Raw genomic sequence first — 44,578 nt, 5'->3', positions numbered from 1 at the left:
CCATTCGGCTTTCACCTCGGGCAGTTCTGTGGAGCTGGTGAAAAAACGGCGGGTGATGCGTTTCCGCTGCATGATCGCCAGCGCAACATTGTCGGCAACGGTGAGATTGGCAAACAGCCGCGTGGTCTGGAACGTGCGCACCAGACCGCGACGGACTCGCTCGGGAATGCTGAGCCCGGTGATATCATCTCCGGTCATGAAGAACTGGCCTTCGCTCGGTGCGATATCGCCTGTGATCAGATTCACCAGCGTCGTCTTCCCGGCGCCGTTGGGGCCGATCAGCGCCACGCGATCGCCGGCTGCGAGCTTGAAATTCACGTCGCGGGTGACGTGCAGGCCACCGAATGACCGGGAGACGCCACGGGCTTCGAGGAGATCGGTCATGCCGCCTCTCTCCTGCGCGCGAACTTCACCCAGAGCGACATCACCGGCGCGATCAAGCCACGCGGCGCGAACACCACAATGAGAATGAGCAACAGGCCTACAAGGGTCATCCAGTGAAACGGATTGGCCGCAGCGACGATATGCTCGAAGATCATGAAGATGACCGTGCCGGCAAGCGCCCCCCAGAGATGCCCGGCGCCACCGAGCACCAGCATGACAAGCACTTCGGCCGAGCGTTCGAAGCTGACACTGTCGAGGCCGACCACGCCGGTGCTCATGGCCGTCAGCGCGCCGCCAAGGCCTGCGACGGCGCCTGAAATACCGAACATCAGCACCAGCCGCGGATAGATCGAAACGCCGATCATCTTGGCGCGGAGATCGTCGTCCTTGATGCCGCGGCACATCAGGCCGAATGGCGAATTCACCAGCCGCTGCAGCAGCACGAAGGTGATGACCAGAACACCGAGCGAAAACAGGAAGGCGGTGCGGCTATACATATCGAAACCGAATATGCCGAACACCTTGCCGGGCGTGACACCCGACAATCCATCGCTGCCGCCGGTCAACCATTGCAGCTTGTTGGCGAGGCCCGCCACGAGTTGGCCGACCGCAATCGACAGCACCAGTTGCGGCAGCGCCCGGAACCGGGTGATCAGCGCGCCCGAAATCAGGCCCATCATCGCGCCCGCCACCATGCCGATGAGCAGCAACGCGACCGGATCGGTGATGCCACGGACGCAGCAGATGCCGACGGCATAGGCGGCAACGCCGAACTGCGCCGCATGGCCGAGGGTCGCAACACCGCAATAGCCGGTGACGAGATCGAGCGAGAGCACCAGGAAGGCAATTCCGATCAGGCGGGTGAGAAATGCGAGATCGTCCGGAAACATGAAATAGCCGAGCGCGCCGATCGCAAGAATTGCCAGCGCGCTGGCGAACTCACGCGCGAATGGAATAGCGCGCTTCGTGGCTACCTGCGGAAAAGCGAGATCGCTCATGCGTGCGCCTTTCCGAACAGGCCATGGGGGAACAGGAACACGATGACGATGACCGCAAGATAGAAGAAGAACTCGCCAAATTCCGGCGCCAGATATTTGCCGGTCGTATCGGCAAGGCCGAGCAGCATGGACGCCGAGAGCGCGCCGAAAATGGAGCCGGCGCCGCCGACCGAGACCACCACAAGGAACGTCACCATATAGCGCAGCGCATAGAATGGCTCGATCGGCAGGATTTCAGCGCCCACCACACCGCCGAACGCACCGAGGCCGATCGCCAGCGCGAAGGTCGCCGCATAGATGATCTCGGTGCGGATGCCGAGCGCATCGGCCATGCCGCTGTGATCCACCGATGCGCGCAGCTTGATGCCGAATTCGGTTTTCTCCACCAGCCACCACAGCGACAGCGCAGTGACGACCCCGCAGGCGACGACAAACAGGCGATGGGTCGGGATCGACCGGAAGCCGATATCGAGCGGACCATTGAGCAGCGGTGGCAGCGGGATGGGCTTCAGGGTGGGACCGAACACGAAATTGACGACGCCGATGATGAAGAAGGTGATGCCGATGGTCATCAGCACCTGGATCAGCGGATCGGCATTGCGATAGATCCGGCGATAGAGCAGCAGTTCGAACGGGATCGATACGATGATGGCGCCGACCACCGCGATCAGGATCGCCACGCTATAATGCACGCCGAGATCGCGCAGCGCATAGGAGGCCAGATAGCCGCCGATCATGGCGAAAGCGCCGTGGGCCAGATTCACGACACGCATCAGGCCCATCATGATGGACAGGCCGATGGAGATGATGAACAGCACCATGCCATAGGCCAGGGCATCGGACAGGATGCTGAAGATGATGCTCATGCCGTTTCCCTTGCCGAACCCGTAAGCGCGTCCGGCACTTGCTGCGCCAGAGCGTCATGGACGATCTGGCCGCGCACGATCGTGAGCAGAACCCGCATGCCCTTGAGTGCCGGCCCATCGGCCACGAAAGGATCGCGGTCGAGCGCGATGAGATCGGCAGCCATTCCGGGCATCAGCGTGCCACGCCAGCTCTCCTGCTTCATCGCGATCGCACCGCCGACCGTATAACTGTGAATGGCTTCGCGAATATCGATCGTCTCCGCAGGCCCGATCGCCGGGCCACTGTCAGACGCCCGATTGACTGCATCCGCAATGCCATCCCACGGCGACCACGACCCGGTCGGCGCATCCGAACTGGCGATATAGGTCACGCCGGCATCGATCACCGAACGTCCGGGATAGCAGCGCTCCGCGCGCGGCCCGAAGGCGCCGGCGATCGAGCGACGCATGCGGGTCAGAAAGCTGGGCTGCGTAACGACCAGCGCGCCCAGCGCCTTCATGCGTTCGAGACCGCCCTTGGGCGGCACGAAGTAATGCTCGATCCGATGCCGTGCATCGTCGCGCGGCGACGCCGCCTGCGCCATCTCATAAGCTTCAATGATACATTCAATGCCGCGATCCCCGGTGCAATGCACGGCGACCTGCCAGCCGGCGGCATGCGCGTCAACGATCACGCGCTGCAGCTCGGCCTCGTCGCGCATGAACATGCCGCGCGAGGGTGTATCGAAAAAGTCTTCGCTCACGGCCGATGTCCGCGCACCGACAATGCCATCAGCGAAATATTTCAACGTCATCGATTGCCAGTCGGCATCCCGCGTTGGCGTCAGACCGCGCTCGGCTGCTTCGACCGGATCGAGCTGGTTCATGAAGCCAAGTCGCATCGGCGATGCGCCCCCCTGCTTCAGCTCTTTCCAGATGGCGTATTCGTCGTCGAACCCCACCGTGAACCCGACAGCCGCCTCGACAGCCGCGACCAATCCCATTGTCGCGCTCTCAGCGATGCTGGCGCGCAGTGCGGCGACCAGATCGGCGCGATCAAGCGGCGGCACCGCGCGAAAAATCTGTTCGGCGGCACTTTCCAGCGCGCCGCCATCTAGGCGCCCCGCAGCATCGCGGCCGAAACTGCCGCCCTCGGGATCGCTGACGGAATCGTCGATCCCAAGCAGCTGCAGCGCCGCACTGTTGACCACGGCGACATGGCCGCAGAAGCGGCGAATGAGAACGGGGTGATGGGGAATGACCGCGTCGATCTCCGCGCGTGTCGGCAGGCGACGCTCGGTCAGGCCGTTCTCATCGAGGCCTGCAGCATAGACCCATTTGCCCGATGCAATGGCGCCCGCTCGCGCGACGATCAGATCCAGCACCGCAGCGATCGTTGTCGCATCGCGCGGCGTGACCGGCACCTGCAGCCGCGCATGGGCAATGGCGAACAAATGGATATGAGCGTCTGTCAGGCCGGGGATAACCGTGCGGCCACCGAGATCGATGACCTCGTCGGCTGTCAACGCGTCAAGGCTGGTGCCCAGCGCAGCGACCTTGCCATCGCGAAGCAGGACGTACTCCGCAGGCGTGGTGTCCCACGCCGAACGATAAATTCGACCATTGGTGAGAAGAAGGGAGCGTGTGGACGGATTCATCGACAATCATTTCGGGTGTCCCGTTCGCATGCGGCCAATGCCGCACGCGAACGAGAACGACGCGGGGTTTTCTTACTGCTTGCTCAGCGCCCAGTCGGGCTGATCGGCGAAGACCTCACCGGTCTCCTTGTTCATCAGCTTGCCATCGACTTTCTCGACGGTGCGCAGATAAACATTCTGACGAATGTGACGCGTGTCGGGATCGATCGACACCGGACCGCGGGGGCTGGTCCACTTCATGCCCTTCACTGCATCCACCGCCTTGGCCGGATCGCGCTGGCCGTTGGTAGCCTCGATCATCTTGTAGATGACGCGCGCACCGTCATAGGCGGCAATGCCGGTCATGCCCACATCGTCCGGACCTGCGCCGGCCTTGGTCATCGCCTCGAGGAACGCCTTGTTCTCCGGCGACTGGTGCGACACGGCATAGTGATAGGTCGAGAGCACGCCGAGGCTGCTATCGCCGATGCTCGGCAGATCGATTTCGGTGACGATATCGCCGGTCGACATCAGCTTGACGCCGGCGGCCTTCAGGCCGTTATCGATATAGGCCTTGAAGAAGCCGAAGGTCGGCGGGCCGGACGGCAGGAAGCAGAAGATAGTGTCGGCACCGGCCGCCTTGATCCGCTGCATGATCGGGCTGAAATCGGTGGTGTTGAGCGGGATGCGGATCGCTTCGACCACCGCGCCGCCATCGGCCTCGAAAGTCTTCTTGAATGCGGCTTCGGCATCGATGCCCGGACCGTAGTCACTGACGGCGATCGCCACCTTCTTCGATCCGTTTTTGATCGCGGTCTTCGCAGCCGGCACGGTGTTCTGCCACATGGTGAACGAGGTGCGGACGATATAGGGGCTCTTCTCGACAATGGCCGAGGTCGCGGCATTCATCACGATGAGCGGCGTCTTCGACTCTTCGAGCAGCGGCGCAACGGCCATCGCGTTCGGCGTGAAATAGATGCCGGCGAGATACTGCACCTTGTCCTTGACCAGCAATTCCTGCGCAAGCGCTTTCGACTTGGCAGGGTTCGGGCCTTCCTCGTCCTTGTAGACGAATTCGACGGTGTGATTGCCGACCTTGTTGCCGTTCTGCGCAACCCAGGCATCGATGCCCATTTTGAAATTCTTGCCGAACAGCGCGTAAGGACCGGAGAACGTGCCGATCACGCCGACCTTGATGACGTCGGCGGAAGCTGCCCCGGTCATCAGGCCGAGAACGGCCAGTGCCAGGATCGATGATGAGCGTTTGGTCATGTCGTTGTCCCCGTTACGAAGTTAAAAAGCTATGCGGCAAACCTGTATTCAATAAACGTGCCGAGTTCAGAGATTCGACAGCGGGTGTGCGCTATCGCCACGGCACATCGAGAATCAGAACATCTCGAAATATTCGCGCTGCTCCCAGTCGGAGACCTCCGCCTGGAAACGGTCGATCTCCGCATTCTTGATATGCGTGTAATAGTCGACCATGGTCGCCCCCATCTTCTCGCGGAAGAACGGATCTTCCTTCAGCGCAAAAGTCGCTTCGCGCAGCGACTTCGGCAGCAGATCGGCATTGGTCTCATACGGCGTATCGGCGGACGGACCGGGATCGAGCTTGCGATCGACGCCATCGAGGCCCGAGAGAATCTGCGACGCCATATAGAGATACGGATTTGCCGCGGGCTCACCGACGCGGTTCTCGATGCGCGTGGCCGAGTCGTTCAGGCCGCCCAGGACACGGAGCATCGCACCGCGATTGTCGCGGCCCCAGATGGCACGGTCCGGCGCCAGCGAATAGGAGCGGTAGCGCTTGTAGCCATTGATGGTCGGCGTGGTGAACACGGTCGCCGCGCGCGCATGCGCCAGCAAGCCGGCAAGATAGCCCTGCCCAAACGGCGACAGCGGCTGCGTACCTTCGGTCGGCATGAACGCGTTAGCGCCGGTGGCGCGCGATACGATCGATTGATGCAGATGCCAGCCTGACGACACGACATTGGGAATCTTCGGCCGGCACATGAAGGTGGCGTGATAGCCGTGACGGTGTGCGATCTGCTTCACGGCACTGCGGAACAGCACCATGCTGTCGGCCGGCGTCAAGCCCAACGTCGGCTGAAAGGTGAATTCGCACTGGCTCGGGCCGTATTCGACCTCGACCGAACGCAGCGGCAGATTGAGCGCCAGCACATCGCGCCGGATGATTTCCAGCACCGGCTCCATCTGGTCGTAGCGCTGCTCGGTCAGATAGTTGTAGCCATGCGAGAGCAGGCTGACCTCCGGCGGATTGCCGGGCTGGCCGGCATCTTCCGGCTTCATCCGCTCATTCTCGACACGGAAGATATGAAACTCGACTTCGAGGCCGGCGATGAAATCATAGCCGCGGGTTTCGAGCTCGCCGAGCACCTTCTTGAACAGGTTGCGCGTCGCGAACGGCACCGGCCGGCCATCGGCGAAATGCACGTCGCACAGAATCCAGCCCGTCTCCGGCGCCCACGGTAGCACGCGGAATGTGGAGGGATCGGGGATCATCAGGACGTCAGCGGCGCCCTGCATTTCCGGGATGCCAAACCCACCCCCCGCGGTGAACACCGGAAACACCGTCTTGTGCGACGTATCCTTGGCAAACATCGTCGTGGTGATGGAGCAGCCGCTTTCGAGGCAGCGCAGTGCCTCGCTCGCGATCAGCGTCTTGCCGCGCAGGATGCCGTGCTGATCGGGAAATGACAGCCGGATCACTTCCAGCTTCTGCTCCTCGACAATGGCGCGAAGCCGCTTCGCTGCGTCCTTCTGCTCTGCGGACCACAAACCGTGACGTTCAACGAAGCTCAACGCGCTCTCCCGCGAATTTCTGGAAACTTACTCTGCCGCCGGCAGATGAACGACATTCGAGCCGGGCTCGGTCTGATCGAGTGGCACTTTTGCCATCCACGGCGCGCCGCGGCGACGGGCAACATCGACCTCCATCCAGTAGGTTTCCCAGCCCTTGCTCGGGCCGATGCCGTCCATGGTGCCGGGGCCCTGGATACTGCGCGCACTATCTGCATCGAGGAACAGCAACGGCTTCTGGCCGCCGGCGACTTTCTCGATCTCGGCGCGCAACAGCTTGCGATAGGCGATGATCGCCTTGTCGCTCTGGCCGAGATGCTCGCGGGTGCGATCCTGGATCTTGCCCATGGATTCCACGGCCCACTGGTCGTGCACGTTGATATCCGCACCCATGCCCGTATAGGTCTCGTGCTTCTGCTCGTGCGGATCGAAGCCATAATCGTTGCGCTTGTTCTTGCGCGAGGTGTAGTTCGGCAGCTCGTAGAGTTCGAGCCGCTGGTCCGTCATCTTCTTCTTGTCCACTGGCTTGGTGTAGCTGGTGAAGATTGCATACCAGTAGCAATTCTCGTCATCGACCGGCACATGCCACTGGGTGATCGTCATTTCCGCGCTCATGGGAATGACAAAACCATGCGGGAACAGCTGGTTGGTGACGCGCACATGGGTGCGCTCCTCGTCCAGCTCGCGCAACGCGATCAGGCGCAGGCCGTATTCGGTGGATTCCACATTGATGATCGGGCGATCATATTCGCGCAGGATCTTGGTCATCGGCACTTCCGTGCCGGCCGAGGCGCCACGGAACTGCTTGCCATAGGACGCCTTGACATCCTCGTCCTCGAAGAAGCGGTGCAGGAACGAGGCGTGGGCGGGATCGATGCCGACCTCCAGCGCCTGCAGCCAGTTGCATTCGAACAGGCCCTTGAAGGCGAAGGTGTATTGTTCGGGCGCTGCGAAACAATCGATTTCCGGGAAGGCCGGCGGCTCGCCTTCGCCGAGATAGGTCCAGAGGATGCCGCCCTTCTCCATCACAGGATAAGCGCGTTGCTTGATGCCCTGGCACAGGCGCGAATTCTTCGGCTCCGCCGGCGTCTCCAGGCACTTGCCTTCGACGTCGAACAGCCAGCCATGAAACGCGCAACGCACGCCGCCGCCTTCGAGGCGGCCGAAAGCGAGATCGGCGCCACGATGCGGGCAATCGCGATCCAGCAGGCCGTAGCGGCCCTGCTCATCGCGGAAGAGCACAAAATCTTCGCCCAGGAGACGCACCGGGCGGATCGGCCGCTCGCCTTCCAACTCGGCGGTGAGCGCGGCCGGCTGCCAGTACATGCGCATCAGCTTGCCGGCGGGCGCCTTGGGTCCGATTCGAGTGATCAGGTCGTTTTGCTCTTGGCTCATCATGGCAAGATTTCCTTTGTGACTCTGGCGATGCGCCGCTTAACGCTGAAATACAATCTTGCCGCCGACCATCGTCATATCGGCGGTGATGTCCTTGATCTGGTCGTCTGGCACCGTCATGAAGTCGGCGGAGAGCACCACGAGATCAGCAAGCTTGCCAGCCTCCAGCGTCCCTTTCCGCGTTTCCTCAAACATGTAGCGCGATGCCGCGCTGGTATAGAGGCGAAGCGCCTGCTCACGCCCGATCGCTTCGGACGCGCCGTATACCTGGCCGGTGGGGTCCTTCCGTGTCACCATGATATACATCGTGAGAAACGGGTTCAGTGGATTGACCGGAAAGTCGGTGCCGGCACCGAGATTGTCCAGTCCCATTTTCTCGATCAGGGTGCGCGTCGGCACCGCCCGATCCGCTGTCGGCCTGCCGAGAAAACGCGCCACCGTGGCCGCCTTGTCCCACATGAAGGCATTCTGGAAATCGATCCGCGCGCCGACGCGGCGCGCTCGCTCCATCTGTTCGGGGCGGATCAGGCTGGCATGGATCAGAATGAAACGGCGATCCTTGATCGACTTTTCTTTGTCGGCGGCTTCGAACGCATCCAGCACCTGATCGACGCCGAGATCGCCGACGACATGGACGCCAACCCGCCAGCCACGAAGATTGGCAATCGACACCAGTTGCTTCAGCCGCTCGGGCGTGACCTGCGCAATACCATGATAATCGTCATGCGAGTCCGGATAGGCGTCTCGCATCATGGCCGTCTTCAGGGTCATGCCGCCATCGTAGAAGATCTTGATGCCGCCGAGCTTCAGCCAATCGTCGCCAAATCCCGAGGTGGCGCCGTTGCCGCTCATGATGGCATCCCAACCGGCGGAATCCGCGGGAGGCTCCGGTCGAAACATCGTTCCGACCCGCACCGTGGCCTCCCCCGCCACAGCGAGCTTCTGCAGAATCTGCGTGTCGCGTGAACTTGTCGCCCCCTCGACGACGCTGGTGATGCCGAGGCGGTTGAGCGCGGCTTCGGCAAGACGATACTGCCGCAACTCTTCTTCTTCGGTGTAGGGCGGCACGATATTCTCGACCAGCGGGATCGCCGTCTCGACCAGCACGCCATTGATGTCGCCGCTGGCGTCCCGCTCAAACGCGCCGCCGGCTGGATCCGGCGTGCTCTTGCCGATGCCCGCCTTCTGCAACGCCAGTGAATTGGCCATCGCAAAGTGACCGACGGTCCGCAGATAGACCGGATTGTTCGGAGAAACGCTGTCCAGCTCCTGCCGGGTCAAATAGCGCTTTTCCGCAAGCTGCGACGGCGGATGCCAGCCGCCGGTCGTGATCCACGCGCCGGGCTGCTTCTTCGCGACGAACGCCCTGATCAGCTCAAGCGCGCCGGCCACGTCCTTGGCGCCGCCGAGATTCACCACGTAGTCGCCGAGGCCAGCCGCCTTGAAGTGAGCGTGGGTGTCGATCAGGCCGGGAACGACCGACTTCCCGGCGAGGTCGATCACCCGCGTCTGCGATCCCGCCAGCAGCTTGATCGCGGCGTCGCTGCCGACCGCGAGGATCTTGCCGTCGCGGATGGCCAGCGCCTGCGCAACGGTCGATTGGCCGTCGAGGGTGAGGATCTTGCCGCCCATCATGACGACTTGGGGGGCGTTCGGGTCAGACTGTTGCGCCACAGCCGGCAAGGCCGAGACAGCAATGGCAAATGCGCCCGCAAGGATGGATGTCGCAACCAAATGCATTTCGCCACTCCGCCCAAATTGTTCAATAGACGAACGTATGTGCGAATATTATCGTTAGACTAATTCCAAGCAAGCGAAATTTTGCAGCAGCATGTGCTGTGTGAGTGAGCAACTGCAGCAAATATCGCTTAAAGCATTGGCTTGCGGCTAGCGAACACTTGTTCAATATACGATGTCAGCCAGGAGGTTGTGATGCTGAAGATCTTGAACCTGTTCGCCAATTCAATCGCCGGAATCCGCGCGTGAGCGGCCTTGTCATTGTCGGCGCCTCTTATGCGGGCGTCCAGGCCGGCATCAGCGCACGCGAAAAAGGCTATCAGGACCCGATCTGCATTGTCGCCGATGAAATCCACCTGCCCTATCAGCGCCCGCCGCTCTCGAAGGCGTTCCTGTCCAGCGACTTCGCCCACAACAGCCTCTTCCTTCGCGGCGACGACTACTTCAAGGGCCAGGGCATCGACATGGTGCTGGGTCATCGTGCCGTCGCACTCGATCGCGCGGCAAGCCGCATCACGCTGGAAGGCGGCGACAGCCTGCCCTTTGAGTCTCTCGTCATCGCCACCGGCTCGCGCGCGCGGCGTCTGACGATTCCGGGCCATGAGCGTGACGGTATCGTCTATCTGCGGACGCTCGACGATGCGCTGACGCTGAAGCCGCGCCTGGAAGCCGCGCATGATGTCGTCATCGTTGGCGGCGGATTCATCGGCCTCGAAGTCGCCTCCACCGCCGCCAAGACCGGCAAGAAAGTGACGCTGATCGAAGCGCAATCGCGGCTGCTGGAGCGCGCGGTCTCGCCGCTGATTTCGCAATTCCTGCTCGACATCCATCGATCCCATGGCGTCGATATCCGCTTCAATGAGTCCGTCGTCGCTATCGACGGCAGCGATGCCGTGCATGAGGTGGTCACATCGAGCGGTCTTCGCGTGCGCGCCGATCTCATCGTCGCCGGTATCGGAGGCATCGCGAATGATGAGTTGGCTACGCAGGCCGGCATCGCTTGCGCCAATGGCATCGATGTGGACGAGCATGGTCGCACCTCAGCGCCGAACATCTATGCGGCGGGCGATGTCAGCAATCATCACAACAGTTTTGCCGGCCGCCGCGTGCGTCTCGAAGCCGTGCAGAACGCCACCGATCAGGGCAAGGCTGTGGGCTCCATGATTGCCGGCAAGCCGGAAGCCTATGATGCCGTGCCGCGCTTCTGGTCCGATCAGTATGACGCCAAGCTGCAGATCGTCGGCCTCTCGGCGCCAACCGATACGGCTGTCGTGCGCGGCGACATGACAGAGGGCAAGTTCTCCGTCTTCTATTATCGCGATGGGAAGCTCACCGCCGTGGACAGCATCAACAAACCCGGCGACCAGATGATCGCACGCCGCCTGATCACCGCCTCACTGTCGCCAACGCCGGAACAGGCGGCCGATCTCGCTTTCGACCTCAAGAAATTTGAAGCGGGCAAATAGCTCGGGACAGGCGCCATGCCGAAAATCAAGCGCCCCGACGACGAGCGCGGCAATACTGACTTCATCGAAAGTCTTGATCGCGGCTTGCGCGTCTTCGAACTGTTCGGCGCGCAGTCGCGGCCGATGACGCTCAGCGATGTCGCGAAGGCAGCAGACCTGCCGCGGGCCACCGCGCGGCGCATTTTGTTCACGCTTGAACATCGCGGCTATGTGGTGAGCGACGGAAAACTGTTCGCACTGACGCCGCAGGTGCTGGCGCTGGCCGGCTCCTATATGACGTCGAACCAGGTCGTCACGATCCTGCAGCCGGTGCTCGACCAGATCTCCAGCGATGCGCAGGAGATTTCCTCGCTCGCAGTGCTGCAGGGCCATGACGTGATCTTCGTCGCGCGGGCGAGCCCGGCGCGGGTGTTTTCCGCTGGCATCGATCTCGGCTATCGCCTGCCCGCTTATTGCTCCTCGGTCGGCCGTGCCATGCTCGGCAAATATGCGAATGACGACCTGACGGATGTTCTCGACAACATGACGCTGACCGCGATGACGCCGTTCACGGTGACCGATAAGGAATCGCTCAAGGCTGCCATCATCACCGACCGCGAAAAGGGCTACTCGCTCGTGGACCGCGAAGCCGAGCCGGGTTTCCGCTCGATCTCGGTGCCGGTGCGGCGTTATGATGATGTCATCGTTGCCGCGATCAATATGGGCGCCCATGTGGACCGCGTCTCCACCGGCGAAATGATCGATCGCTTCCTGCCGTTGTTGCGCGACGCCGCAGCAACCGTGAAGCCATTGCTGCTCTGATCAACTAGGGACCGCACCATGCCGCATCTCGTCATCGAATATTCCAGCGACGGCCATGGCGGCCTGCTCGACATCGCCAAACTGATGGAAGCCGTGCACGACACCGCAGCCGACACCGGCGCGATGAAAGCTGCTGATATCAAAGTCCGCGCGACAGCCTATTCCGAATATCTGGTGGCACGGCAGAAGGACGGTTTCTGCCATGTGTCGGTCTATCTGCTCGAAGGCCGCACCTATGCGCAGAAGATCAATATCAGCGAGTCGCTGCGCGAAACCCTGGCGGGTCTGTTGCCGCACACAAAGAGCCTGAGCGTCGATATCCGCGACATGGATCCGACCGCCTATCGCAAGCGCCTCAAGGATTGAGGCCATCCGATACGTTGCACTGCACCATCATTACCATCTAGACACGCAGCCTCCCATGGTTACCATTTGCTTGAAGCGCCGCCCTCAGATGCGGTGCAAGTAAACGATTGGGAGAGACGATTGACCGTTCAAGGAAAGACCGCGCGCAAGGGCCCGGACGAAGCAACCATCATCGGCTGGAGCCTGTTCGGGTTCGTACTGGTATCGGCCGTGACGATGATGGGCCTGTATCTCGGATTTCGGCATTGACCCGCCGCGCGTGATCTGACGATCCCCCGCAAAAGCCCGCCTGGATCATCCGGCGGGCTTTTTCTTGGGCTGAGCGGTTCCGAAATTGGCAAGAGGCCGCCCGGTGTCCGCCGAGCGACCTCTCTATCGGATACCGGCCAGGAAGGCTCCGGTGCCACCGCATGTGCGAGAGGCTGGGCCGACGTGGTTAACAGGGGGTTAATGGCGATGCAGACGCCGAGCTGAGCCAACCACAGTCCTGAGCAGAATGCTGTCCAAAAACCTTCGGATCACGAATGCATCGGCCGAGCAGGGTTGGGTTAAGAGTCCTCAGTGCTCGTTGACCGCAACGCCGAGCTTGATCAGGCTCAGCGTGCGGTTCGCGGTCTCGCGCAGGCGGCAGTAGCTCGCGCTGCCCCGGTAAATGCCGGGCTCGATCTTGTCGAAGACCGCACAGAAACGATCACGCGACGCGGCGAAAGTTTCCTGCGAATCCTTGACCGCCTTGATCACGTCGGCGAACCCACCGGCCTGAACCTTCTTGAGCGCCTTGTCGGTTTTCTGCGTCCAGATGGCGAGTTCGCGCGCCGCGCACGCCTTCCAATTGTCGACGTCGCCATTCACGCCCGCTGCTGCTTTGATGCATGGGTCGGCGACGAGTCCGACGCATGCGCCACCGAAACCACCGGTTTTCTCCGCGGTCTTCAGGCAGGCATCGATCACCGTAACGTCGGCGGGTGCGGGGCCTTGTGCGAAAGCCATTGATGCGAGCGACAGGTTTGCAGCGAGCATCACAGCGGCGAGTGTCAGCTTCATGGGAGACCTCCGTTCGCAACCTTGGTCTTCGAAGGCTCAGCCTTGGTTCACCTGAACGCGGACTATGACGACGGCCTCGATCAAGGCGCGCGCCTGCGCGCCATCAGCAACGCTGACTTCATGCGACTTAGAAGTTGAACAAAAGCCCCGTTAGGATCGACCAAGGTGACATGAAACGTTTTGTCATTTACCCGGCTCTCTTTCCGCCTCTCGCGTTGGTCATGTTCACGGCGCCCGATCGGTTCAAGAACCTTCTCGATTGGATCGTATCGGCTTACGCGATCGCAGTTATCCCGGCCTTGCTATTGGCTTGGGTCGATTGGGGCTTCTCCGCAAAGCCACTCAGAGTCTTGAAAACCGCAGCCACAGCAGCACTCGCTGCAATGTTAGTTATGCGTTTTATGTGGGGAGGATTCGGCGAGCTATGGCCGGTCTTGATGGTGGGGCTTGTCGCGGGCGTCCCGGCCGCCGTGTGTTCGTGGCTATCAGATACACGAAGATCACGCGTGGACTCGCAAGCACAACCAGAACCACGTTGATGGCCGATTTCAGAGATTGATGAGCCCGCCCCATGCAGTTTTTCTTGCATGACATCGTCGCCCGCACCGTTGCTGCCTATTTGTGCTTCGACACCTGTCGCACGCTCCGCCGCGGTCTTAGCCACGGCAGATTCGTGCCCTTTGAACCCGATGCGGTAAACTGGATTCTAGACTCATTCAGGAACACAGCTGCACTGACGGTCCGTCGGGACACCTCACCGATGCGGTTTTGGATATCTATCGGGCTAGAAGCGCTGCTTCTCCTCGCCTGTATCTATGTCGCTGTGTTCGGTTGGCCGCAGAGCGGCATTTCATAAAATGCCGCTCGTCAAAACAGGATCGCGCCACTCGCGGCGGCGTTCATGACCCCAAAACCCCACGCAATCGTCTGCGACCTGAAAGCCGCTGTCCAAATCAGGAGGTTTTACGGGGAGACCTTACGACGGATCGGGATAAGACGCCAAAAAGGTCAATGATTTCATGGTCGGAGTGGCAGGATTCGAACCTGCGACCCCTGCGTCCCGAACGCAGTGCTCTACCGGGCTGAGCCACACTCCGACAAGAGCCGGCTGTATAGCGACGGGTTTCGCAGACCGCAAGAACCCCTGTATCAAGCAGGCGACATTTTTATTAAGAACCTGCCATGCAAACCGCCCTCACCACCCGGACCATCAACGCCACAGATATCGCGCAGGCAGCTGCCTGTCTGCGCGCGGGCGGGCTGGTGGCGTTTCCAACCGAGACGGTTTACGGGCTCGGCGCCGATGCGGCCAATCCGCGGGCCGTGGCGGGGATCTATGAGGCCAAGGGCCGGCCATCTTTCAATCCGCTGATCGCCCATGTGGCCGATCTCGAAGCCGCAAAACGGATCGCGCGGTTCGATTCGCGCGCGCTGGCGCTGGCCGAAGCATTCTGGCCGGGGCCGCTGACGCTGGTGCTGCCCAAGACCGACAACTGCCCGGTCTCCGATCTCGCCACCGCAGGGCTGGATACAGTCGCGATCCGGGTGCCGGATCATCCCGTCGCACACGCGCTGCTGATGGCCTTTGGGGGCGCTGTGGTGGCGCCCTCGGCCAATATTTCCGGCCATGTGTCGCCAACCACCGCCGCCCATGTGAAGGCCGATCTGGATGGCCGCATCGACATGATCGTCGATGGCGGACCGGTGGACGTCGGCGTCGAATCCACGATTGTTGCCTGCTTCGAGCAGCCATTGCTGCTGCGACCAGGCGGACTGCCACGCGAGGCGATCGAGCGCGTGCTCGGCATGGCGCTGGCGCGACCGCCGGAAGATCCCGCAACTGACAATCATCAACCGCTGGCGCCAGGCATGCTGGCCTCGCACTACGCGCCACGCACGCCGGTCAGGTTGATGGCGAGCGATGTGCAGCCCGGCGAGGCACTGCTTGCTTTCGGTCCGTCCTTGCTGCCGGGTATCGAGGACGCAAAGGCCGTTCTGAACCTGTCGAAAGACGGCGATCTCGGGGAAGCCGCCGCCAATCTTTTCGGCTATCTTCGCGCCCTCGACGGCGCAGGCGCCACGGGCATCGCCGTGATGCCGGTGCCGGCTCACGGCCTCGGCGAAGCCATCAACGACCGGCTGCGCCGCGCTGCCGTCTAATCGGATTCAAGATCAAGAAACGCGTTAGGGACTTTCCATGAACTTCATCCCGCCGAAGCCGCAACCGCTCTCGCCCGACATCATTGCCCGCTTCGCCGCTATCGTCGGCGACAAGCAGGCCCTCACCGATCCCGCCGACGTGCATTCCTATGTCACTGAAGAGCGCAACCTGTTCACCGGCACCTCGCCGCTGGTGCTGCGACCCGGCTCGACCGCCGAAGTCGCGGCCATCTGCAAGCTCGCCACCGAGACCCGCACCGCGATTGTGCCTCAAGGCGGCAATACCGGCCTTGTCGGCGGCCAGACGCCCTATGGCGGCGAAGTCGTGCTGTCGCTGAAGCGCATGGACAAGATCCGCGATCTCGACACTTCCTCCAACACCATGACCGCCGAAGCCGGCCTCGTGCTGCAGATCGCCCAGCAGCGGGCTGCCGATGCGGATCGCCTGTTCCCGCTGTCGCTTGGCTCCGAGGGCAGCTGCACCATCGGCGGCAACCTCTCCAGCAATGCCGGCGGCACCACTGCATTGGCCTATGGCGTTGCACGCGAAATGGCGCTCGGTCTCGAAGTCGTGCTCGCCGATGGCCGCATCCTCAATGGCCTGTCCAAGCTGAAAAAGGACAATACCGGCTACGACCTGCGCAACATCTTTATCGGCGCTGAAGGCACACTCGGCATCATCACTGCGGCAACGCTCAAACTGTTTCCGAAGCCGCGCGCGGTGGAGACGGCTTTTGTCGGCCTCAAATCGCCGGCCGACGCGCTCAAGCTGCTCGATATCTCGCGCAGTGCCGCGGGTGGCAATCTCACCAGCTTCGAGCTGATCGCGCATATCGCGGTGGATTTCAGCGTCCGCCATGGCATCGGCATCCGCGATCCGCTCACCAGCAAGCATGACTGGTACGTGCTGATGGAGCTGTCGTCCGGCCGCGACGATGCACGCGCCACGCTGGAGTCCATTCTGGAACGTGGCTTCGAAGACGGGATCGTCGATGACGCCGCCATCGCCGAGAACATGACCCAGCGCCAGGCCTTCTGGAAACTGCGCGAGGAAATCTCGCCGGCGCAGAAGCCTGAGGGCGGCTCCATCAAGCATGATATCTCGGTGCCGGTCGCTGCCGTGCCGGCTTTCATCGCCGAAGCCAGCGCGGCCGTGGTGAAGGTCCTACCGGGTGCACGCGTGGTACCATTCGGCCATCTCGGCGACGGCAATATCCACTACAATGTCAGTCAACCCGCCGAGACGCTGGGCGACAAGAACGGGCGCGAAGCATTCCTCGCGCGCTGGCACGATGTCAGCGACGTCGTGTTCGAAGTCGTGCTGCGCATGGGTGGCTCGATCTCGGCCGAACACGGCATCGGCCAGCTTAAGGCTGCTGACTTGCCGGCGGTAAAAGACCCCGTCGCCATGGAACTGATGCGCAGCTTCAAGGCGATGCTCGATCCGCTCAACATTCTCAATCCCGGCAAGGTGCTGCTGCCGGTGCAGCCATGAACATCACACCGATTACAGATGCGGATGTCCCTGTCGTCATCGATCTCTGGCAGCGCTGCAATCTCGCGCGGCCGTGGAACGACAGCGGTGCCGATATCGCGCTCGCGCGCCGCGACGAGAATTCCGACATTCTGATCGGCCGCGACGGCGACAGCATCGTCGCCTCGGTGCTGGTCGGCCATGACGGCCATCGTGGCTGGGTCTATTACGTCGCCGTCGATCCCGATCATCAGGGCAAGGATCTCGGCCGCGGCATCATGGCGGCGGCCGAAGATTGGCTGCGCACGCGCGGCATCGAGAAGCTGATGCTGCTGGTGCGCTCCGACAATACGCAGGTGCAGAAGTTTTACGAGAAGCTGGACTATGTCGAGCAGGATCGCGTGCTCTATGCGAAGTGGCTCGATGGACGGCCGATGACGCCTTAACCCGCTCCGCCCCTCATGGTGAGGAGGCGCGTAGCGCCGTCTCGAACCATGAGTTGGCGTGGCTCAGAGCCGTGTGGCCATCCTTCGAGACCGCTATGCGGCTCCTCAGGATGAGGGCCGGAACAGGCAAAAGCCCGCTCAGAACAACGATCCCTGCCCGTCATCCTCCGGCGGCGCCACGGCCTTGCGAACCTTCTTCCGCTCTGGCTGCTCCGCCTCGCGCATCTCGTCGTCCGAGATCGGCAAAATCAATTGCGGCTCGTCCACCGCAACCCGGCCCACAACCGGTGACACCGGATGCCATGCAAAGGCGCCGTCCGCCGGCGGCACCAGAAACTCCATCACCTCGTCGGCGCGGTCGCTGCGGCAATCCAGCCATTGGTCAAAGTGGTCCGCCGCGATCGTCACCGGCACGCGATGATGCAATACCGACATGCCGGTGGACGCTTCCGCCGTGATGATGGCGACGCTGTCCATCTCCTCGCCATTCGGCCCCATCCAGGTTTCGGCGAGGCCCGCAAAGCCGATCGGGCCGCCCGCGCGCGGATAGATAAAATACGGCTGTTTGCGTCCACCGATGCTTTGCCATTCATAGTAGCCATCGGCCGGAATCAGGCAGCGCCGGCGCCGAATTGCGTGTTTGAACGCTGGCTTTTCTTGCACGGTTTCGGAACGTGCATTAATCAGCAACGTAAACTTGCGCGGGTCCTTCACCCAGGATGGGACGAAGCCCCAGCGCATCAATCGAAAATGGCGGGCGCCGTTGTCGTGGATGACGACAGGCACAGGTTGGGTCGGGGCAATATTATAGCGCGCCGGGAAATTCGGCTGTTCAAGATAGCCAAATACCTGTCGCAACGCTTCCGGCGCCGATGTAATGACGAACCGTCCACACATTCAGATCGCAATACCTCGACTCTTCAGGTCGTTTTAACCCGAAACGCCAACAGTGGCGACTATGAGCATGACGGCCCTGCAACCCGCCCAAGACGATCGCCTCGATTGGGAGAGCGCCAGCACGGGCCTGCCGGCATCCGCTGAGGTGCTGGCTGCAGCCAATATCAATCCGCGCACCGGCCTCGCCACCGATTACCTGAATCACTTCAACGAAGCGATCATGCTGCTCGAGCTGATTCCGGACATGCCGGATTGCTATGAGCTATTCCTGGAATGGCAGCCGCTCAGCTATGCCGAACACTTCATCAAGTCGAATTTCAAGGGCCGCGATCTCGCCATCGCCGCCTATGAAGCCGCCCGCCCCGCTATCCGCAGCGAATTCGATGCGCTGGTCGCGAAGATGACGCAGATCCTGTCCACGGTCGGCGACGCCATGCGCACCGTGCAGCAGGATGCCACGCGCGCCAAACTGGCCGAACAGGCGGCCGGCTGGGTCAAGCCGATGATCGGAACCGCCGGCGGCATCATCAATGGCCGCGACGAGCAATCCGACGTCGATAGCATCATGGCGCAGTAAGGCCGTTCCCGTGTCCCAGCCCACCCATCCGCAGCTCGCCACCAGCGCCGCGATTTTTCGCGACGGCAAAGTTCTGCTGGTCCGCCGCGCCCGCGCGCCCGGCAAAGGCCTGTATTCCCTGCCCGGCGGCCGGGTCGAATTCGGAGAATCGCTGGCCGAAGCGCTGGCGCGTGAGGTGATGGAGGAAACCAACCTCGTGATCGACCTCATCGGCCTGTCGGGCTTTCGCGAGATCCTGCCTCAAAACGGCGTCGGCGGGCATTACCTCGTCATGTCCTTTGCCGCCCGCTGGGTGGAAGGCGAGCCCGAACTGAATGACGAGCTGGACGATTTTGCGTGGGTCGATCCCGCGGATCTCGGCCAATACAAGACCACCGACGGTCTGGCCGCGATCCTCGCCATGGCGCAGGATCTCGCCGGGGGCTGACAGGCTTTACCACCTCTGCGGCTTCGCCTTGCTTCGGCCTCCTCCAGCGGGCATATCAGCCGGGTTCCCGGACCCATCATGCGCAAGCCGTTCCTCACCCTTCTGATGATTGCCGCCCTCGGCGCCACGCCTGCGCTAGCGCAGGACGGCGCGGCGCCGTTCGATGGCGAGTTGCAGCGCATGTCCGAAATTCTCGGCGCCCTGCATTATCTGCGCGGCATCTGCGGCAATAACGAAGGCAACAAGTGGCGCAGCGAGATGCAGGCGCTGGTCGATGCCGAGACGCCCTCCGGCGAGCGCCGCGCCCGCATGATCGCGGCGTTCAATCGCGGCTATAATGGTTTCCAGCAGACCTATCGTAGCTGCACACCGGCGGCGAATACAGCGATCCGCCGCCATGTCGAGGAAGGCGCGCGGATCTCGCGTGACCTCACCGCGAGATATGCCAATTGATGCGCAACATCGACACCATCTTCTTCGATCTCGACGGGACGCTGAGCGATCCCAAACCCGGCATCACGGGCTCGATTCAATATGCGCTCGAAAAGCTGAACATCCCCGTGCCGACGCAGGATGAACTGACCTGGTGCATCGGCCCGCCGCTGCGCGCGAGTTTCGTGGCCCTGCTCGGCGGCGAGGACCATGCCGATCGCGGCGTCGAACTCTATCGCGAACGGTTTGGCACCATCGGCCTGTTCGAGAACACGCTGTATGACGGCATCGTCCCGGTACTGGCGGCGCTGCATGGGTCTGGCCGCAAACTCTATGTTGCCACCAGCAAGCCGCATGTGTTTGCCGATCGCATCATCGATCACTTCGCACTGCGTCAATATTTTACCCGCGTGTTCGGCTCGGAGCTGGATGGCACGCGTGTCGATAAAAGCGATCTGCTGCGTTTTGCGCTGGATGAAACGGACACCGATCCGGCCCGCGCGATCATGATCGGCGACCGCAAGCATGACGTGATCGGCGCTGCGAACAATGGTATCTTGGCGATCGGCGTGATCTACGGCTATGGCGGACGCAGCGAGCTGACCGAGGCCGGTGCGAAGCATCTGGCAACGACGCCGGCGGAGATTGCGGGATTTATCGACTGAGCTGCTGCCTACCCCGCCCCTCATCCTGAGGAGCGCACATCGCGCGCGTCTCGAAGGATGGCCAAGAGCTCATTCTGAGCCCTGCCAACTCATGGTTCGAGACGGCGCTTCGCGCCTCCTCACCATGAGGGCGGGGATAGCCTAATGCTTCCCCGCGCCCATATATCCGAACAGGAAGCCCGCCACCTTGCGCTTCTGGATTTCCTCGCTGCCTTCGGTGATGCGATAGCGGCGATGATGGCGATAGATGTGCTCGAACGGCTTGTGGCGCGAATAGCCCATGCCGCCATGGACCTGCATCGCGCGATCGGCGGACTCGCAGCACAGCCGGTTGGCCCAGTAGTTACACATGGACACCTTGTCCGACAGCGTATGCTCGACCTGCGCCTGCGTCAGCTGATCCATCTCCCACGCCGTCTTGCGGATCAGGAGACGGAGCATCTCGGCCTGCGTGGCCAGTTCGACCAGCGGAAACTGGATACCCTGATTGCGCGCCAGCTCCTCGCCGAACGGTTTTCGCTCGCGCGCATACTTTACGCTCTCATTGATGCAATAGACCGCGGCGCCGAGTGAGCTGGCTGCCTGCCGAATGCGGTTCTCATGCACGAAGCATTGCGCCAGTGAGAGGCCCCGCCCGATCTCGCCGAACAGCGCATCCTCCGGCACGAACACATCGGTGAACGACACCCGCGGATGATCCGTCGGCATGTTGAAGGTCCACATATATTCCTCGACCTTCACGCCCGGAGTCTTCGCCGGGACCAGGAAACAGGTGATGCCGCGTGCGTCGCCATCGTTGCCCGAAGTGCGTGCGAACACCGAGCAATGCGTGGCCACATGCATGCCCGTGGTCCACATCTTCTCGCCATTGATGAGCCAGCCCTTGACGCCATCGCGCGTGGTCTCAACCGCCGTGGTCTCCATATGCGTGGCATCGGAGCCATGCTCGGGTTCTGTGAGGCCAAAGGTGATGCGATATTTGCCTGTGATGGAGCCTTCGATCATCTCCTTCTGATCATCGCGCCCGTAGCGATCCAGCATTGTCACCAGCGGCAGATTGCCGACGATGGAGTGCTCGTTCTGCAGATCGTTGTGCAGGCCAAGCCCCTTCGCAGCAAAGTGCTCGCGAATGACAGCCATCCAGAGATTGCTGCCATCCTTGCCGCCATAACGTTTCGGGATTGCGAAGCGCAGATGGCCGGCTGCATCGGCCCGGTTCTTGGCTTCGCGCAGCAGCTTCTCCCATTCATGGCGCGGCAGGCCACCATTGTCGAAATCGGTGCGCGCCCATTCCCGGCGGTGATCGAAGAAACGGATATTGTCATCTTGTTCTTCGAGGGGCTTGATCTCGCGCAGGACGAACGCATCGAGTTCGGCGAGATAGGCGACCAGATCGGCCGGCAAGGAGAAATCCACGGCGCTGCTCCCGATGTTTTTGTCGAGCTTTGTTGCTCTTGTTAATCGGGCGATTAAGATGGCATCGCCCGGTCAAGTCAAGCGCGGCAACTCCACGCTTATTCTGCGCAACGAAAAACACTGCAACAATGGGAGGCCACAATGGCCCTGCAATTCTCCACCGTCACCCGCAAGGGCCCGATCACCATCGTCACGCTGTCGCGCCCAGAAGTGTACAACGCACTGCACACTGACGCGCATAACGAGTTGCATGAGGTGTTCAACGATTTCGCCAATGATCCCGAGCAGTGGGTGGCCGTCGTCACCGGCGCCGGCGACAAAGCGTTTTGCGCCGGCAACGATCTGAAATGGCAGGCCGCCGGCGGCAAGCGCGGCTGGAATACGTCGGGCTTCGCCGGCCTCACCGCGCGTTTCGATTGCGACAAGCCGATTATCGCCGCCGTGAATGGCGTCGCCATGGGCGGCGGGTTCGAGATCGCGCTGGCCTGCGACCTCATCATCGCTGCGGACAACGCGACTTTCGCACTGCCTGAGCCGCGCGTTGGCCTCGCGGCACTCGCTGGCGGCCTGCAGCGCCTGCCGCGCCAGATCGGCATGAAGCGTGCCATGGGCATGATCCTCACGGCGCGCCATGTGAAGGCGCAGGAAGGCTATGAACTCGGCTTCGTGAATGAAGTGGTGCCGCAGGGTGAAGCGTTGAACGCTGCTTTGCGCTGGGCCGAGACGATCTGCCAGAACTCGCCGATGTCGATCCGCGCCTCGAAACAGGCGATCCAGAAGGGCATGGCGGTGTCGCTCGAACAGGCGATCACCGAACAGCGCGAGTATCCGGCCGTGAAGGCGATGGCGGCTTCGGAGGACTATGTGGAAGGCCCGAAGGCATTTTCGGAGAAGCGCAAGCCGAACTGGAAGGGGAAATAATTTCCTCCGTCATTGCGAGGAGCAAAGCGACGAAGCAATCCAGCGCTTGGCTTTCTGGATTGCTTCGCTGCGCTCGCAATGACGAGCTATTCCGTCTCTCTCTTGTACGCCGCGTAACCAGGCTGATCGACTTTAAGCTTTGCCAGCGTCGTCTGCCAGAGATGGTCTTTGAGACCAGCGGACGCCAGATCGAGATTGCCGCTGCGAATGCCATCGGCGAGGTCGCGGTTCAGCTCACCCAGCTCGCCATGGACACCGAGCAGCATCGTGAGACTGTGCAGTTCGGCTGCGTCGCTATCGCCCGACAGCGTCAATTGCCGCGTCACGAGATCCAGCGCATTGATCGCCACGCGCAGCTTGAAGCCGGCATGTCCTGATATCTGCCGTGCGATATCGTTGCGCAGAAAATCCGCGACGGCCTTGACGAGTTCATCCGGCCTCGGTTCGTCCTGCATGTCATGACCTCCGCGGCGCCAGCAATCGTAACAGATCAATCTCGGTCTCCGACGACCGCCGCCCGATCATCGCGCGCTCCATCGAATGGTCCGGCCCGATCCGGAACCGCTGCATCATGCCGACACACATCACGCCCCAGCGCAACGTGCCCATCACTTCCCAAAACTTCACACGCGCCGCATCGACCTTGATGCCGCTCGCAGTCTCATAGCCCGCGAACAAATCCTGATAGGTACCGAAGCCGCCGACGGGCTTATCGATTCCGCCGAAGCGCCAGGAGTTGACGCAGATCCAGCCGAGATCCTCCATGGGATCGCCGAGATGGGCGAGCTCCCAATCGAGCACCGCACGCACGCCGTCTGCGCCGATCATTAGATTGCCGTGGCGGAAGTCGCCATGCACCAGCGTGGTGCGCGCGGATGGGCCAGGGTCGTTGTCGCGCAGCCAGCGCAAAGCGAGTTCGAAAACCGGCCGCGGCCAGCCGAAATGATCGATCTCCTGCTGCAGTTCAGCGATTTCCGTTGCGGCATCCATGCGTCGGAGTTGCGGCAAGGCAGAGGCAGGCAATCCGTGGATGCCGGCAAGAATTTCTCCACATTGCCGGGCCAGTCTTGGTCGCGCTGACGCGAATTTATCGTCGCGGAGAATTTTGCGCGGAATCGTTTCACCAGCGACTCGCTGCATGATGAAACCGGTGCCGAGCTCATCGGCAGCATCCAGAACATGCAGCACCCTTGGCGACGGCACGCCTGCGTCATAGGCCAGTTGCATCAGCACGGCTTCGGCATCGAGCCCCGCGGCCCGGCCCGGTGCTGCGCCATAGCCCGGCGGCGCGCGGCGCAAGATCGCGCCAATAACGCCATCGGGATGCGTGATGTCGAAGGACCACGTCTCCTGGCTGGCGCCGCCGGACAAACGCGTCGCATCCCCCACGCCAGTGGCGCCGGGGCACCATGACGTGACGCTGCACGACAGCAGCTCAGCGACTGATGCTGAGCTCAAGGCTTACTTGCCCGTGAATTTTGCGGGCCGCTTTTCCAGGAAGGCCGCAACGCCTTCCTTGAAGTCCGGTGAATTGCCGGCGATGCGCTGAGACTTCACTTCAAGGTTGATCTGATCCTCGAACGAATTCTGCGGGCTCTCCCAATACAGGGTGCGGATCAGCGACAACGCCACCGTCGGACCATTGGCGAGATCGTGGGCGAGCTTCATGGCTTCTTCCATCAGTACCGCATCGTCATAGACGCGGTTGACGAGGCCCCATTCCAGCGCTTTCTCAGCCGGCAGCTTTTCGCCGAGCAGCGACAGTTCGACCGAACGCGCCTTGCCGATCAGGCGCGGCAGGATCCAGGTCGAGCCGCAATCCGGCACCAGTCCGATGCGGCGGAACGCCTGCAGGAAGTAAGACGACTTCGCACACAGAATGAGATCGCCCATCAGCGCGAAGCTCATGCCGGCGCCGGCGGCGGGGCCGTTCACCGCGGTGATGATGGGGCAATGCAAGCCCTGCAGTTTGCGCAGGAACGGATGGAAGGCGGTCTCCAGCGAGGCGCCGGCGCCATTGCGTTTCGTCACGCTGTTGTTGCGGCCCTGCAGATTGGCGCCGGTGCAGAAGGCACGGCCAGCGCCGGTGATGACCAGGCAGCGCACATCGTCGCGGCGTTCGTCGATCTCCGCCAGCGCCTCGGCAAGACCGCCAAGCATGTCCATGGACACGGCATTCATCACCTCCTGATGATCGAGCTTCAGGATGGCGACATTGCCGTCGAAATCGAGCGTGACGTGTTTGAACTGCATGGTTTCCTCGCGAGGTGGTCCGCGTGTTTATTCCGCGGTGTGGGCGCTATCAGATGTCGGCCGGCATATTTGATTTTTCGGGCGCGCTTGTCCATGCTTCCGATTGGAAAGCTGATCAACCAAGGATGCAGGCATAACCTGCGCCACACGAGGAAATCCCCATGAGCAACATCTTCGATCTCTCTGGCCGCGTGGCGGTCGTCACCGGCGGCAATGGCGGTATCGGCCTCGGCATCGCCCAGGCGCTGGCCGCCGCCGGCTGCAATGTCGCGATCTGGAGCCGCAATGCCGAGAAGAACAAGGCCGCAGCCGCAAGCCTCGATGGCCTTGCTGGCAAGGTACAGACGCAGATCTGCGACGTCACCGACACCGCCTCAGTGAAGGCCGCGATGGATGCGACGCTAAAAACCTTCGGCCGTGTCGATGGCTGTTTCGCAAATGCCGGCATCGGCGGCGGCGGTCGGCACAATTTTATCGATCGCACCGAGGAACAGTGGCGGACCATGTTCGCGACCAATCTGGATGGCGTCTTCCATGCCTTCCAGGTTGCGGCGCGGCACATGACCGAACGCGCGGAGGCGGGCGACAAATTCGGCCGGCTGGTGGCGACGTCGAGCCTCGCCTCGATCTTCGGTACCGCGCGCAACGAGCATTACGCGGCGACCAAGGCGGCGATCAATGCGCTGGTGCGTGCGCTGGCTGTCGAACTGGCACGTCAGGGCGTGACGGCCAATGCGATCCTGCCGGGCTGGATCAAGAGCGACATGACGGCGGGCATCATGGGCAATGACAAATTCGTCGCCAATGTAATGCCGCGCATCCCGACACGCCGCTTCGGCGAACCGTCCGATTTCGGCGGCATCGCGGTGTATCTGATGAGCAAGGCGTCGTCGTATCATACGGCAGATACGTTCGTGATCGATGGCGGCTATACGGCGTTTTGAGCACTCGCCGTCATGCCCGGCCTTGTGCCGGGCATCCACGCCTTTGGTGCTCGGGGAAGAAGACGTAGATGGCCGGGACAGGCCCGGCCATGACGGAGCCTATGATGCAATGGCAGTCGCGTTCGACGCCGCCCCTGCCCCCATCTCAAATCCCTCATATCCCTTCGCCGCCACCTCGTCGCAGATTTTGCGATAGACGCCGACGCCGCCGATATAGGGCATGAAGATGCGGGGCTTGCCGGGGACATTGGCGCCCATGTACCAGCTATTGGCCTGCGGATAGAGCGTCGCCGACGCCACCTCATTGACGTGATCGACCCACTTGTCTTCGGCCGCGCGCGTCGCTTCGATGGTCCCGGCACCGCGCTTGCGCATGGATGCGAGGCAATCGGTGATCCAGTCCACATGCTGCTCGATGGAGACCAGCATGTTCGACAGCACCGATGGCGAGCCTGGACCTGTGATGATGAACAGGTTCGGGAAGCCTGCGCTCATCAGGCCGAGATAGGTGCGCGGGCCTTCCGCCCATTTGTCGTTCAGCGCCTGACCATGGCGGCCGCGGATGTCGATCTTGGCGACAGAGCCCGTCATCGCATCGAAGCCGGTGGCCAGCACCAGCGCATCCATTTCATAATCCTTGCCGCCAGAGCGCACGGCATGCGGCAGGATCTCCTCGATGGGATGGGTCTTGATATCGACCAGCTTCACATTCGGCCGATTGAAGGTCGCGTAGTAGTCGGTATCGACGCAGATGCGCTTGGTGCCGACCGGATGGCTGTTGGGCTGCAGCAGCCGGGCCGTCTCGGGATCCTCGACGATGGCGGCGATCTTGTCGCGGATGAAACCGGCGGCGGTGTCATTGGCTGACAGATCGAGGCCGAGATTGTTGTAGACGCCCATGAATGTCAGGCCGCCCGACGTCCAGCGCGCCTGATACTTTTCGCGTCGGGTGTCCTCGGGATCATCCAGCGCGCCACGATCGGGGACCGGCTGATAGATGCCGTTTTTCATCTCCTCGCGTGCAACGCGGCGGATCTCCGCGTAGTTGTCGCGAAACTTCTGCCGCTCGGCATCGGTGAGTTTTGCGTTGCGCGCGGGCACGCTGAAGTTGGCGGTGCGCTGGAACACAGTGAGCTGCTCGGCCTGTTCGGCGATGAGCGGGATCGACTGGATCGCCGACGAACCGGTGCCGATGACGCCGACACGCAGGCCGGTGAAATCCACCGGCTCATGCGGCCAGCTGCCGGTGTGATAGACCTTGCCCTTGAAATCCTTCAGGCCTTTGAAATCCGGCGAACGCGCATTCGACAGGCAGCCGGTGGCGAGCACGACATGTTGCGCGACGATGCTCGCACTATCTGATATTTTCACCGTCCAGCGATTGCTGTGCTCATCGAAGTCAGCGGATTCGACCCGGGTGTTGAAGGTGATGTCGCGGCGCAGATCGTAGCGCTCGGCGACATGGCTGGCATAGCTGAGAATCTCGGGCTGCGGTGCGTAGCGCTCGCTCCAGTCCCAGCTTTGTTGCAGGTCGTCATCAAACGAGAACGAATACTGCATGCTTTCGACGTCACAGCGCGCGCCGGGATACCTGTTCCAGTACCAGGTGCCACCGACATCACCGCCCTGCTCGAACACTTTCACGGTGAGACCGAGGCCACGGAGCTTGTGCAGCAGATAGAGACCGGAGAAACCGGCACCGACGACCACGACATCAGTCTGTGCCGGGTGGGCGCTGCGGGTTTGGACGGATTGCGGCTGCGCTGCGGCCATCATTTCACTCCCGGATTTTTTGCTTTGCTTGTTGTTGGCAGCATTTCCCGTGAGGCGCGAAAGCGCAAGAATGAAATGGGAAGGGTATTTTGCGAGGCGGAATGCATGGACTGGATGGCGCCTTATGTTCCAACTGTCATCCCCGTGAAAGCGGGGATCCAGTAGACACTGCAGGATGAGCTTCGTCTCAACTGACGCCGTTTACTGGATCACCCGCTTTCGCGGGTGATGACAAGAGAGTTTGCGTCATCCCTCTCATCCGCTAGCCTCCCCATCAACGCCGCCACATGAAGCGGCCATTCGGGAGACGCCCATGAAATCCCCCATCTGCGACATGCTCGGGATCGATTTCCCCCTGCTCGCCTTCAGCCATTGTCGTGATGTCGTCGCCGCCGTCAGCCGCGCTGGTGGCTTCGGTGTGCTCGGCGCCACCGCACATTCGCCGGAAACGCTGGAGCAGGAGTTGAAATGGATCGACGATCATGTCGATGGCAAGCCTTACGGCATTGATGTGCTGATCCCGGAAAACATCTCCACATCGGGCGAGAAACACGTCACCTGGAAATCGCTGGAAAGCCGCATCACGCCCGCGCATCGCGATTTCACCAAAGGCCTGCTGAAGAAATACGGCGTCGATCTCAGGATCACCGATGTCTCTGCCGATCAGCCGCAGCCTTTCGATGGCGAGACGGCGCTGCATCTGCTCGACGTCTCGTTCCGGCATCCGATCCGCCTGATCGCCAATGCGCTCGGCGTGCCGCCGACGGCAATGATCGAGATGGGCAAGGCGCATGGCGTTCCAGTGGCGGCGCTGGTGGGCGCCAAGGAACATGCGATCCGGCAGGTCGCCGCGGGCGTGGATATTCTCGTCGCGCAAGGCACCGAGGCCGGTGGTCATTGCGGCGAGGTCTCGACCATGGTGCTGGTGCCGGAGGTGATCAAGGCGATCAAGCCGATCCGCGATGTGCCGGTGCTGGCAGCCGGCGGCATCATGACGGGCAGGCAGATGGCCGCATGCATGGCCATGGGCGCGGCCGGCGCGTGGACCGGCTCGGTGTGGCTGGCGACCACAGAATCCGAGACATCCGAGATTTTTCGCGAGAAGATGATTGCTGCGTCCTCGCGCGATGCGATCCGCTCGAGGGGACGTACGGGCAAACCAGCGCGGCAGTTGCGCTCGGTATGGACCGACGCCTGGGATCGCGGACCGGACAGCCCCGGCGCGCTGCCGATGCCGCTGCAGAGCCTGATCAGCCGCGACGCCTTTGCGTCGATCGATCGATCCGCCGCAGCCGGCAATGCGCAGGCGCGCGATCTGGTCAGCTATTTCGTCGGCCAGGGCGTCGGGCTGATTGACAGCGTCAAGTCTGCGGGGGCAGTTGTGCAGGAGTTCAAGGAGGACTTTGCCGAGGCGGCGGAGTGCTTGAATGGGCTGGTGAGTGAATAAACGCAGCCCTCATGGTGAGGAGCGCGCCTCTTGCGCGCGTCTCGAACCATGGCGACGGAGCTCCATTGTCATCCTTCGAGATGCGGCCAAGAGGCCGCTCCTCAGGATGAGCGACTGAGTTGAAAGCGAGAGAGAACAAGAAAATGACCGTGCAACCTGAAGATCGCATTCCCGTCATCGTCGGAGTCGGTGAATTCTCCGACCATCCGAAGGAGCTCGTGCAAGGGCTTGAGCCGCTCGATTTGATGATCGAGGCGCTGAAGCGTGCCGAGCAGGATTCGGGTGGCAAGCTGCTTGCGGACATCGACTCCCTCGACATCGTGAATTTTCTCAGCTGGCGCTACACCGCACCGGAGAAACAGCTCAGCGACAAGCTCGGCATCAGCCCGAAACATTCCTATTACGGCCCGGTCGGCGGCGAGAGCCCGATCCGCTACATCCACGAAGCAGCCCAGCGCATCGCGCGCGGCGAATCCCAGGTGGCGGCGATCACGGGTGCGGAGTCACAGGGCACGGCCACCAAGGCCGAGCGCGCGAAGATCGACCTGCCCTGGACGCCGTTTGCGCATGATGCGCCGGAGCCGTTGCGCGGCTCCAACTATCAGAAGCCGATGGCCGTGAAGCTCGGCGTCAACAAGCCGGTCACGGTCTATCCGTTCTATGAGGCCGCCTCCGCGGCGCATTGGGGACAGACGCCGCGCGAGGCGCATCGCGAAAGCGGCGAGCTGTGGTCGCGCTATGCCGGCGTGGCCGCCACCAATCCGGAAGCGTGGAACAAGAAGGCGTTCACGCCGGATGAGATCACCACGCCGACGGCCGACAACCGGCTGATCGCCTGGCCCTATACCAAGCTGATGGTGGCCAATCCGATGGTGAACCAGTCATCGGCGATTCTTGTCACCAGCCTCGCCAGAGCGCGTGCCGCGGGCGTGCCGGAGGATCGCATGGTGCATATCGTCGGCGGCGCCTCGGCGGAAGAGCCGCGCGATTATCTCGACCGCGACCAGTATGTGGAGAGCCACGCGCAGAATGCCGTGCTGAAATCCGTGATGGCGCTGGTGGGTGGCTCGGGCAAGGCATTCGATGCCATCGAGCTCTATAGCTGCTTCCCCTGCGTGCCGAAGATGGCCCGGCGCACGCTCGGGCTTGGCGGCGACGTGATGCCGACCGTGACGGGGGGCCTCACCTTCTTCGGCGCGCCACTCAACGACTACATGGCGCATGCGGCCTGCGCGATGGTGCGCAAGATCCGTGCAGGGACGAAGACGGGCCTGCTCTATGCGCAGGGCGGTTTTGTCACCAAGCATCACGCGCTGGTGGTGGCGAAGGATGCGCCGGGCGCACCGATCGCCCAGGAGATCAGCGTGCAGGCGGAAGCGGATCGCAATCGTGGGCCGGTGCCGGTCTATGTCACCGAGGCGTCAGGAGATGGCACGGTGGAGAGCTTTACGGTGATCTATGGCCGCGGCGGCGAGATCGAGCATGGCGTGGTGATTGTGCGCACGGCTGCGAATGAACGCGCGCTGGCGCGGGTGCCGGCGGGTGATGCCGGGACGCTGGCGGTGCTGATGGATCAGGACCGGACGCCGGTGGGGGTGAAGGGCCCGATCAGCACGGCGGGAGATGGGGTGCTGGAGTGGAAGGTGGCCGGCTGAAGAACTGCGGTCCTCTCCCTCCCCCAAGCCGCACAGCGGCGCCGTGGGGAGGGTGGATCGAGGCGAGCGTTCAGCGAGCATCGAGACGGGTGGGGTGTTTCCACAAACTCTGACGTCACGTGGGGAGAGACCCCACCCGGCGCCACCCTCCCCACTGCGCGGCTGCGCCGCTTGGGGGAGGGAGACCATCGGCCCCTACCCCTTCACTTCCTTCTTCTCCGTTTCCGCCGTCGGCTTGCCGTTCTTCGCGGCCGGGCCGCCGCTCACGCGCACCTTGTCGCCGTCGTTCAAACCATCCGGCGGTGCCGTCACGATCCGGTCATCGGCGGCCAGGCCTGAGCCGATCTCGATCTCGCGGCCGAGATCGCGGGCGATGGTCACCGTCTTGAACGCGATCTTGTCATCCGGCGTCACCGTTGCGACCCGCAGCCCCTTCTCGCCAAAGATCAGCGCGCTGGCCGGAACATGCAGCGGTGCCGCATTGCCCGTCAGTGCCAGTTTCACATTGGCAAAACCGCCCGGCATCAGCTTGCCGTCGGAATTGTCGAGGCCGAGCTGCATGCGCGTGGTGCCGGAGCCGACATCCACCGACTTCGAGGAGGCTTCCACCGTGGCTTGGAACACCTCGTTGGGATGATCCGGCACCGTGATGGTCGCCTTGTTGCCGATCTGCACCGAGGGCGCGAAATTCTGCGGGACTTCCACATAGACGCGCAGCTTCTTGATGTCCGAGATCACGAACATCGCGGCACCCGTGCCGGTGCCGCCCGAAATCAGCGCGCCGACATCGGTGTTGCGCTGGGTGACGATGCCGTCGAACGGCACGGTGATCTTCTTGTAGTCGGCCAGCGCCTCGAGGCGTTGCACATTGGCCTCGCCGGATTTCACGGCGGCGCGCTTGTTGTTGAGGTCGGCGGTGCGCTCGTCGATTTCCTGAGCGGAGACGAAATTCGACGCCACCAGGGTCTTGCGGCGGTTCAGGGTCGCTTCCGAGAGTTTTGCGCTGGACTGCTGGCTGACCAGATCGGCGCGGGCCTGCAGGAGCTGCTGGTCGAGATCCGGGGCATCGATTTCGGCGATCACCTGCCCGGCTTTGACCTGGGCGCCCATATCGGCGTCCCAGCTCTTCAGATAGCCCGAGACGCGGCCGAAGATCGGCGCGCGCGCATAGGCCTCCAGGCGGCCAGGAAGGTCCAGCGTGGGCTTCAAAGGCCGGCTGCCGGGCAATGCTACGGCAACCGACGGCACCGCCTGTTCGGCCGTCCAGCTCTTGAGTTCCGTTTCAGTCTTGGCGCGGGCCATGATGCCGGTGACGACAACGCTGCCGGCGACGACGAGGCCGACCACACCGGCTACGCCGAGTTTGCGGCGGGAGACCTGGGATGTCTGCTCAGTGGGCATGTGAAGGCTCCGAAGCGGCCGGATGGGCCGGCATAGGCGAGTGATCGGACTGCTGTTTCTTGTGCACGAGGCTGAACACGACCGGCACGAACATCAATGTGGCGATAGTTGCAAAAATCAAGCCGCCAATGACCGCGCGACCAAGCGGCGCATTCTGCTCGCCGCCCTCGCCGAGGCCGAAGGCCATGGGCGCCATGCCGATGATCATGGCCAGCGCCGTCATCAGGACCGGGCGGAACCGGGTAAAGCCAGCTTCCAGCGCCGCCTTGATGGGGTCACCATGCACCGCATAGCGCTCGCGGGCGAATGAAATCACCAGCACGGAATTCGCCGTGGCAACGCCCATGCACATGATGGCGCCCGTCAGGGCTGGAACCGACAGCGTGGTCTGGGTGGTGAACAGCATCCAGACAATGCCGGCAAGCGCCGCCGGCAGCGCCGTGATGATCACGAACGGATCCGACCACGACTGGAAGTTCACCACGATCAGAAGATAGATCAGCACCACGGCACCGAGCAGGCCGAACAGCAGGCCGGCAAAGGACGAGTTCATGGTCTCGACCTGGCCGAGCAGCGCCACCGTGGAGCCGCGCGGCAATTCGGCCTTGGTGTCTGCCATGGCCTTGTAGATGTCGTTCGAGACCGAGCCGAGGTCGCGGCCCTGGGTGGTGGCGTAGATCTGCACCATGGTCTGGATGTCGTATTGCGACACCACGGCATTGGTAGCGGTGCGCTTGATATTGGCGATGCCGCCGAGAATCGGCGAGCCCTGCGCGCTGGCCGAGGTGATCGGCAGCGTCTGCAGCGCGTTCAGCGAATCCATCTTGTATTGCGGGGTCTGCATCACGATGGAATAGGAGATGCCGTTGTCCGGATTGAGATAATAGGTCGGCGCCACCTGCGAGGAGCCGGCGAGATTGACCACGAGGCTGTTGGTGACGTCGCGCTCGGTGAGGCCGACGAATTGCGCGCGGGTGCGATCGACATCGATATTGAAGCCGGGATTGTTGGGCGACTGCTGGATGCGCGCGTCCGCAATGCCGGGGATCTGCTTCACTTTGGCGAGCAGCTTGTTGGCATAGGCAAAGTTCTCGGCCGTGCGATTACCACGGATCTGCAGATCGATCGGCGCCGGCGCACCGAAATTCAGGATCTGGCTGACGATATCGGCCGGCAGGAAGGCGAAGCTGGTGCCGGGGAATTCGCGCGGCAGTTTTTCACGCAACTGCTTCACATAGTCTTCGGTCGGCTTGTGGCCGTCACGCAGCTTGATCTGGATATCGCCATCGGCGCTGCCGAGCACGCCGGTGTTGTTATAGGTGAGATTGATGCCCGAGACGGGCAGACCGATATTGTCGGTCATGGTCTCGATCTCAGAGGCCGGGATGATGTTGCGGATCGACTTCTGGATGTCGGCGAGTTGATTGGCGGTTTCCTCGACGCGGGTGCCGACCTGCACGCGGACATGCATCAGGATGCTGCCGGCATCGACCTGCGGGAAGAAGTTGCGACCAAGGAACGGCACCAGCGCGAAGGATGCACCGACGAACAACAGGAAGCCGATCACGAAGATGGGCCGGCGCGTCAGCGCCAGATCAAGCAGGCTGTAATAGACGGCACGGAATTTCTCGAACCGGTTTTCGAAGCCGCGCTGGAACTTGACCAGCGGATTGCGCGTCGGTGGCTTTTCGCCGTCGTGATGCACATGCGGCTTCAGCAGATATTTCGCCATGGTCGGCACCAGCGTGCGCGACAGGATGAACGACCAGATCATGGCGAACATCACCGACATGGCCATCGGCACGAACAGGAATTTGGCGATGCCATTGAGGAAGAACATCGGCACGAAAACGATGCAGATACACAGCAGCGACACGAAAGCCGGCGTCACGATCTGCGCCGCGCCGTCCATGATGGATGTCTCGACATCCTTGCCCTGTTCGAGATGGTAATTGATGTTCTCGATGGTCACTGTCGCGTCATCGACGAGGATGCCGACGGCGAGTGCGAGGCCGCCCAGCGTCATGATGTTCAGCGTTTCGCCGAACATCGACAGCATGATGATGGCGCCTAACACAGCGAGCGGAATCGAGACCGCGATGATCACCGTGGAGCGCCAGCTGCCCAGGAACAGCAGGATCATGATCGAGGTCAGCGCCGCCGCGATGACGCCTTCATGCGCCACGCCCGAAATCGCGCCGGCGACGAACATGGACTGGTCGCCGATATAGGCGATCCGAAGCGCGTCCGGCAGCGCGGGGCGCACCTCCTCCACCTTCTTCTTCAGGCCGGCAATGATGTCGAGGGTGGAAACCGAGCCCGCCTTCAGCACCTGCATCAGCACCGAGCGATTGCCGTCCACATGCACGATATTGGTTTGCGGCGAGTTGCCGTCGCGCACCGTGGCGACATCGCCGACATAAACCATGGCGCCATTAACCAGCCGGATCGGCAGATTGGCGAGTTCGTCGATCTTCAGCGGCGAGTTGTTGAGATTGATCGTGTATTCGAACTGGCCGATCTTCTGCGAGCCGACCGGCGTGATCAGGTTCTGTGCGGCCAATGCATTGGCGACATCCTGCCCCGACAGCCCGCGCGCCTGCAGGGCGCCGGGGTTGAGATCGATGGTCACCTGCCGCTGCTTGCCGCCGAACGGGAACGGAATTGCCGCGCCGGGCACCGTCACCAGCGAGGTGCGCAGCTGGTTGAAACCGATATCCTGCAATTGCTGTTCGTTGAGGCCGTCACCTGACAGAGCGACGTTGATGATCGGCACCGTGGAGGCCGAGTAGTTCATGATCAGCGGCGGCGTGGCCCCCGGCGGCAGCTGCCGCAGCAGGGTCTGCGAGATCGCCGTGACCTGCGCATTGGCGGTGCGGATATCGACATTGGGCTGGAAGAAGATCTTGACGATGCCGAAGCCGTTATAGGAATTGGCGACGATGTGTTCGATGTCGTTCACCGTCGTCGTCAGCGAGCGCTGGAACGGGGTGGTGATACGGCCGGCCATCTGGTCCGGCGGCAGGCCGGTATAGCTCCACACCACGCCGATGACGGGGATGCGGATTTCCGGGAAGATATCCGTAGGCGTGCGCAGTGCGGCGAGCGGTCCGACGATCAGAAGCAGCAAGGCCAACACGACGAAGGTGTAGGGCCTGGTCAGAGCAATACGCACCAACGAGATCATGTAACGACGGTCTCCGGGCCAACCGCTGCTGCGATGCAGCGTAAATAGAGGCGCGCGATGATGTAGCTCAACTTCAAGGGTTTAGCTATGGAACGAAGGCTCATGGGCCTTCACTTCGTCGCTATTGTTAATCGTTTAGTAGCTCGCCGTGGCGCCGCGACAACAGTTTTATGCTTAAAAAGACGAGGTTTCTGCAATCGTCACTGCGCCGTCATGACGGCGGCAAGATGAACGATTTGTAATGCATAATGCAACGGCAAATGCCTGCTCATTCAGGCAGCCCTCCGCCCGTTACATGAGCCGGAGGCGCGAACAGCTAAGGCATCAGCTTCAAGGCATCCGCGAAGAAATCCGGGCCGCCGAAATTACCGGACTTCAGCGCGAGAAGCATCTCGCCATCTTTTGCGCCGACGGCGCGCAGCACGGGGACACCCGCCGCGATCTCCGCGCCCACCAGAAAGCCGGGAATGCCCAGCCGATCGACCACCGCGCCCGCCGTCTCGCCGCCGGCGACCACCAGCCGCCGGACGCCGGCGCCGACCAGTGCCTCGGCGAGGTCGGCCATGGCCTGTTCGATGGCGTGACCGGCCGCCTCGCGGCCATGGCGCTTCTGTAGCTGCGCAACTTGGTCAGGCGATGAGCTGCTCGCAATCAGGATCGGGCCCTTGGCGAGATGCTCCTTGGCCCAGGCGATGGCACGCTGGACCTCATCCTTGCCGGCGACCACTTTATCGGAATCAAGATGCAGCACAGGCATCGCCTGCGCCGCCTTTGCGATCTGCTGCAAGGTTGCCTGCGAGCAACTGCCGGCAAGACATGCGGCTAAGCCGCCGACACGCTTTTCGGCCAATGATGTCGCAACTGCCGTCTTCACACGTCCCGATGCAATGAGCCCGCGTGCGAGGCCAAGACCGAGACCGGAGGCGCCGACGGAGACGCGATGATCGAGCGCGACCATACCGATGGTTTCAAGATCCTTTGCGAACACGGCATCGATGATGGCGGCGCCAAAGCCGTTCTCCGACAATCCATCGAGATGCGAACGCACTACATCCGCGCCGCTTGCAACGATGCCGAGATCGACAAGGCCGATATTGGTCTCGCTTTGCCGTGCCAGCACGCGCACCAGACTGGAATCATGCATCGGATTGAGTGGATGATCTTTCAGGGGGCTTTCATTGAGCGGCACGGTGCCGACGAACAGATTGCCCTGATAGACTGTGCGCCCGGTCTCCGGGAAAGCCGGCGTGACCAGCACGATATTGTCGCCGGCATCCTCGCGTAGCGCGTCCATCACCGGGCCAATATTGCCTTTGTCGGTGGAGTCGAAGGTCGAGCAAATCTTGAACAGCACATGCGATGCGCCGCGGCTGCGCAGCCACCTGTCGGCGGCGCGCGATTTCTCGACGGCGACGCTGGCCTCGATGGAGCGGCTCTTCAGCGACACCACGACGGCATCGACCTCGGGCAGTTTCAAATCATCGGCGGGAATGCCGATGGTCTGCACGGTGCGCAGCCCGTTGCGCGTCAGCGTGTTGGCGAGATCGGACGCGCCGGTATAGTCGTCGGCGATGCAGCCCAGTGCGAGCGTCATACCTTCACTCCCGCATAGGGCTTGAACCAGTCGAGGCCCGCCACCGTGTCCCCGGCGGGACGATACTCGCAGCCGACGTAATTGTCGTAGCCGAGGCGATCGAGTTCGGCGAACAGGAACGGGTAGTTCAGCTCCTCGCCCGCCGGCTCGTTACGCGACGGCACGCTGGCGATCTGGATGTGACCGATATGCGGCAGCATTTCGCGCAGGCGGATGGTGACGTCGCCATGCAGGATCTGGCAGTGATAGATGTCAAATTGCAGCCCGACATTGGGGATGCCGAGATCGACGATGATGTCGCGGGCGAACATGAAATCGTTGAGGAAGTAACCGGGCACGTCGCGGCCATTGATCGGCTCGATGACCACATCGATGCCGTGATCGCCAAGGAAATCCGCGGCCCATTCCACCGACTTCCTGAATGCATCGACAGCCTTGGGATCATGGCGATCGGCAAGGCCGGCCATCATATGCAGGCGCCGCACGCCAGTGGCTTCGGCATAAGGCAGCGCCGTGTGCAGGCTCTGGCGCAGATCGTCGAACTTTTCGGGGCGCGCAGCAAAGCCCTTTTCGCCCGCATTCCAATCGCCGGGCGGGAGATTGAACAGCACTTGCTTCAGGCCGTTGCGCTGGAGACGGGCGGCGATCTCTTCCGGGGCGTGTTCGTAGGGAAAGAGGAATTCGACGGCCGTGAAGCCGGCCTTGGCGGCGGCATCGAAACGATCGAGGAACGGGTGTTCGTTGAACATCATGCTGAGATTGGCGGCGAAACGGGGCATTGATGGTCTCCGGCTTACTTCTTGTCGCCCGGGAGCGTCGTCCCGGTCACTTGCGCATACATGCGCGCCACCGATGCGTCGTCGTCGCGGCCCATGCCTGCAGCAGATGTCATCAGGAACATCTGCAACGCCGCCGCCGAGACCGGCACCGGGAATTTCGCCGTACGCGCCATGTCCTGGATGATGCCGAGATCCTTGACGAAAATATCCACCGCGCTGCGTGGCGTGTAATCGCCATCGAGCACATGCGGCATGCGATTCTCGAACATCCACGAATTGCCCGCGGAGGCGGTGATCACCTCATAGACCTTGCGGATATCGAGCCCCTGCTTCGCGGCGAAGGCGATGGCTTCGGAGGCCGCGGCGATATGCACGCCGGCAAGCAGCTGGTTGATCATCTTGAACGCCGCGCCCTGCCCGGCGGCATCGCCGAGTTCATAAAGCTTTGCGGCCATGGCATCGAGTGCGGGACGAGCCTTGGCGAAGGCCGCATCGCTGCCCGAGGCGAGAATGGTGAGCTCGCCCTGGGCCGCGCGCTGCGCGCCGCCGGAGATGGGTGCATCGAGATAATGGCGGCCGGTGGCTTCAAGCTCGCCAGAGAGGCGGCGCGCCACATCGGGATCCATGGTGGCGGAGGAGATGAACACCGCGCCTTTTGCAAGCGTCCCGGCGACGCCATCCTTGCCGAACAGGATCGCCTCGGTCTGCGCCGCATTGACCACCACGCTGACGACGATATCGGCGGACTTGGCGGCTTCCGCCGGGGTCGCGGCGCCCTTTCCGCCTTCGCCGACAAAACGTTTCACGGCCTCGGCGCTGACGTCGCATCCGGTGACGGTAAAGCCCGATCGCTTGAGCGACAGGGCCATTCCATAGCCCATGGAGCCCAGACCGATGACGGCAATATCGGGTTTGTCGGGTGCAGATGACATCGGGCAGTTCCTCGGACGTTCCAGCTGGCCGCTCTGATCGGGCCTTGTCCTCTCGGTAACACGGCTTGGCCTTGCTGCCAAAGCATGGGACAACGCGGCGGCGAGGAAATGGCAGGGATAGCCAGTGACTGACACACGGTTGCGTGACGATATCTGCCGGCTCGGCCGCTCGCTGTTCGAGCGCGGCCTGACGCCGGGCTCTTCGGGCAATATCAGCGTGCGCTGCGACGATGGCGGCTGGCTGGTGACGCCGACCAATGCTTCGCTCGGCTGGCTCGATCCGGCAAAGCTGTCGCGGCTGGATGCGCAGGGGCGCCTGATCTCCGGCGACAAGCCGACGAAGGAAGTGCCGCTGCATACAGCGCTGTATGAGACACGCGGCACGGCGCAGGCGATCGTCCATCTGCATTCGACCCATTCGGTCGCGGTCTCGATGCTGCCGGAGGTCAATCCGCGCGCGGTACTGCCGCCGATGACGCCCTATTACATGATGAAATGCGGCGCGACGGCGCTGGTGCCCTATTATCGGCCGGGCGACCCCGCGGTGGCGGATGCCATCAAGGGACTGGCTGGGAAGTATTCGTCAGTGCTGCTTGCCAATCACGGCCCGGTGGTGGCGGGCGACAGCCTGGAGGCCGCGGTCTATGCGATGGAGGAACTGGAGGAGACGGCGAAGCTTTATCTGCTGCTACGGGGGCTGAACCCGCGGCATCTGTCGCCGGAGCAGGTGAGCGATCTGGTTGACGTGTTTGGGCTGACGGTGCCGGAGCATGGGCACGATCACTAACAGCCGTCATTGCGAGGAGCGAAGCGACAATGAAATCCAGTCTTCGCCTGTGGCCCTCTGGATTGCTTCGCTTCGCTCGCAATGACGGGGGATAGGATGGTGAATTGTCGCGAAGGGGGACGCGATGAAAGAGCCTTGCGTTTACATGATGGCCAACCAGCGGAATGGGACGCTTTATGTAGGCGTGACGAGTGATTTGCTGAAACGCGCACACCAACATCGTGAAGGCGTGGTCCGAGGCTTCACTAAAACCTATGGCTGCAAACTTCTCGTCTGGTACGAGGTGCATGAGACCATGGAATCCGCCATTCTGCGAGAAAAACAGATCAAGGGCGGCAGCCGGGCAAAGAAGCTGGCGCTAATTGAATCGATCAACCCGGAATGGAAAGATTTGTACCCAAGCCTGTTCGAGTAACTCCGTCATTGCGAGCGCAGCGAAGCAATCCAGAGCCGCTTGTCTGGAAAGAACTGGATTGCTTCGTCGCTTCGCTCCTCGCAATGACGGCTGCGATTTACAGCCCCAGATACGCCTTTCGCACATCCGGATTGCTGGCGATCTCCGAGGCCTTGCCCTGCATCAGCACGCGGCCGGTCTGCAGGATGTAGGCGCGATCGGCGATCTCCAGCACTTCGGCCATGCGTTGCTCAACGATCAGCACGGTCATCCCGGTATCGCGGATCTTCTTCACCGCCTGGAAGATCTCGTCCACCAGTTTTGGCATGATGCCCTGAGAAGGCTCATCCAGCATCAATAACCGTGGACGCGTCATCAACGCGCGGCCGATGGCGAGCATCTGCTGCTCGCCGCCGGACAGGGTTTCGGCGCGCTGCTCCAGCCGTTCGGACAGTCGCGGGAACAGCTCGAACACGAATTCCAGCGGCTTCTCGCGATCGGCCTGGCTGCGATACATGTAGCTGCCGAGCTTGAGATTGTCCTCGACCGACAGCCGCGGGAACAGGCGGCGGTTCTCCGGCACATAGGCGATGCCGCGCGCGGTGATGAGATGCTGCGCCATGCCGTTGATCTGCTGGCCGTCGAAAGTCACCGTGCCCGAACGCGGGCGCTCGGCGCCGGCGATGGATTTTATCAGCGTCGATTTCCCCGCGCCATTGGCGCCGCAGACGGCGACGACCTCGCCCTTGGCGACATCGATCGTCACATCCGAAATCGCGACCAGGCCCTGATAGGCGGTGGTGACGTCACGCACCGACAGCATGGCGATCCCCGAGATATGCACTGATGACTTCTGGATGCCGGACGACATCCGCGGGTTTGCCCTCGACGAGCTTCTTGCCGAGATTGAGCACGATGGCGCGATCGACCAGCGGCATCACGATTTCCATGACATGTTCGACCATCAACACGGTGACGCCGGTGTCGCGCACCTTGCGCACCAAAGCAACGCCGGACTGCGCTTCGAGCGGCGTCAGGCCTGTGAGACATTCATCGAGCATCAACAGCTTCGGCTCGGTGGCAAGCGCGCGCGCCACTTCGAGGCGGCGCTTCTCTGACGGGATGAGTTCGCGCGCCAGCTTGTCAGCACGCGGAGCGAGGCCGCAGAATTCGAGGACGTCATGGGCCTTGCGGCGAGCGTCCTTCATCTTGTCATTCCGGATCAGCGCGCCGACGATGACATTGTCGATCACCGTCATCGTCTCGAAGCTCTTCACGACCTGGAAGGTGCGCGCGATGCCGAGCGCACAGCGCTCGGCGGCGGGCATGTGGGTGACATCCTTGCCGTCGAACCAGATCGAGCCCTGGGTCGGCGGCAGCACGCCGGCGATGAGATTGAACAAGGTCGACTTGCCGGCACCGTTCGGTCCGATCAGGCCGACGATCTCGCCACGGCCAACCGAGATCGAGACATCGCTATTGGCGATCAGGCCGCCGAAACGTTGCCAGACGCCACGGGTTTCCAACAGAGGCGCGCTCATTGCGGCACTCCTTTCGAGGCCGGACGGCGCGAGAACAGGCCGATCAGGCCATCCGGCCGTGCCAGCGAGATCAGCACGATGACAGCGCCATAGAGAATGAGATCGACGCCGCGGCCGGAGCCGCCGATGAAGGAGCGGGTCAGTTCGGTCATCGGGATCAGGATGACGGCACCGAGCACTGGCCCCCACAGCGTGCCGATGCCGCCAAGCACCGCCGGCAGCGCCATCAGCAGCGAGAACTGGAAGGTCATGACGCTTTCAGGATCGATATAGGACACGAACTGCGCATAGAACGCGCCACCAATGGCGGTGAGAAACGCAGAGACGGCGGCCGCGCCCATCTTGGAATTGAACACGACCACGCCGAGGCTCTCGGCCGCGTCGGGATTGTCCTTCACCGCGCGCCACCAATAGCCCCACTTGGAATCTTCAAGCCACCAGGTGATGAACCAGGCGACGCAGCAGAACACGAGCGCGAAGTAATAGAACGGCAGCTTGCTGCGGGTGAACTGGAATTTGGCCCAGCTGTCGCCGCGCACGGGGATGTCGATGCCGAGGGCAGCACCTGCGTAGTCCCAATTATGGAACAACAGGAAGCCGATTTCGGCGATGACGATGGTGGCGATGACGAAATAGTGGCCGCGCAGGCGGAAGGTGGGATAGCCGAGCGCCAATGCGATCACCGAGGAGATCGCCCCGCCCGCCAGCATGCCGAACCAGGGCAGCACACCGAATTTGGTGAACAGCAATGCCGTCGTATAGGCGCCGAGGCCGAAATACAGTGCATGGCCGAGGGAGATCTGGCCGCAATAGCCGCCAAGGATATTCCAGGCCTGCGACAGCGCCGCATACATCAGGGTCAACACCATGATGTTCTGGACATAGACATCCTTGACGAAGAACGGCACGCAGGCCGCGATCGCCGCGAGCACGGCGGCAAGGATGAGGTCGCGGCGGCGGCGTTGGGTGAAGCTGTCCATCAGATCGATCCGAACAGGCCGCGCGGGCGGATGAAGACGACGAGGAGATAGACGGCATAGATGCCGACCGATTTCAGCGACGGCGGCAGGATCATCGCCGTGGTGGCCTCGACCAAGCCGACGATGATGCCGCCGGCAAAGGCGCCGAACACGCTGCCGAAGCCGCCGAGTGCCACGGTGACGTAAGCGATCAGCGCGAAGGACGCGCCGACATCGGGATAGATGTAGAAGAAGATCGCCATGACGCCGCCGGCAAGGCCGATCAGCGCCGAGCCGAGACCCCAGCCGAGCGCAAACACCTTGTTCTTGTCGATGCCGACCAGCGCCACCGCACCTGCATCCTCACGCGTCGCTTCCAGCGCACGGCCGAAATCGGTCTTCTTCATGAAGAAGTAGAGCGCGCCGAAGGCGGCGATGGAGATCAGCGCACCGACCAGCTGCGGCACCGGCAGGAAGACGCCAAAGAACGAGATGGTCTTGCCGCCCAACATAGAGGCCGGGATGCTGCGGTAGTCCGGTGTGAAGAAATACTGGGCGAGGCCGCGCATCAGGATGGCGAGGCCGAAGGTCGCAAAGATCTGCACCATGCCGATATTGGCTTTGGCGCGCATGGCGAAGCGGATGATGATCAGATAGATCACCGCGCCGAACACGAACATGCCAGCCGCGACGATGGGAATCGACAGCAAGGGATCGACCGCCCAGAACATGAAGAGGAAGAAAGTGAGGTACATCGCCAACATCAGGAATTCGCCATGGGCGAAGTTGGTGACGTCCATCAGCCCGAAGATCAGCGCGAGGCCGACGGCGAGCAAGCCGTAAAGCAGCCCCATCAGCAATCCGCTGGCAAGGCTCTGGATGATGGTCGCGGCGGTCACGGATTGATCCTCTCTGTCCGTCGTCCCCGCGAAAGCGGGGACCCATAACCACCGACATCACAATAGAAGCGATGTCGGCCGGGCCAGGTGCAAACCAATCCTTCGGAGGATATGGATCCCCGCTTTCGCGGGGATGACACCGGAGTGTGCAACGACGCCGTCGGGTCCGACGACGTCACGATCGCGTCTGAAAACGCGGCTTACGGCATCGGCCAGATTGCTTCCGCCACGGCGGCCTGCGGCGGGAAGATGGTGACGAACTTGCCGCCGGTATATTGCAGCAACACCGGGTCGGCATTGTTGTTCTGGCCCATCTCGTCGAACTTCACCTTGGCCCATGGCATGATGGTGCTCTCGCCCGGCATGTCGGTGGCGACCAGCGCTTCGCGGATCTTGTCGCCATCGGTGGATTTGGCGCGGTTGATGGCGTCGGCCATCACGATCAGGCCCATGAACTGGCGCGACGAGTAGTCGTTGAAGTCCTTGCCGGACTTCTCCTTGAACATGTCGTTGATCTTGCCGACCATCGGACGCTTGGCCGCGAGATCGATGGAGAACGAACCGCGCGAGATCACGCCCGGGATCTTGTCGCCGACGGCGTCATACAGCGCCTTTTCGGAGAATCCGGCGTCCTGGGCCACGATGTTCTTGGCCTTGTAGCCGAGCTCGCCCATCGTCTTGATGAGCAGGATGCCGTCGGTGGTGTAGCTCGACGGCATCAGCACGTCGGCATTCGCCGCCTTGAGCTGCTGCACTTCGGCGGTGAGCGAGGGCGAATTGGCGCGATACTTGATGTCGGCGACGATCTTATAGCCGCGATCGGCGGCAAGCTTGAGCTGCGCATTTGCCGAGTCCGTGCCGAAGATCGTGTCTTCGTGGAACAGCGCCAGCGTCTCGATCTTCTGGCCCTTCTTCTTCAAGGCATCGAAGAAGTCGAACATCGCGGTGGAGAACATTTCGTCATGCGGTGCTGCGCGGAAGTAATATTTCAGACCGCGGCGATGCAGGCTGGGCGACGAGTTGTCGGCCGACAGAAACGGGATCTGGTAGCGTTCGCAGATCTGGCTGACGGTGACGGCCACGGCGCTCTGATAGGTGCCGACGATGGCAGACACCTTTTCCTGG

At 62.2% G+C, this 44,578-nt stretch carries 43 protein-coding genes and 1 tRNA gene; 17 read left to right on the top strand and 27 right to left on the bottom strand.

What is annotated here, in order from left to right; genetic code table 11:
- The 8 genes from ACIQ2A_RS13520 to ACIQ2A_RS13485 all read right to left on the bottom strand — a co-directional run.
- Positions 1 to 384: ATP-binding cassette domain-containing protein (locus tag ACIQ2A_RS13520; RefSeq protein WP_398479881.1), on the bottom strand; the 384-nt coding region annotated here is incomplete at its 3' end.
- Entirely contained in the window at positions 381 to 1,382 is a 1,002-nt protein-coding gene (locus ACIQ2A_RS13515) for a branched-chain amino acid ABC transporter permease (RefSeq protein WP_398479879.1), read from the bottom strand. The genes ACIQ2A_RS13520 and ACIQ2A_RS13515, both read right to left, overlap by 4 nt.
- Positions 1,379 to 2,248 (bottom strand): branched-chain amino acid ABC transporter permease, encoded by an 870-nt coding sequence (locus ACIQ2A_RS13510; protein ID WP_398479877.1) that lies wholly within the window; start codon positions 2,246 to 2,248, stop codon positions 1,379 to 1,381. The genes ACIQ2A_RS13515 and ACIQ2A_RS13510 overlap by 4 nt, the downstream gene beginning before the upstream one ends.
- Positions 2,245 to 3,885: an amidohydrolase gene (locus ACIQ2A_RS13505; protein WP_398479875.1), complete on the bottom strand. Its 1,641-nt coding sequence runs from the start codon at positions 3,883 to 3,885 to the stop codon at positions 2,245 to 2,247. The genes ACIQ2A_RS13510 and ACIQ2A_RS13505 overlap by 4 nt, the downstream gene beginning before the upstream one ends.
- Before the next feature lie 72 nt (positions 3,886 to 3,957).
- Positions 3,958 to 5,136 carry an ABC transporter substrate-binding protein gene (locus tag ACIQ2A_RS13500; protein ID WP_398479873.1) on the bottom strand — a complete coding sequence of 393 codons (1,179 nt, stop codon included), beginning with the start codon at positions 5,134 to 5,136 and terminating at the stop codon, positions 3,958 to 3,960.
- Between the two features lie 114 nt (positions 5,137 to 5,250).
- Positions 5,251 to 6,687, bottom strand: coding sequence for a glutamine synthetase family protein (locus ACIQ2A_RS13495; protein ID WP_398479871.1), 1,437 nt, complete (start codon positions 6,685 to 6,687; stop codon positions 5,251 to 5,253).
- Positions 6,688 to 6,714: 27 nt separating this feature from the next.
- Positions 6,715 to 8,082 carry a Rieske 2Fe-2S domain-containing protein gene (locus tag ACIQ2A_RS13490; protein ID WP_398479869.1) on the bottom strand — a complete coding sequence of 456 codons (1,368 nt, stop codon included), beginning with the start codon at positions 8,080 to 8,082 and terminating at the stop codon, positions 6,715 to 6,717.
- 36 nt (positions 8,083 to 8,118) lie between these two features.
- Entirely contained in the window at positions 8,119 to 9,819 is a 1,701-nt protein-coding gene (locus tag ACIQ2A_RS13485) for an amidohydrolase (RefSeq protein ID WP_398479867.1), read from the bottom strand.
- 242 nt (positions 9,820 to 10,061) lie between these two features.
- Between ACIQ2A_RS13485 and ACIQ2A_RS13480 the strand changes: the two genes are divergently transcribed.
- The 4 genes from ACIQ2A_RS13480 (at position 10,062) to ACIQ2A_RS13465 (ending at position 12,698) form a co-directional block, all read left to right on the top strand.
- Positions 10,062 to 11,282 (top strand): NAD(P)/FAD-dependent oxidoreductase, encoded by a 1,221-nt coding sequence (locus tag ACIQ2A_RS13480; protein WP_398479865.1) that lies wholly within the window; start codon positions 10,062 to 10,064, stop codon positions 11,280 to 11,282.
- A 15-nt stretch (positions 11,283 to 11,297) separates the two neighbouring features.
- A complete protein-coding gene (locus ACIQ2A_RS13475) occupies positions 11,298 to 12,083 on the top strand; it encodes an IclR family transcriptional regulator C-terminal domain-containing protein (RefSeq protein WP_398479863.1) in 786 nt (261 codons plus the stop codon).
- A gap of 18 nt (positions 12,084 to 12,101) precedes the next feature.
- On the top strand, positions 12,102 to 12,449 hold the full coding sequence (locus tag ACIQ2A_RS13470) for a 5-carboxymethyl-2-hydroxymuconate Delta-isomerase (protein ID WP_398479861.1): 348 nt from the start codon (positions 12,102 to 12,104) through the stop codon (positions 12,447 to 12,449).
- Between the two features lie 120 nt (positions 12,450 to 12,569).
- Positions 12,570 to 12,698 carry a hypothetical protein gene (locus tag ACIQ2A_RS13465; protein WP_398479859.1) on the top strand — a complete coding sequence of 43 codons (129 nt, stop codon included), beginning with the start codon at positions 12,570 to 12,572 and terminating at the stop codon, positions 12,696 to 12,698.
- A 309-nt stretch (positions 12,699 to 13,007) separates the two neighbouring features.
- Here ACIQ2A_RS13465 and ACIQ2A_RS13460 read toward each other — a convergent pair whose 3' ends face one another.
- The 3 genes from ACIQ2A_RS13460 to ACIQ2A_RS13450 all read right to left on the bottom strand — a co-directional run bounded on the left by ACIQ2A_RS13460 (position 13,008) and on the right by ACIQ2A_RS13450 (position 14,590).
- Positions 13,008 to 13,469, bottom strand: coding sequence for a lysozyme inhibitor LprI family protein (locus tag ACIQ2A_RS13460; protein ID WP_398479889.1), 462 nt, complete (start codon positions 13,467 to 13,469; stop codon positions 13,008 to 13,010).
- A gap of 298 nt (positions 13,470 to 13,767) precedes the next feature.
- Positions 13,768 to 14,157, bottom strand: a complete 390-nt coding sequence (locus tag ACIQ2A_RS13455) for a hypothetical protein (RefSeq protein WP_398479857.1) — start codon at positions 14,155 to 14,157, stop codon at positions 13,768 to 13,770.
- 356 nt (positions 14,158 to 14,513) lie between these two features.
- Positions 14,514 to 14,590: transfer RNA gene (locus ACIQ2A_RS13450), tRNA-Pro, on the bottom strand.
- Positions 14,591 to 14,675: 85 nt separating this feature from the next.
- On the opposite strand from ACIQ2A_RS13450, the gene ACIQ2A_RS13445 reads away from it, so the two are divergent.
- Genes ACIQ2A_RS13445 through ACIQ2A_RS13435 form a run of 3 tightly spaced genes read left to right on the top strand, consistent with a single transcriptional unit; the run spans position 14,676 to position 17,573 of the window.
- Positions 14,676 to 15,653: an L-threonylcarbamoyladenylate synthase gene (locus ACIQ2A_RS13445; protein WP_398479855.1), complete on the top strand. Its 978-nt coding sequence runs from the start codon at positions 14,676 to 14,678 to the stop codon at positions 15,651 to 15,653.
- Positions 15,654 to 15,690: 37 nt separating this feature from the next.
- Entirely contained in the window at positions 15,691 to 17,148 is a 1,458-nt protein-coding gene (locus ACIQ2A_RS13440; protein WP_398479853.1) for an FAD-binding oxidoreductase, read from the top strand.
- The gene (locus tag ACIQ2A_RS13435; protein WP_398479851.1) at positions 17,145 to 17,573 is read left to right on the top strand and encodes a GNAT family acetyltransferase; all 429 of its coding nucleotides are present in this window, start codon (positions 17,145 to 17,147) and stop codon (positions 17,571 to 17,573) included. The genes ACIQ2A_RS13440 and ACIQ2A_RS13435 overlap by 4 nt, the downstream gene beginning before the upstream one ends.
- 138 nt (positions 17,574 to 17,711) lie before the next feature.
- Here ACIQ2A_RS13435 and ACIQ2A_RS13430 read toward each other — a convergent pair whose 3' ends face one another.
- Positions 17,712 to 18,470, bottom strand: a complete 759-nt coding sequence (locus ACIQ2A_RS13430) for an SOS response-associated peptidase (RefSeq protein ID WP_398479849.1) — start codon at positions 18,468 to 18,470, stop codon at positions 17,712 to 17,714.
- A 61-nt stretch (positions 18,471 to 18,531) separates the two neighbouring features.
- Between ACIQ2A_RS13430 and ACIQ2A_RS13425 the strand changes: the two genes are divergently transcribed.
- From ACIQ2A_RS13425 to ACIQ2A_RS13410, 4 genes are all read left to right on the top strand, one after another.
- Positions 18,532 to 19,047 (top strand): hypothetical protein, encoded by a 516-nt coding sequence (locus ACIQ2A_RS13425; protein WP_398479847.1) that lies wholly within the window; start codon positions 18,532 to 18,534, stop codon positions 19,045 to 19,047.
- The gene (locus ACIQ2A_RS13420; RefSeq protein ID WP_398479845.1) at positions 19,001 to 19,474 is read left to right on the top strand and encodes an NUDIX hydrolase; all 474 of its coding nucleotides are present in this window, start codon (positions 19,001 to 19,003) and stop codon (positions 19,472 to 19,474) included. The genes ACIQ2A_RS13425 and ACIQ2A_RS13420 overlap by 47 nt, the downstream gene beginning before the upstream one ends.
- A gap of 78 nt (positions 19,475 to 19,552) precedes the next feature.
- Entirely contained in the window at positions 19,553 to 19,927 is a 375-nt protein-coding gene (locus ACIQ2A_RS13415) for a TIGR02301 family protein (protein WP_398479843.1), read from the top strand.
- 8 nt (positions 19,928 to 19,935) lie between these two features.
- Positions 19,936 to 20,571 (top strand): HAD family hydrolase, encoded by a 636-nt coding sequence (locus ACIQ2A_RS13410; RefSeq protein WP_398479887.1) that lies wholly within the window; start codon positions 19,936 to 19,938, stop codon positions 20,569 to 20,571.
- Between the two features lie 141 nt (positions 20,572 to 20,712).
- Here the strand turns inward: ACIQ2A_RS13410 and ACIQ2A_RS13405 are convergent, their stop codons facing one another.
- The gene (locus ACIQ2A_RS13405) at positions 20,713 to 21,987 is read right to left on the bottom strand and encodes an acyl-CoA dehydrogenase family protein (protein ID WP_398479841.1); all 1,275 of its coding nucleotides are present in this window, start codon (positions 21,985 to 21,987) and stop codon (positions 20,713 to 20,715) included.
- 141 nt (positions 21,988 to 22,128) lie between these two features.
- Between ACIQ2A_RS13405 and ACIQ2A_RS13400 the strand changes: the two genes are divergently transcribed.
- A complete protein-coding gene (locus ACIQ2A_RS13400) occupies positions 22,129 to 22,908 on the top strand; it encodes an enoyl-CoA hydratase-related protein (protein ID WP_398479839.1) in 780 nt (259 codons plus the stop codon).
- Positions 22,909 to 22,994: 86 nt separating this feature from the next.
- Here ACIQ2A_RS13400 and ACIQ2A_RS13395 read toward each other — a convergent pair whose 3' ends face one another.
- From ACIQ2A_RS13395 to ACIQ2A_RS13385, 3 genes are read right to left on the bottom strand one after another with little or no spacing between them, the layout of a single operon-like run.
- Positions 22,995 to 23,363, bottom strand: coding sequence for a DUF6285 domain-containing protein (locus ACIQ2A_RS13395; RefSeq protein WP_398479837.1), 369 nt, complete (start codon positions 23,361 to 23,363; stop codon positions 22,995 to 22,997).
- A gap of 1 nt (position 23,364) precedes the next feature.
- On the bottom strand, positions 23,365 to 24,366 hold the full coding sequence (locus tag ACIQ2A_RS13390) for a phosphotransferase family protein (RefSeq protein ID WP_398479835.1): 1,002 nt from the start codon (positions 24,364 to 24,366) through the stop codon (positions 23,365 to 23,367).
- A 3-nt stretch (positions 24,367 to 24,369) separates the two neighbouring features.
- Positions 24,370 to 25,161, bottom strand: a complete 792-nt coding sequence (locus tag ACIQ2A_RS13385) for an enoyl-CoA hydratase/isomerase (protein WP_398479833.1) — start codon at positions 25,159 to 25,161, stop codon at positions 24,370 to 24,372.
- Positions 25,162 to 25,322: 161 nt separating this feature from the next.
- On the opposite strand from ACIQ2A_RS13385, the gene ACIQ2A_RS13380 reads away from it, so the two are divergent.
- Positions 25,323 to 26,105 (top strand): SDR family NAD(P)-dependent oxidoreductase, encoded by a 783-nt coding sequence (locus ACIQ2A_RS13380; RefSeq protein WP_398479831.1) that lies wholly within the window; start codon positions 25,323 to 25,325, stop codon positions 26,103 to 26,105.
- 99 nt (positions 26,106 to 26,204) lie between these two features.
- On the opposite strand, the gene ACIQ2A_RS13375 is transcribed toward ACIQ2A_RS13380, so the two are convergent.
- Positions 26,205 to 27,878 carry a flavin-containing monooxygenase gene (locus tag ACIQ2A_RS13375; RefSeq protein WP_398479829.1) on the bottom strand — a complete coding sequence of 558 codons (1,674 nt, stop codon included), beginning with the start codon at positions 27,876 to 27,878 and terminating at the stop codon, positions 26,205 to 26,207.
- Between the two features lie 313 nt (positions 27,879 to 28,191).
- Between ACIQ2A_RS13375 and ACIQ2A_RS13370 the strand changes: the two genes are divergently transcribed.
- Positions 28,192 to 29,325 carry a nitronate monooxygenase gene (locus ACIQ2A_RS13370; protein WP_398479827.1) on the top strand — a complete coding sequence of 378 codons (1,134 nt, stop codon included), beginning with the start codon at positions 28,192 to 28,194 and terminating at the stop codon, positions 29,323 to 29,325.
- A 143-nt stretch (positions 29,326 to 29,468) separates the two neighbouring features.
- Entirely contained in the window at positions 29,469 to 30,980 is a 1,512-nt protein-coding gene (locus ACIQ2A_RS13365) for an acetyl-CoA acetyltransferase (RefSeq protein ID WP_398479825.1), read from the top strand.
- A gap of 195 nt (positions 30,981 to 31,175) precedes the next feature.
- Here ACIQ2A_RS13365 and ACIQ2A_RS13360 read toward each other — a convergent pair whose 3' ends face one another.
- The 5 genes from ACIQ2A_RS13360 to ltnD form a co-directional block, all read right to left on the bottom strand.
- Positions 31,176 to 32,381 carry an efflux RND transporter periplasmic adaptor subunit gene (locus ACIQ2A_RS13360; RefSeq protein WP_398479823.1) on the bottom strand — a complete coding sequence of 402 codons (1,206 nt, stop codon included), beginning with the start codon at positions 32,379 to 32,381 and terminating at the stop codon, positions 31,176 to 31,178.
- Positions 32,371 to 35,568, bottom strand: a complete 3,198-nt coding sequence (locus ACIQ2A_RS13355; RefSeq protein WP_398479821.1) for an efflux RND transporter permease subunit — start codon at positions 35,566 to 35,568, stop codon at positions 32,371 to 32,373. Before ACIQ2A_RS13355 ends, ACIQ2A_RS13360 begins: the two co-directional genes overlap by 11 nt.
- Before the next feature lie 316 nt (positions 35,569 to 35,884).
- Positions 35,885 to 37,162, bottom strand: a complete 1,278-nt coding sequence (gene otnK, locus ACIQ2A_RS13350) for a 3-oxo-tetronate kinase (RefSeq protein ID WP_398479819.1) — start codon at positions 37,160 to 37,162, stop codon at positions 35,885 to 35,887.
- Positions 37,159 to 37,941, bottom strand: coding sequence for a 2-oxo-tetronate isomerase (gene otnI, locus ACIQ2A_RS13345; protein ID WP_398479816.1), 783 nt, complete (start codon positions 37,939 to 37,941; stop codon positions 37,159 to 37,161). The genes otnK and otnI overlap by 4 nt, the downstream gene beginning before the upstream one ends.
- 14 nt (positions 37,942 to 37,955) lie before the next feature.
- Positions 37,956 to 38,873 carry an L-threonate dehydrogenase gene (gene ltnD, locus ACIQ2A_RS13340; protein ID WP_398479814.1) on the bottom strand — a complete coding sequence of 306 codons (918 nt, stop codon included), beginning with the start codon at positions 38,871 to 38,873 and terminating at the stop codon, positions 37,956 to 37,958.
- A gap of 124 nt (positions 38,874 to 38,997) precedes the next feature.
- Here ltnD and ACIQ2A_RS13335 point away from each other — a divergent pair, with 124 nt between their 5' ends.
- Both ACIQ2A_RS13335 and ACIQ2A_RS13330 read left to right on the top strand, forming a co-directional pair.
- A complete protein-coding gene (locus ACIQ2A_RS13335) occupies positions 38,998 to 39,660 on the top strand; it encodes an aldolase (protein WP_398479812.1) in 663 nt (220 codons plus the stop codon).
- A gap of 124 nt (positions 39,661 to 39,784) precedes the next feature.
- A complete protein-coding gene (locus tag ACIQ2A_RS13330) occupies positions 39,785 to 40,075 on the top strand; it encodes a GIY-YIG nuclease family protein (RefSeq protein ID WP_398479810.1) in 291 nt (96 codons plus the stop codon).
- A gap of 97 nt (positions 40,076 to 40,172) precedes the next feature.
- Here the strand turns inward: ACIQ2A_RS13330 and ACIQ2A_RS13325 are convergent, their stop codons facing one another.
- The 5 genes from ACIQ2A_RS13325 to ACIQ2A_RS13305 all read right to left on the bottom strand — a co-directional run.
- Positions 40,173 to 40,877 (bottom strand): ABC transporter ATP-binding protein, encoded by a 705-nt coding sequence (locus tag ACIQ2A_RS13325; RefSeq protein WP_398479885.1) that lies wholly within the window; start codon positions 40,875 to 40,877, stop codon positions 40,173 to 40,175.
- Positions 40,861 to 41,595, bottom strand: coding sequence for an ABC transporter ATP-binding protein (locus ACIQ2A_RS13320; RefSeq protein WP_398479808.1), 735 nt, complete (start codon positions 41,593 to 41,595; stop codon positions 40,861 to 40,863). The genes ACIQ2A_RS13325 and ACIQ2A_RS13320 overlap by 17 nt, the downstream gene beginning before the upstream one ends.
- On the bottom strand, positions 41,592 to 42,575 hold the full coding sequence (locus tag ACIQ2A_RS13315) for a branched-chain amino acid ABC transporter permease (protein ID WP_398479806.1): 984 nt from the start codon (positions 42,573 to 42,575) through the stop codon (positions 41,592 to 41,594). Before ACIQ2A_RS13315 ends, ACIQ2A_RS13320 begins: the two co-directional genes overlap by 4 nt.
- Positions 42,575 to 43,408 carry a branched-chain amino acid ABC transporter permease gene (locus ACIQ2A_RS13310; protein WP_398479883.1) on the bottom strand — a complete coding sequence of 278 codons (834 nt, stop codon included), beginning with the start codon at positions 43,406 to 43,408 and terminating at the stop codon, positions 42,575 to 42,577. The genes ACIQ2A_RS13315 and ACIQ2A_RS13310 overlap by 1 nt, the downstream gene beginning before the upstream one ends.
- 245 nt (positions 43,409 to 43,653) lie before the next feature.
- The coding region (locus ACIQ2A_RS13305; RefSeq protein ID WP_398479804.1) for an ABC transporter substrate-binding protein at positions 43,654 to 44,578 on the bottom strand (925 nt) is incomplete at its 5' end.

It is taken from the genome of Tardiphaga sp., from assembly GCF_044336785.1.
Lineage (GTDB): Bacteria > Pseudomonadota > Alphaproteobacteria > Rhizobiales > Xanthobacteraceae > Tardiphaga.
The sequence above is the reverse complement of the archived record's forward strand: the minus strand, read 5'-3'. Positions and strand labels throughout refer to the sequence as shown.

Excerpts from the sequence above, each read along its gene's own strand:
- ACIQ2A_RS13365 (WP_398479825.1), top strand. The coding sequence starts at position 29,469 with ATGACCGTGCAACCTGAAGATCGCATTCCCGTCATCGTCGGAGTCGGT.
- ACIQ2A_RS13505 (WP_398479875.1), bottom strand. The coding sequence starts at position 3,885 with ATGAATCCGTCCACACGCTCCCTTCTTCTCACCAATGGTCGAATTTAT.
- ltnD (WP_398479814.1), bottom strand. The coding sequence starts at position 38,873 with ATGTCATCTGCACCCGACAAACCCGATATTGCCGTCATCGGTCTGGGC.
- ACIQ2A_RS13415 (WP_398479843.1), top strand. The coding sequence starts at position 19,553 with ATGCGCAAGCCGTTCCTCACCCTTCTGATGATTGCCGCCCTCGGCGCC.
- ACIQ2A_RS13420 (WP_398479845.1), top strand. The coding sequence starts at position 19,001 with ATGGCCGCGACGAGCAATCCGACGTCGATAGCATCATGGCGCAGTAAG.
- ACIQ2A_RS13315 (WP_398479806.1), bottom strand. The coding sequence starts at position 42,575 with ATGGACAGCTTCACCCAACGCCGCCGCCGCGACCTCATCCTTGCCGCC.
- ACIQ2A_RS13510 (WP_398479877.1), bottom strand. The coding sequence starts at position 2,248 with ATGAGCATCATCTTCAGCATCCTGTCCGATGCCCTGGCCTATGGCATG.
- ACIQ2A_RS13395 (WP_398479837.1), bottom strand. The coding sequence starts at position 23,363 with ATGCAGGACGAACCGAGGCCGGATGAACTCGTCAAGGCCGTCGCGGAT.
- ACIQ2A_RS13425 (WP_398479847.1), top strand. The coding sequence starts at position 18,532 with ATGAGCATGACGGCCCTGCAACCCGCCCAAGACGATCGCCTCGATTGG.
- ACIQ2A_RS13325 (WP_398479885.1), bottom strand. The coding sequence starts at position 40,877 with ATGCTGTCGGTGCGTGACGTCACCACCGCCTATCAGGGCCTGGTCGCG.
- ACIQ2A_RS13355 (WP_398479821.1), bottom strand. The coding sequence starts at position 35,568 with ATGATCTCGTTGGTGCGTATTGCTCTGACCAGGCCCTACACCTTCGTC.
- ACIQ2A_RS13385 (WP_398479833.1), bottom strand. The coding sequence starts at position 25,161 with ATGCAGTTCAAACACGTCACGCTCGATTTCGACGGCAATGTCGCCATC.
- ACIQ2A_RS13330 (WP_398479810.1), top strand. The coding sequence starts at position 39,785 with ATGAAAGAGCCTTGCGTTTACATGATGGCCAACCAGCGGAATGGGACG.
- ACIQ2A_RS13435 (WP_398479851.1), top strand. The coding sequence starts at position 17,145 with ATGAACATCACACCGATTACAGATGCGGATGTCCCTGTCGTCATCGAT.
- ACIQ2A_RS13320 (WP_398479808.1), bottom strand. The coding sequence starts at position 41,595 with ATGAGCGCGCCTCTGTTGGAAACCCGTGGCGTCTGGCAACGTTTCGGC.
- ACIQ2A_RS13310 (WP_398479883.1), bottom strand. The coding sequence starts at position 43,408 with ATGGGGCTGCTTTACGGCTTGCTCGCCGTCGGCCTCGCGCTGATCTTC.
- ACIQ2A_RS13380 (WP_398479831.1), top strand. The coding sequence starts at position 25,323 with ATGAGCAACATCTTCGATCTCTCTGGCCGCGTGGCGGTCGTCACCGGC.
- ACIQ2A_RS13445 (WP_398479855.1), top strand. The coding sequence starts at position 14,676 with ATGCAAACCGCCCTCACCACCCGGACCATCAACGCCACAGATATCGCG.
- ACIQ2A_RS13375 (WP_398479829.1), bottom strand. The coding sequence starts at position 27,878 with ATGGCCGCAGCGCAGCCGCAATCCGTCCAAACCCGCAGCGCCCACCCG.
- otnK (WP_398479819.1), bottom strand. The coding sequence starts at position 37,162 with ATGACGCTCGCACTGGGCTGCATCGCCGACGACTATACCGGCGCGTCC.
- ACIQ2A_RS13400 (WP_398479839.1), top strand. The coding sequence starts at position 22,129 with ATGGCCCTGCAATTCTCCACCGTCACCCGCAAGGGCCCGATCACCATC.
- ACIQ2A_RS13430 (WP_398479849.1), bottom strand. The coding sequence starts at position 18,470 with ATGTGTGGACGGTTCGTCATTACATCGGCGCCGGAAGCGTTGCGACAG.
- ACIQ2A_RS13490 (WP_398479869.1), bottom strand. The coding sequence starts at position 8,082 with ATGATGAGCCAAGAGCAAAACGACCTGATCACTCGAATCGGACCCAAG.
- ACIQ2A_RS13440 (WP_398479853.1), top strand. The coding sequence starts at position 15,691 with ATGAACTTCATCCCGCCGAAGCCGCAACCGCTCTCGCCCGACATCATT.
- otnI (WP_398479816.1), bottom strand. The coding sequence starts at position 37,941 with ATGCCCCGTTTCGCCGCCAATCTCAGCATGATGTTCAACGAACACCCG.
- ACIQ2A_RS13370 (WP_398479827.1), top strand. The coding sequence starts at position 28,192 with ATGAAATCCCCCATCTGCGACATGCTCGGGATCGATTTCCCCCTGCTC.
- ACIQ2A_RS13360 (WP_398479823.1), bottom strand. The coding sequence starts at position 32,381 with ATGCCCACTGAGCAGACATCCCAGGTCTCCCGCCGCAAACTCGGCGTA.
- ACIQ2A_RS13515 (WP_398479879.1), bottom strand. The coding sequence starts at position 1,382 with ATGAGCGATCTCGCTTTTCCGCAGGTAGCCACGAAGCGCGCTATTCCA.
- ACIQ2A_RS13485 (WP_398479867.1), bottom strand. The coding sequence starts at position 9,819 with ATGCATTTGGTTGCGACATCCATCCTTGCGGGCGCATTTGCCATTGCT.
- ACIQ2A_RS13500 (WP_398479873.1), bottom strand. The coding sequence starts at position 5,136 with ATGACCAAACGCTCATCATCGATCCTGGCACTGGCCGTTCTCGGCCTG.
- ACIQ2A_RS13475 (WP_398479863.1), top strand. The coding sequence starts at position 11,298 with ATGCCGAAAATCAAGCGCCCCGACGACGAGCGCGGCAATACTGACTTC.
- ACIQ2A_RS13470 (WP_398479861.1), top strand. The coding sequence starts at position 12,102 with ATGCCGCATCTCGTCATCGAATATTCCAGCGACGGCCATGGCGGCCTG.
- ACIQ2A_RS13460 (WP_398479889.1), bottom strand. The coding sequence starts at position 13,469 with ATGCTCGCTGCAAACCTGTCGCTCGCATCAATGGCTTTCGCACAAGGC.